We start from the raw sequence: 56,542 nt of genomic DNA, 5'->3' as shown, positions 1-56,542 counted from the left end.
AGGGGCCTGAAAACCGGCGACAGCGTGTCGGTGAAGTACCAGGACGACAAGACGGCGCGGTTGAAGATCGGCGCCACGTACGAGCCCAACGAGTTCGTCTCGCCGGTCCTGATCTCGACCGACCTGGTGGGTCCGCACGAGACGAAGCCGCACACCCCCGAGGTGTACGTGTCGATGGACGGCGGCCCGACCGAGGCCAACGAACTGGCCCTGGTGGACGCGCTGGGCGACAACCCCGCGATCAGCGTCAACGACCAGCAGGACATCAGGAACATGTTCGGCGGCATGATCAACACCGCGCTGAACATCATGTACGGGCTGCTGGCGATGGCCCTGATCATCGCGGTGCTCGGGGTCGTCAACACCCTGGCGATGTCCGTCTTCGAGCGCCAGCAGGAGATCGGCATGCTGCGGGCGATCGGCCTGGACCGCCGCAAGGTCAAGCGCATGATCCGGCTCGAGGCCGTGGTGATCTCGGTCTTCGGCGCGGTGGTCGGTGTCGGGCTCGGTACGTTCCTGGCCTGGGCGATCGGCGAGACGATCCGCGGGTCGATCCCCGGCTACGTACTGGTCCTGCCGTGGGAGCGGATCGGGATCTTCCTGGTGCTCGCGGGGCTGGTGGGCGTGCTGGCCGCGCTCTGGCCGGCGCGCAGCGCGGCGAAGCTGAACATGCTGACGGCGATCAAGACGGAGTGAGCGAGGGCCCTGGCGAGGCCCTGGTGAGGGCCTGGTGAGGGTTCTGTCCGCGAGCGCCGTACGGGCTGCCTGTGCAGCGGCCCGTACGGCGCTCGTGCGTGGGCGCCCGTGGGCGCCTGTAGGCGCGCCCTGGCCCCACGAGCCGCCCTGACAGACTGACTCGTGTCAGTTCCAGATTCGTGAGCGCAGCGGGATCGCCGAGCCGCCCGACTCCTGGGACCGGACCGCCAGGATCTGGTTGACGCCGATCCTGTTGTGCTCGAACGACAGCGCCGACGCGGCCATGTAGAGGCGCCACACGCGGGCGCGGCCCGGCGAGGTGGCGCGCACCGCCCGGGGCCAGTGCCGCTCCAGATTCCGTACCCAGTGACGGAGCGTCAGCGCGTAGTGCTCGCGCAGGGCTTCGACGTCCCTGACCTCGAAGCCCGCCTCCTCCAGCGTGCCGACGGTGCGGCCGAGCGGGGCCAGTTCGCCGTCGGGGAAGACGTACGCGTCGATGAAGTCGTCGATGTGGTACTGGGATTCGTCCTTCTCGGGGCGGCGCGCGATCTGGTGGTTGAGCAGCCGGCCGCCCGGCTTGAGGAGCGCGAAGAGGTCGTCGGCGTATTCGCGGTAGCGGACCGAGCCGACGTGTTCGGCCATGCCGATGGACGAAATGGCGTCGTACGGGCCGTCCTTGACGTCCCGGTAGTCCTGAACCCGGATCTCGATCCGGTCGGTCAGGCCCTCCTCGGCGATGCGCTTGCGCGCGTACGCCGCCTGTTCGCGGGAGAGCGTGACGCCGGTGACCTGTGCGCCGTACTCACGCGCCGCGTGGATGGCCATGGAGCCCCAGCCGCAGCCGACGTCGAGCAGCCGCTGGCCCTCCGTCAGCCCGAGCTTGCGGCAGACGAGGTCGAGCTTGTCGCGCTGCGCGTCCTCCAGCGTGGCGCCGGGCTCCGCGAAGTAGGCGCACGAGTAGACCATGGACGGTCCGAGGACCATCTCGTAGAAGTCGTTGCCCACGTCGTAGTGGTGGCTGATCGCGGCCCTGTCCCGGTGCTTGGTGTGCAGCGCGCCGCTTCGGCGCCGTACCTCCTCGGGGGGCGGCGGGGGCGGCGGCCAGGGGCCGACGATCCCCACGAGGCCCTTGGCCGCGGCGCGCATGCGCGGGTCGCGCAGCGGGTGCACCACGTCCTTGGCATCGGCTCCGCGCTCCCAGACGAGTCCGGCGATCAGCCCGAGAGCCGCGTACAGATCACCGTCGATATCGATCTCGCCCGCCACCCAGCCGCGCGCCAGTCCCAACTCGCCCGGCTTCCACAGCAGACGGCGCAGGGCCCTGCGGTGCCGGAAGACGAGTGTCGGCGCGCCCGGCGGGCCCGACTCGCTGCCGTCCCAGGCGCGGATACGTACGGGAAGCGGGGCTCCCAGCAGTTCCTCGGCGAGAGTGGTCAGCCGCAGTGCGGCGTCGGCCATGGCGCACACCTCCGTGATGGTGGTCCCAGAAATGCTGAACACACACGTAAACACCGCTGACGGGGTGTTGCAGTCCCGACGGCGCGCAATAGGTGGGCAAAAATAGCTGCACGGGCCATGTAATTTATACCGACTTCTACCGATGCGCACCCTTACCCGATACGTCGTACCCATCTTCGATGCCGGGCGCACGCGAAAGGGCCGCCCGCACCACGGATGGCGGGCGGCCCTTTCGGGTCGGTACGAGCGCTACGCGCCTCGGGCGCGCGGTCAGGAAGCCTTGACCGCGGTACCGGCCTCGGCCTTGACGGGCTCCGAGCCGGACTCCGCGCCGGACGACGAGCCGGACGACGAGCCGGACGACGGCTGCGGCACGACCGCGACCTGACGGGGCGGCGTGGGCTTGGCCGCCTCGTAGAACTCCTCGCGCGGTGTCTCCATCGCGCCGAGCGAGACGACCTCGCGCTTGAGGAACGCCGAGAGCGTCCAGTCGGCGAAGACGCGGATCTTACGGTTCCAGGTCGGCATCGCCATGCCGTGGTAGCCACGGTGCATGTACCAGGCCAGCCGGCCACGGAACTTGATCTTCATCTTGCCGACGACGATCATCGCGACGCCCTTGTGCATGCCGAGCCCCGCGACCGCGCCCTTGTTGGCGTGGCTGTACTCCTTCTGCGGGAAGCCCCGCAGGCTGGAGATCACGTTGTCGCCGAGGACCTTCGACTGGCGCAGCGCGTGCTGGGCGTTCGGCGGGCACCAGGCGTTCTCGACACCGGCCTTGCGGGCGGCGATGTCCGGGACCTGGGCGTTGTCGCCGGCGGCCCAGATGTAGTCGGTGCCCCGCACCTGAAGCTTGGCGTCGGTGTCGACGTGACCGCGCGGGCCGAGCGGCAGACCGTAGCGGGCGAGCGCCGGGTTGGGCTTGACGCCCGCGGTCCACACGATCGTGTGGGAGTCGACCTCGAGGCCGTTGCCCAGCACCACCCGGCCGTCGACGCAGGACTCCATGCCGGTCTTGAGGTAGACCTCGACGCCGCGGCTCTCCAGGTGTTCCTTGCCCCAACTGCCCAGCTTCGGGCCGACTTCGGGAAGGATCTTGTCGGCGACGTCGACCAGCAGGAAGCGCATGTCCTCGCGCTTGACGCTCGTGTAGTACTTCGCGGCGTCGCGCGCCAGGTCCTCGACCTCGCCGACGGTCTCCGCGCCCGCGAAGCCACCGCCGACGAAGACGAAGGTCAACGCCTTGCGGCGGACCTCCTCGTCGGTGGTCGAGTCGGCCTTGTCGAGCTGTTCGAGCACATGGTTCCGCAGGCCGATGGCCTCCTCGATGCCCTTCATACCGATGCCCTGCTCGGCGAGGCCGGGGATCGGGAAGGTACGGGAGACGGCGCCGAGCGCGACGATCAGGTGGTCGAAGGGCAGCTCGTAGGCCTCACCGACGAGCGGGGAGACGGTGGCGACCTTGCGGTCCTGGTCGATGGTCGTGACCCGGCCGGTGAGCACCTCGGCCTTGGGCAGCACGCGTCGCAGCGGTACGACGACGTGCCGGGGCGAGATGTTTCCGGCGGCGGCTTCGGGGAGGAAGGGCTGGTACGTCATGTACGAGCGGGGGTCGACAACAGTGACCGTCGCCTCCCCGTAGCGCATCTTCTTCAGAATGCGACGAGCCGCGTACAGGCCTACGTACCCTCCGCCTACAACAAGGATCCTGGGACGCTCCGTGGTGCTCATGCCATCGAGTATCCACCTGCTCCTGAGGGGGTGCTCGTGAGCCCCTTCACAAGCACCCCCCATACCTCTGCTACACTGCGCGGCCCCCATGATCGACATCATGGTCCGGCAGCGGAACCGGGCGGCGTCGCGGCACCTTCCGCACCCCTCGTGAGCTGGCCCTCCACCCTCACCCGGGGCCGAACCGCCCGACCGGATTCACGCTCCCGTAACACGCCCGGAACCCCCCGGCACAGGGGCGGAACGACCCCCGAGGCTCGCACCGACCCCCTCGACGGGGCAGTGGCACCCAAGAGAACCGAATTCCTTGTGAAGTAATTCACGAACCTTTTCGCGAGGCCCGCCGCAGGAGCCTGATCGAGGGCTGGAGCGAGGGTCGGAGCGACGTCGGAGCGAGGGTCGGACGACAGGGTCCACGGCGCCGCGGAACTCCCCTCAGGGGCCCGTCGACGCAACCGACAACTTTTCTTGTCTTGACAGATTTTATTGTCGGATGGATGCTGAGGTTGTTCCCGACCCGCCCCGACCCACCCCGAGGAGACCGACGTGTCCGCATCCATCTCGATCACCACCGCCGCCGGGCCGACCACGACTCCGGCCCCGACCACGACCAGCCGTCGCGCCCTGTGGCTGCCGGGCCTCGGATTCGCCACGGGAGGCGCCGTCGCCGCGACGGTGGTCGCCGGCGCGGCCGATGCCCTCGGCGTGTCGCTGGAGATCGCCGGCGCCCGGATTCCGCTGCTGGGCTTCACGCAGCTCGCGTTCGTGTTCTCGGTCGTGGGCATCGTGCTGGCAGCCGCCTTCCGGCGGTGGTCGGATCGGCCGGCCCAGGTGTTCGTCCGGACCGCCGTCGCGCTCGTGGCGGTGTCTCTTGTCCCCGACGCCCTGACTCCCGATGTCGACGTCGCCACGCGGGTGGCGCTGATGGTCACCCACATCGCGGTCGCCGCCGCCGTCGTCCCGGGGCTCCGCTCCCGCCTGCGATAGCCGCCGGGGCCGTCCCACCGTGGCCCCACCGTGGCGCCGGTTCACCGCTACGTGAGCGCCCCCGCCGACGGCATTTACTGTCTGGACGAGTTTCGTTTTTCGATCGAGAGGTGAAGTGGTGCTGGACGTCGCTGTCATCGAAGAACCCGCCGCCGCCGAGGCGTCCCTGGACCCGATCCGGTCCCGGATCCTCGCCGCCGTGGTCGAGCCCGGCTCGGCCGCCATGCTGGCCGGCCGCCTGGGACTGCCCCGGCAGAAGGTGAACTACCACCTGAAGGAGCTGGAACGGCACGGGCTGGTCGAACTCGCCGAGGAGCGCCGCAAGGGCAACGTCACCGAGCGCGTGTACCGCGCCACCGCCGCCTCCTATGTGATCTCCCCGACCGCGCTGGCCGCCGTCAGCCCGGACCCCGCCCGGTCCCCGGACCAGCTCTCCGCCACCTGGTTGCTGTCCCTGGGGGCCCGGCTGGTGCAGGAGGTCGGGGCCTTGCTGACCGGGGCCTCCCGGGCCCGTAAGCGCGTCGCCAGCTTCGGGCTCGACGCGGAGGTGCGGTTCGCCTCCGCCGCCGACCGGACCGCGTTCGCCGACCAACTGGCCCAGACCGTGGCGGCGTTGGTCAGCCGCTACCACGACGAGTCCGCCACCGGGGGCCGCACTCACCGGGTGGTCGTCGGGCTGCACCAGATCCCCGACGCGCGGCCCGGTGCCTCCGGAGACACGGCCGGCCCGCCGCGGGAAGACGCACCGGCACACACCGACGAACCCGAAGAAGGACAGGGAAACGCATCATGACGCACCCGTTCGAGATCGAGCTGGAGACGACCCTGCCGGCGAGTCCGGAACAGGTCTGGGAAGCGATCGCGACAGGACCTGGAATCGACTCCTGGTTCATGGGCCGCAACGAGGTGGAGGCGCGCGAGGGCGGCGTCGCCGCCATGGACACCGGCGGCCACCGCGAGGAGGCGGTGATCGCCGCGTACGAGCCCGGCAAACGCCTCACCACCCGGACCGCCGCGGACGACGACGGCCGGTTCATGGCCATCGAGTATCTGATCGAAGGACGAGGCCGCGGCAGCACCGTACTGCGCGTCGTCCACAGCGGTCTGCTCGGCGACGACTGGCAGGACGAGTACGACGCCCTGCGCAGCGGCTGGCCCTTCCACCTCCACACGCTCCGCGAGTATCTGGCCCACTTCCCCGGACGCGTCGGGGTCCCCGTCTTCGCCATGGCGCCGTCGCCGGGAAAGCCGCAGCGCGAGCTGCGGTCGGTACTCACCCACGGGCTGTCCCTCTCGGCACCGGTCACCGTGGGCGACCGGGCGCAGGCCGGGCCGGCCGGTCTGCCGCCGCTGGACGGCGAGGTGGTGTGGGCGGACGACGAACGCATCGGGGTCCGTACCGCCGACGGGCTCTACACCTTCCACCACGGCTCCGGCATCGCGCTGATGTTCCACCACCTGTTCGGGCCGGACACGGACGGGGCCGAGGCCGCCTGGCAGCAGTGGCTGACCGGCCTCTTCGCCGAACACTCCTGACGCCACGGGCGCCACAGGCGCTACGTACGCGCTTCCTGACCAGCCACACACACATCATCCTGAACGCAGAGGAAACACCCATCATGCGCACACTGATCAGCACGGTCTTCATCTCGCTCGACGGCGTTGTCGACAGCCCGGGTGGCGAGCCCGGCTACCGGAACTCCGGATGGTCCTTCAAGGAGATCGACTTCGTCCCCGAGGCGTTCGAGATCAAGGGGCGGGAGCAGCAGGAGGCCACCGCGATCCTGCTGGGCCGCACCAGCTACGAGGCGTTCAGCCCGGTGTGGCCGGGCATGGAGGAGTTCGCGGAGTACAAGACGATGCCGAAGTACGTCGTCTCCACCACCCTCACCGAAGACAGGCTCGTCTCCAACTGGGGCGAGACCACCATCCTGCGCTCCCTGGACGACGTCGCCGCTCTGAAGGAGACCGAGGGCGGCCCGATAGTCGTCCACGCCAGCGCCTCGCTGAACCACAGCCTGTCGGACGCCGGCCTCGTCGACCGCTACCACCTGCTCGTGTTCCCGCTGCTGCTCGGCGCCGGCAAGCGCCTGTTCAGCACCTCCGACAAGGACACCCAGAAGCTGAGGCTCGTCGAGCACGAGGTCTACAGCAACGGCTTGCAGAAGCAGATCTTCGACGTCGTCCGCTGAGGACGCGGTGGCCCTACCGCGCCGCTTCCGCCTGCTCCGCCGCCGCCCACCCGATCCCGTCAAGAATGTCGTGTTCGCTGACCACGACCTCCCGCGCACCGGTCCGCTCCATGATCGCCAGCAGGATCAGCGCACCCGCCCCGATCACGTCGACCCGCCCCGGATGCATCACGGGGATCGCCGCCCGCTCGTCGTGCGTGGCCGCCAGCAGCATGCCGGTGATCTCCTCGACCCGCTCGAAGGAGATCCGTGAGTGGTGGATCGCGGCGGAGTCGTACTCACTCAGGCCGAGCGCGATCGCCGCGACCGTGGTCACGGACCCGGCGAGACCGACGAGCGTACGGGCCTCACCCAGCGGGACGGTCTCCTCGACCGCGTCGAGGGCGGCGTCGATGTCCGCGCGTACGGCGGCGATCTCGCCGGGGGTCGCCGGGCTGCTCGGGCGGTGCCGCTCGGTCAGCCGTACGCAGCCGATGTCGACCGACCGCGCGGCCGTGACCCGGTCCTCGCCGACCACGAACTCCGTCGAGCCGCCGCCGATGTCCACCACCAGATACGGCTTCGCCAGGTCGGTACGGCCGGTCAGCTCCTTGGTGGCGCCGGTGAAGGAGAACTCCGCCTCCTGGTCGCCGGTGATCACTTCAGGTTCGACACCGAGGATGCCGAGGACGCCGCGTACGAACTCGTCGCGGTTCTCGGCGTCGCGGGAGGCGGAGGTGGCCACGAAACGGGTCCGGTCCACGCCGTGTTCCTTGATGACGCCCGCGTACTCCCGGCAGGCGGCGAAGGTGCGCTCCAGCGCCTCGGGGGCGAGCCGGCCCGTGCGGTCGACGTCCTGGCCGAGCCGAACGATCGTCATGCGCCGGTCCAGGTCGACGAGTTCGCCGGTGGCGGGGTCGGCGTCGGCGACCAGGAGGCGGATGGAGTTCGTACCGCAGTCGATCGCCGCGACCCTGGTCATACGGTGTCTCCCTCGGCGGGGCCGTCAGCGGGGCCGTCGTTTGTGAACGGGATCACACAGGGTCCCTTGCGCCACCACTCCGGCAGCATCGCCAGCGCCTCGTCCCCCAGCGGGTTCACTCCCGGCCCCGCCGCGAGCGAGTGGCCGACCAGCACGTGCAGGCACTTCACCCGGTCCGGCATACCGCCCGCGCTCGGGAAGCCCGCCAGCACCTCGATCGCGTCGCGGCGCGCGAGGTAGTCCTCGTGGGCCTTGCGGTACGCGGCGGCCAACTCCGGGTCGGTGGCGAGGCGTTCGGTCATCTCCTTCATGACACCGTTCGCCTCCAGCGTGCCGATGGCCGAGGCCGCGCGCGGGCAGGTCAGGTAGTAGAGCGTCGGGAACGGCGTACCGTCCGGCAGCCGCGGGGCGGTCTCCACCACGTCGGGCTGCCCGCAGGGGCAGCGGTGCGCGATGGCGCGCAGACCGCGCGGGGGGCGGCCGAGCTGTTGCCGGAACGCCGCGACGTCCGCCTCGGTGGGTTCGGTGCGTGGCGTCTGCGGAGGGGGCGTTTGCATACCTGCGTCGGTTTCCTTGATGGCTGTCTGCCTGACGGCTATCCGCTTGACGGGTATCCGCTTGATGGCTATCGGTCCGTCCGGTCGGCGCTGTCGACGCCGTCCAGGAGATTGGAGTACCAGGGCCGGTCGGTCGCGCCCTTGTCCTCGGGGCGCTCGTCTGCCGCCCGGGGGTCGGTCATGATGTAGCCGGTCTCCCCCGGCAGCACGTAGTGCAGATGCTCGCGCGCCAGGCGCTGGATGTACGCGTCGTCCTGGAGCCGGGCCTTCTCGTCGCGCAGCTCCTCGACCCGCTGTCCGGCCTCCTGCGTCAGCCGCTCCTGCTCGGCGATGTCGCCGCGCTGCGACACGTACTGCCGCATCGGGTAGGCGAGCGCCACGATCAGGGAGCACACGACGAGCACGAGGAACGCGGCGCGGCCGGTGAGCCGGGAGCGGCGGGCCTGTCTGCGGGTCTGCGAGCGGTAGACGCGGGCGGCGGTCTGCTCGCCGAGAATCCTGATCTTGGTCGCGGTGGAGAACCGGTCCCGGTTCGCGGCCATGGTCCCGCCTCCCTGGAGGCCCGGCGGACCCCTCGTACCTCTGAACCGCCGTACTGCCTCTGTACGCGCGTACGTCCCCGGACACGGTACGGGACCGTGGCCGGGGACGGCCGTAGGACGGGCGCGGTGGTCGCCGCGGTCAGTCCTTGAAGCGGGGGAACGCGCTGCGGCCCGCGTACACGGCCGCGTCGTCCAGGATCTCCTCGATGCGCAGGAGCTGGTTGTACTTGGCGACGCGCTCGGAGCGGGCCGGGGCGCCGGTCTTGATCTGGCCGCAGTTGGTGGCGACGGCCAGGTCGGCGATCGTGACGTCCTCGGTCTCGCCGGAGCGGTGCGACATCATGCACTTGAAGCCGCTGCGCTGCGCCAGTTCGACGGCGTCCAGGGTCTCGGTCAGCGAACCGATCTGGTTGACCTTGACGAGCAGGGCGTTGGCCGAGCCCTCCTCGATGCCACGGGCCAGGCGCTCGGGGTTGGTGACGAAGAGGTCGTCGCCGACGATCTGGACCTTGGTGCCCAGCTTGTCGTTGAGGACCTTCCAGCCGGCCCAGTCGTCCTCGAACAGCGGGTCCTCGATGGAGACCAGCGGGTACGAGGCGACAAGCTCCTCGTAGTACTCGGTCATCTCGGCGGCCGAGCGGGACTTGCCCTCGAACTCGTAGGAGCCGTCCTTGTAGAACTCGGAGGCCGCCACGTCGAGCGCGAGCGCGATGTCCTTGCCCGGGACGTAGCCGGCTTCCTTGACGGCCACGAGGATCAGGTCGAGCGCGGCGCGGTTGGAGTCCAGGTTCGGCGCGAAGCCGCCCTCGTCGCCGAGGCCGGTGGAGAGCCCCTTCTCCTTCAGGACCTTCTTCAGCGTGTGGTAGACCTCGGCGCCCCAGCGCAGGGCTTCGGAGAACGACTCGGCGCCGATCGGCGCGATCATGAACTCCTGGATGTCCACGTTGGAGTCGGCGTGCGACCCGCCGTTGAGGATGTTCATCATCGGAACGGGCAGCAGGTGCGCGTTCGGGCCGCCGAGGTAGCGGAACAGCGGCAGGTCCGAGGCCTCGGACGCGGCGTGCGCCACGGCCAGCGAGACACCGAGGATGGCGTTGGCGCCGAGCGAGGACTTGTCGGGCGTGGCGTCCAGGTCGAACATCGCCTGGTCGATCAGGCGCTGCTCGGTCGCGTCGTAGCCGACGAGCTCCGGGCCGATCTGCTCGATGACGGCCAGGACGGCCTTCTCGACACCCTTGCCCTGGTAGCGGTTCTGGTCACCGTCGCGGAGTTCGAGGGCCTCGAACGCGCCGGTGGAGGCACCGGAGGGGACAGCAGCACGGCCGGTGCTGCCGTCGTCGAGGCCGACCTCGACCTCGACCGTTGGGTTGCCTCGGGAGTCAAGGATTTCCCGGGCTACGACGACGTCGATGGACGGCACGAGCATCTCCTTCTGGGATGTGACGCGTTGGTGCGTGGCCTCATTGGCCCTGCGGCATGAGCCTAACCGGCTCCCGGTCGAGGGTCGGCCGCCGCCCGCCCCCTGGGACGAAAAGAGTCGGGAATGCGCGGTGCGCCACGAATGTCCTGCGGACGGGCCTATACGGCGACGGGGCCCGGCCCCCGACAGGCCCTGGCCCCGGTCCGGCGCGTCCGGGGGGAGTGAGGCGCGCCGGGCCCGGGGCAGGGCCTGTCCGTGGGGCGGAAGGGTCAGCTCAGGTGGAGCTGCTGACCCGGGAAGATCTCGTCGGCGTCCTCGACGATGTCCTTGTTCAGCTCGAACAGCTTCTTCCAGCCACCTTCGACCTTCTCGGCCTCGGCGATCTTGGAGAGGGTGTCGCCGGCCTTGACCTTGTACTCGCCGTCGCCCTTCTTGACCGGACCGCGCGTCTCACTACGCGAGGCGGGCTGCTCCTGCGCGGCGCGCGGCTCGGACTGCTGCGCGGCCGGCTGCTCCTGCGGGGCGGGCTGCTCCTTGGGGGCGGCGGGCTGCGGGGCGGGGGCGGCGTCGGCGGAGCCGGCGTCGTTCGCGGCGTTGGACAGGCCGACGCCACAGCTCGGCCAGGCGCCCTTGCCCTGGCCCGCGAGGACCTTCTCGGCGATCTGTATCTGCTGGGACTTCGACGCCTGGTCGGCGCTGGAGGCGAAGGCGGTGCCGCCGTACGCGGCCCAGGTGGAGGCGGAGAACTGGAGGCCGCCGAAGTAACCGTTGTTGGTGTTGATCGACCAGTTGCCGCCGGACTCGCACTGGGCGACGGCGTCCCACTCGGCGGTGGTGGCGGCGGAGGCGGAGGTGGCGCCGATCAGCGGGGCCGCGACGGCGGCACCGGTGACCCCGGCCAGCGTGGCGTAACGGACGGCCTTGGACGGACGGCGGTGCTTGCCCTTGCCGGACTTGCTGGAAAACAGCATGCGAGATCTCCTCACCGACGCCTACGAGGTGAGCTGTCGGGTTCGGGCCAAGTGAGTTGCCCGGCCGTGCGACCCGGGGACGTCTTCACGTCCCCCTGCACACGGCTGCACCCCGAGCCGGCCGTGGTGACCGGCACTTACCTTTGGGTCCCCCGCTCCTGCCTTCGGCGCTTGACGCGACGACTACTCCCCCCGACCGACGGCAGGATTCGGCGTGACGGTCGACGGTGCCCGCGGTGCGAGCGGTTCAGACGTTAAACACAGACATCCCGGATGTTCAAAGAAGGAACATCCGGGATGATTCGCCCATCCTGCCGCGTGGAAACCTCTGTTTACGCAGGTCGGGAAGGGCTCGGGGTGAGCTGCCGGGCAGACCGCGCCAGTTGGGGCGAAGAGACGCTTGTCTCACTTACGCAGATGCGGACATAGCCCGCTTAACTACCCCTGATTCGTGGTCAGATCGAGGTTCTGGCCCGGCAGGATGAGGTCGGCGTCAGGGCCCACGGCCTCGCGGTTCGCCTCGTAGAGCGCGGGCCAGCCGCCGTCCACCTTGTGCTCGTCGGCGATGGCCCACAGGTTGTCGCCGGAACGGACGGTGTACGAGCCGTCGGCGGTGTCGCCGTCGCGCGTCGAACCGTCACCCCGTGAGGCATGACGGCCACTTTCGCGCTCCTCGCCCGCCTTGTCCGACTCGCCCGCTTCGGACCCTTCGGACCCTTCGGGCCCTTCGGATGCTTCGGTCGATCCGTCCGAGGCGTCGGCCGACTCGCCCGGCTCGGGTGCCGCCTCGCCGCGGTGCTTGCCCTGGCCGGCGCCCGCCTCGGTGGTCGGCTCGGTGGTCGGCTCGCTCGGCTTCGTGCTCGGCTCGCTCGGCTCCGTGCTGGGCTCCTGCGTGCCGGGCGTCTCGGTCCCGGAGGCCGAGTCCCGGCCGAACTGCCCGGCGGGGGGCGTCGTCTCGGGAGCGGGGGGCAGGACGGCCGTCTCGGTCGGCTCGGGCTCGGGCTCGGTGGTCGGAGCCGTATCGCTGCCCGTACCGGTGTCCGTGCCGCCGTCCGCCGTGAGGCCGGCGATCAGCGCGCAGGTCGGCCACGCGCTCGGCCCCTGTGCGGCGAGGATCTTCTCGGCGACGGCTATCTGCTGGCTGCGGCTGGCCTGGTCGGCGGTGGGGGCGTACGTCCGGCCGCCGAAGTCGCCCCAGGTCTCCTCGGAGATCTGGAGTCCGCCGTAGTAGCCGTTGCGGAGGTCGGCGCTCCACATGCCGCCGCTCTCGCAGTCGGCGACCCGGTCCCAGGTGGCGGAGTCGGCGGCGCTGGCGCCGGTCGCGCCGAGCAGCGGGATGGCGATCGCCGAGCCTGTCACCCCTGCGGCGACGACGAGGGCGGGGGCCTGACGGGGCCGGCGGTGCCGGCCGTTCCCGGAGCGCATGCGATTGCCTTCCGTGAGACTGCTGAAACGTGAATCACGCGATCACGCATACGGATCCTGAGCACGGACTCCGAACACGTGACTGCTGAGACGGTCGTGAACGTAGCGGTACTCGAACGTCTGTCACAAGTCGATACAGCGGAGATCACGTGAAAGTCACAGTGTTGACGATCCGTCAGTCACGCACCGCTGTGAACCGCACCGGGAGCGTGCGCAGTCCACGCATGATGAGCCCGCCACGCCACCGCAAATCGGCCGGATCGACCGCGAGCCGCAGGTCGGGCAGGCGGGTCAGAAGGGTGCGCAGCGCGGTCTGTCCCTCCAGTCGGGCGAGGGGTGCGCCGAGGCAGTAGTGGATGCCGTGGCCGTATCCGAGGTGTTTGTTGTCACGCCGCGACAGGTCGAGCCGGTCCGGGTCGGCGAACCGTTGCGGATCACGGTCGGCGGCGGCGAGTACGACGAGAACGGGGTCGCCCTCCTCGACGCTCCGGCCGCCGAGTTCGACGGGCTCGGTGGCGTAACGCCAGGTGGCCAGCTCCACCGGCCCGTCGTAGCGCAGCAGTTCCTCGACGCCGGTCGCGAGCAGCCCGCTCTCGCCTTCGGCGAGGGAGCGTTGAAGCCGTTCGCGCTGATCGGGGTTGCGGAGCAGGGCGTAGACCCCGTTGCCGACCAGATTCACGGTCGTCTCGAACCCCGCGAAGAGAAGGATGAACGCCATCGCGGCGGCCTCGTTCTCGGTCAGGTGCTCGCCGTCGTCGCTCGCCCGGATCAGACCGGAGATCAGATCGTCGCCGGGATCATCCCTTTTGCGGTGGATGAGTTCGGCGAGATAGGCGCGCATCTTCTTCACGGACCGCGCGACCCCACCACGCGGCCCGCCGCCGTGCCGGATCATCATCCCGGCCCAGTCGCGGAAGTCGTCCTGGTCCTCGCGCGGGACGCCGAGCAGATCGCAGATCGCGTAGATGGGGAGCGGGAAGGCGAAGTCATGGATGAGGTCGGCCTCCCCCTTCGCCGCGAAGGCGTCGATCAGCCCGTCCGTCAACTCCTGCACGCGCGGCGCGAATTCGGCCACCCGGCGGGGAGTGAACGCCTGCGACACCAGGCGCCGCAGACGGGTGTGGTCGGGCGGATCGATGTTCAGCAGATGCGTCATCAACTCCGCGCCCCGCTCCCCCGGGATCCCCGTCTTCCCCTTGGCGTGCGCCTGCTCGGCGTGGTGCACGGGGTTCTTGGACAGCCGGGGATCGGCGAGGGCGCGCTTGGCATCCGCGTACCGCGTCACGAGCCACGCGTCGACCCCACTGGGCAGCCTGGTCCGGCGCACGGGCGCGTGCTCGCGCAGCCAGGCGTAGGCGGGGTAGGGGTCGGTGGCGAACTCCCAGGTGAAGAGTTCGGGGGCGGCGTCGGCGGGGGGCGGGTTCTGCATGCGACGACCGTACGCAACCGGGCCCGCCCCGCCGCGTACGGGCCCGCTCAGCGGTCCGTGCCGCGGCGCGTGCTGGGGCGTGTGCTGCCCTGCGGCCTTGTCCGCCCCGTCAGCTCCACCGGCTCGTCGCGCAGCGTCAGGCCGCGCACCGTGAGCGAGTCGGCCGACGCGCGGGTCACGAACGCCCGGCCGGCGACGTGCTGTTCGCTCAACGCCCGCACCACCATGGCGAGTCCGCGGTGCCGTGGTGGCCGCCAGTCCCGCCCGCCGCTCACCGTCCAGATACCGGCCCGGCCGAACACGCCCGACTCCAACTGCCTTAGCCACCCGGCCAGTTCCGCCGCCTCGCCGGGTATGTAGAGCTGCGGGCACAGCAGCAGTGCGATCCGTTCGTACAGCGGGAGCGCCGAGTGGTCGGCTTCGGCGCGCAGCTCCCCCGCCTCGACGCTGAACGCCGGTACCCGGCCCGCCGGTTCGTACACGGTGACGCGGGCGCCGGCCGGGAGGGGCGGATCCGGGTCGGGTACGGCGGGGCGATCACTCCTCCGTACGTACCCGAGGTCCACCGCCAGCGCCTCGCCCAGGTGGACCAGATCACCGAGCGAGCGCAGCGGCAGCACGGTGGGCTCCCGTGGTGCGAGCAGGACGTTGGCCAGCCGCCCCACCAGGTGGGGAGTCTCGCCCAGCAGATGGAGCCGCTGGTCGCCCACCCCTTCGACGGTGACCCAGTAGCGCGACGCGTCGATCGTTCCCTGGACGGTGACCGGCCGGGGAAACGGCGTCGGTACGGAGGGGTCGGGGTCGGGGTCGGGGTCCGGCGGCTCCAGGTCGAGCAGCGCGGCGAGGGTGGTGAGCAGGTGGTGCGCCTCGTGGGTGTCGCGCGGGTGCGCGGGCAGGGGCCAGGCCGTGGCGGGCGGCATGACGACCTTCATCCAGTCGATGTCCGGGCGCCGGTCCGCCTCGGCCCGTAACGACCAGGAGTCGTACGCGCCCAGCACGCAGGTCACCGCGTCGACGTCGTTGCCCTGGAGCCAGGAGGCCACCTCCGTAAGAGAGTTGGCGTACGCGTTGTCGATGTCCTGCCGGTACGGATTCCCGTTCCCCGCCCCGCCGACGTCGATCCGCGGTCCGGCGGTCTGGAGCTGGTACGCGTCGCCCGCCACCACTTCGAAGCGCCGCGCGGTGCCACGCAGCCAGTCCCCGAGCCCGACACCGCCGCCGCGGCGCCAGCCCAGCACTCCGTCGCTCATACCGTCCCCGCTTACGTCCACGTCGGCATCATGCCGTGAAGCACGAAGCACCGGCTTGACGTATGCCCATATGGGAATATGATTGGGGTCATGGCACGAGCAGCGACGACGTCGGACGCGTTCAACGCGATAGCCGAGCCGCAGCGCCGGGACATCCTGGCGCTGCTGCGAGCGGGTGAGCGGCCGGTGACCGACGTGGCCCGGGAGCTTGGGATGAGCCAGCCGGGTGCGTCCAAGCACCTGCGGGTGCTCCGGGAGGTGGGGCTGGTGCGGGTCCGCGAGGCGGGCAAGCAGCGCCTGTACGGCCTGGACGCGCGCGGGCTGCGACCGGTCCATGAGTGGGTCGGCGGGTTCGAGCAGTTCTGGACCGAGAGTTTCGACCGGCTGGACACCTACGTACAGGACCTCAAGCAGGCAAAGCAGGAGGAATGACCAATGGCAGAGGCAAGGCGAGAAATGCGGGCTGAGCCGGCTGAACGGGCTGAGCCGTCGACGGCCGACCGGGAGATCGTGCTCTCCCGGGCCATCGACGCCCCGCGGGAGCTGGTTTTCGAGGCGTTCACCGAGGTCCGGCACCTTTCGCAGTGGTGGGGCCCGGAGGGGTTCACCACCACGACGCGGTCCTTCGAGTTCCGCGAGGGCGGGGAGTGGGTCTTCGTGATGCACGGACCGGACGGGACCGACTACTCCGAGTGGATCCGCTGGGTGCGGATCGCCCCGCCGGAGCGGATCGCGCTGCTGCACGGCGAGTCCAGCGACGACCCGAACGCCTTCGAGTCGGTGCTGACCTTCACGCCGGACGGCGCGGCGACCCGGATCGTGATGCGCACGGTGTTCCCCACCAAGGAACTGCGCGACGAGGCGGCCGAGAAGTACCACGCGATCGAGGGCGGACAGCAGACCCTGAGCAGCCTGGCGGACTACGTCACCGATCTCGCGCGCAAGGGGGTGGAGGGCTGATGGCCGGGAAGGTGTTCTTCAGCGTGTCGATGTCGCTGGACGGCTTCATCGCACCCGAGTCCCCCGAGGAGTTGATGGGGAAGCTATGGATGGAACTACAGGCGTGGGTCTTCCCGCAGCGGTTCTTCCGGGAGAACCTGAAGCTCGGCGGGGGCGGCAAGGAGGGCCGCGACAACGACATCGTGCGCGAGACGTTCGAGCGGACCGGCGCGAGCGTGATGGGCAAGCGCATGTTCGACGCCGGCGAGCAGATGTGGCCGGAGGAGCCGCCGTTCCACACGCCGGTCTTCGTCGTGACGCACGAGAAGCGTGACCCCTGGGAGCGGCCGGGCGGGACCACGTTCCACTTCGTCAACGACGGCATCGAGTCCGCCCTCGCCCAGGCCCGCGAGGCCGCCGCCGGCCGCGACGTCCGCATCGCGGGCGGCGGCGCGACGATCCTGGAGCACCTGAACGCCGGCCTGGTCGACGAGTTCTCGATCGCGCTGTCACCGGTGCTTTTCGGCAACGGTGTTCGGCTGTTCGACGGTGTGGACGCGTCCAGGATCGCGCTGGAGCAGGTCCGTTCGGAGCCGTCGTCGCGGGTGACGCATCTGACCTACGCCGTGCGTCAACGGTAGGGGCATGGCGTACGGGCCGGGATCTGTTGGGGGACAACCCCAACAGATCCCAGGGCTTTCCCGGAGTGTGCAGAGGTGGCCGCCGTCCTAGCGTGCGGGCATGGCAACTTCCCGACGTATCAAGGCATTCGCGGCGTGCGCGGCGGTGCTCGCCGTGACCGCGACGACGACCGCGACGACGACCACGGCGACGACCGCGACGACCACGGCGGCGACTACTCCTGCTACCGCCACCGCCGCCGGCCCGGAATCGCTCGACTGGCACGGCTGCGCCCTCGGCGCCGACGACGAGACCGGCCGACGACTGGACGCCGCCGGTGCCGACTGCGCCGACATCACCGTGCCGCTCGACTACGCCGACCCCGGCGGTCGTACGATCACCGTCGCCATATCCCGCCTCAAGGCCACCGACACCGCCCACCGCGTCGGCGCGCTGCTGCTCAACGACGGGGGTCCGGCCGGGCCCAGCCTCCATATGCCGGTGACCAAGTCTCAGGTGCTGGGAGACGTCGCCGACCGGTACGACCTGATCGGCATGGACCCGCGCTTCGTCGGCCGGAGCACCCCGCTCGACTGCGGCTGGGACCTCGGCTCCGCCCCGCTGCGCTCCGCGGGCGCCGACCTGGCGGCGTACCGGCAGGAGGTCGCCGTCGCACGCGAGTTGGCGGAGCGGTGCGAGCGCGCGCACGGCGACGTGCTGCCGTACGTCACCACCCGCAACACCGCCCGCGACATGGACGTCATCCGTGCCGCCCTCGGCGAGGACTCGCTCTCCTACCTCGGCTACTCCTACGGCAGTTACCTCGGCGAGGTCTACACCCAGCTTTTCCCCGGCCGCACCGACCGCATGGTGCTCGACGGCATCAATTCCCCGCGGTTCTACAGCCAGACCATGCTGCGGGGCGCCGAGGCGGCCAACGAGGCGGCCCTGCGCGCGTGGGCGTCGTGGGCCGCCGCGCGGCACGGCACGTACGGGCTGGGCGCCACGCGCGGCAAGGTCCTGGCGACGGTGGAGCACATCCTGGACGCCGCCGCGCGGGAGCCGCTGCGGATCGGGGACACCTACCGACTGGACGAGCACGTGGTCCCCTTCTTCTTCATCGGCGGCCTCGGCAGCGACCTCGACGCGCGGCGCGCCGAACTGGCCGCGACCGTACGTCTCCTGGCACGCGCCGCCGACCGGAAGCCGGTCGAGCCGTCCGAAGCGCTCGCCGGGCAGCTTCAGTTCCTGCTGACCGGGGCGGGCTCGGCCCCCTCCAGCCAGATGACGGCGATCGTCTGCGGCGATGTGGCCGAGCGGCGCGGCGCCGACAGCTACTGGCGCGCGGTCGAGAAGTCCCGCGAGCGGTTCCCGCTCGCCGGGCCGGTGGCCAACAACATCACCCCCTGCGAGTTCTGGGACCGGCCCGTCGAGGCGCCGACCGTGCTCGACAACGACGTCCCGGCCCTGCTCGTCGCCGCCACCGGCGACCCCCGCACGGTCTACGCCGGCGCCGAGGCGATGCGCGAGCAGTGGCCGAGCTCACGGCTGCTGACGGTGGAGGGCGCCCGCCAGCACGGCTTGTACGGCGAGTACGGCAACACCTGCGTCGACCGGCGCGTCAACGCCTACCTCCGCACGGGGCGGCTCCCCGCGCGTGACGTGACCTGCGAGGCGTAGTGCTGGTGGTGGAAGGCGTGCCATGCCGACTCGCCTCTACTCCCGCAAGCACTCCGCCGCCCCGGAAATCAGCCGACGGGCATCGTCGCCGCGTACGGCATCACGTGCGAGCCCGTCGAACGCCCGCGAGTACAGCTCGACTTGGCTCGGCTGAACCAACGTCACCGCCGCGTCCAGCGAGTCCGCGTGTACCCGCTCCGCGTCGAAGACGGTGAATGTGGGCAACGGCCAGATGGTGCGTTCGCCGGCGAACGGGATCACTCCCACGGCGACGTGCGCGAACGTCGTGGCCTCAAGGAGGTGGTTGAGCTGCGCGGCCATCGTGTCGGGCGCACCGATGCGGTGACGCAGGACCGCCTCCTCCAGCAGGATGGAGAACCGGTGCTTGCCGTCACGCACGACGCGGTTGCGCCTCATACGTGCCGCGACGGCCTCCTTCACGTCGTCGGGCGTGCCCCGGAAGGCGGCGATGGAGGCGAGCAGCGCGGTCGCGTACGCGGGGGTCTGGAGAAAGCCCGGCATCACGTCGGAGCAATACACCCGGAACTGCGCGGTGCGTTCGTACAGTGTCGCGCCGGATTCCTGGAGTCGGCGTAGACCGGTCCGCTGAAGACGACTCCACCGCACGTACGCCTCGGCGGACTGCCGATTGGCCGCGATGAGGTCGGCCGACTCGTTGTCGGCGTGGCAAGCGGCGCACCAGGCGCGGAGGTCGGAGTCCGAGGGAAGAGTCCGCGCGTTCTCGATGCGGGACGATTTCGACTCCGACCATCCGCACCTGGCGGCCAGTTCCCGCCCGGAGATCCCGGCGTCGAGCCTCAGCTCACGCAGCCGAGCCGCCACGGTGTCCCGGGCCTGCTGGACGTCGGCCGATGGGTGCGGATACATGCTGGGGCGGGGCCGTCCGGTCAGATCTTGTAGTCCTCGTGCGGGACAGCACGCTCCCACACACAGTCGAATGCCGCGACACACAGGTCCACCGTCACCGGGTCTTCGGTGATCTCGTCCTCGACCACGGCGCCGTCGCCCGAGAAATGGTGCACCCGGAGCAAGATGCCGTCGAACGCCCAGAAGTCGTTCGCCGGGAGGGCGATCCCGTTGGCCAACCTGCGCGGCAGCCAGCGGACTTGCTCGCCGGTCGTCACGTTGGCGTGTGTCACGTGGTGCTCCCACCGGATGTACTCGCTCACCGGTTCGGAGACGATACGGGCCCGGCGGATCGTGACACCTCGGGCCACGGTGTCGGCGATCAACTGGTCGTACGGATGCCACCACGACTTCCGGTCGGCCCAGTTGACGCGCTCCCCGCGCTGCCACGCCTCGAACCGCTCCGTCGGAGCGTAGGAGTCGCGCAGCTCCAAGTGCACGGCGGACGCGCGGCATTGCCCCAACAGCTCACTGAAGCCCGGCACGCTCGACGGCATCACACGCCTCCCTGATCAGGGGCACCATACGTGCCGGAATCCTGACGAGCGCTTCGCTCGCCGGCATGGGACCGTTCGCCGGGCTCGTCGCCTCGCACTCAGCCGTTGTCGTCGCGGAACTGGGCTTCCAACCCTGGAAGAGGACTTCTTGCGCTTCGGAATCAACCCATACCGTCGGGCAGTGGTCAGATGACGGAGAGAGGGGCACCATGGCCAAGCACGAGAAGCCGCCGCCGGACAACGGGCAGGGCACGCCGCCGCCCGGAAACGCGGACGGGCAGGTGCCGAAGGAACCCGAGCCTGAGGGCAAGCATAAGAAGTAGGGGACTTCGTGGCCTCGTTCGATGAGTGGCGTCGCCGTCTGGCGCAGGCGATGGAGCGGCGTGGGGACTGGCCCGCGCGGTCTCCGTGGGTGCGGCTGGCGGTTGACGCCGTGGCGCGGGATCGGTTCGCGCCCGAGTGTGTGTGGTGGTGGGACGGGCACACCTACATCCCCGTCGGCCGTGCGACCGATCCCGATCGGTGGGCCGCCGAGGTGTACGGGGACCCGGACGCGGCAGCCGTCACGCAGGTCATCGACGGGCTGCCGTCCTCCAGTCTCTCGTGCGAGGCCGTGGTGGTCGACATGCTCGATTCGCTGCTCCTCGAACCGGGCCACCGGGTACTGGAGTTGGGGACTGGCACCGGCCGTAACGCCGCGCTGCTGGGGTGGCGGGCCGGGGCCGGGCGGGTCACCAGTGTGGAAGTGGATCCCGAGCTGGCCGACCGGGCGCGGGTACGGCTCCGGGAGGCGGGGTTCGAGGTACGTGTCGAGGTCGCCGATGGCCGTGACGTACCGCCCGCCGCCGTGCCTTACGACCGTGTGATGGCCACCTTCGCCGTCGACGAGGTCCCGTGGTCGTGGGTGGCCCGGACTCGGCCGGGCGGGCGGATCGTTACCCCGTGGGGGAAGCTGGGGCATGTCGCGCTCACCGTTGCCGAGGACGGGCGGTCGGCCACCGGGTGGATGCAGGGGCTGGCACAGTTCATGCCCGCGCGGGGCACCGGCCAGGAGCGTGGCTCCTTTCAGCAGGTACGGGCGGCGGCGGCCGGGAACGTCTGGGGCGAACGGCCCGTGCGCCGCCGGCTGGAGCCGTTGGGTGACGACATCCACCTGCGCTTCGCGCTGCGGGTGGCCCTGCCCGACGTACAGATCACCACCGCCGAGGACAGCGACGGCCTCAACGCGTGGCTGCACGACGGCGGTTCGTGGGCCGCGCTGTCCGCCGTGGGTGGTGGCGGCACCGTGGCGTATCAGGGCGGGCCGCGCTGGCCGGCCGACGAGTTGGACGGTGTCTGGGACCGGTGGCTCGGTGACGGCAGCCCGGCGCTGTACGGCTACGGCATGACCGTGGAGCCCCACCGGCAGTACATCTGGTGTACGGACCCGGTCACGGGCCCGCGGTGGCCGGTCCGTTGAGCGGGCGGCCGGCCGACAGCGCGCGCGTCACCAGGGCACGACGCCCCCGTGTCCTCGAAGAACTCCCCGGTCGGGCCGTCATTGTTCGGGGGCGCGCACGCCGCGGAAGGCGTTGAGGTAGTTACTATGCCGAGCCATGAACACACACCGATGGCTGGCGGACGCCCGGACCTCCTACGACACCGTCGCGGTCAGCTATGCCGATCGCATACGTGACGCTCTGGCCGGGGAACCGTATCTTCGCGCCGCTCTGGCGGTGTTCGCCGAGCTGGTGGACGCCGCCGGCGGCGGCCCGGTGGCGGACGTGGGCTGCGGACCCGGGCACGTCACCGCTCATCTGCACGGGCTGGGTGTGGACGCTTTCGGCATCGACCTTTCATCCGCGATGATCGACGTCGCTCGGCGTGACCACCCCCATCTGCGGTTCGAGGTGGGCTCGATGACGGACCTCGACCTCCCCGAGGCTTCAGTCGCCGGCCTGCTCGCCTTCTGGTCGTTGATCCACATCCCCGACGAAGCGGTCCCCACGGTCTTCGGCCACTTCCACCGAGCGGTGCGTCCCGGCGGGCCGCTGCTGCTCGGCTTTCACGTCGGCGACGAGTCGCGGCTGAAGACGCAGGGCTACGGCGGCCACCCGATGAACGTCCACGTCCACCGCCGCCGGCCCGACCAGGTGTCGCTCTGGCTGCGCGACGCCGGGTTCACCGTCGAGTCCCACCTGCTGCTCGACCTCGACGAGAGCTTCCCGGGGGCGGTCCTCTTCGCACGCCGCCAGTCCTAGCGGTGGCGGTTCCGGGGGCGGTCCGGGGGCGGTCCGGGGGCGGTCCGGGGGCGGTCCGGGGGCGGGAAGGTGTGTTGAAGGCTCGCCAGACACCACAAGGTCGCGGTGCGCGGACAGTGCCTACCCCCGCGCCCGCGACTCCGCCGCGCGGATCGCGTCGCGGTAGGCGCGGGCCGCCGCGCGCAGGGCCGCCTCCGGGTCGGTGCCCGCGGCCTCCGCGTGTGCGGCCAGGGCGAGGAGTTCGTAGCCGATGCCCTCGCCCTGTGGGAGCGGGACGTCCAGGGGGGCGGCGGACACGCGGGAGGTGAGTTTGGCGGCCAGCGCGAGGGCCGGCTGGCCCAGGGGGACGCCGTCCGTGATCGAGTCGCGTTGTTTCTCCGCCGCCTTGGTGCGCAGCCAGTGGGCCTTGACGTCGGCCGGGGTCTCGGCCGTCTCGTCGCCGAAGACATGGGGGTGGCGGTGGATCAGCTTCTCGACGATCGTCGCCGCGACGTCGTCGATCGAGAAGGGGTCCTCGTCCTCTTCCGCCTCTTCCGCCTCTTCCGCGATACGGGCGTGGAAGACCACCTGGAGCAGCACGTCCCCCAACTCCTCGCGCAGCTCGTCGCGGTCGCCGCTCTCGATCGCCTCGACCAGTTCGTACGCCTCCTCGATGGCGTACTTGGCGAGGCCCTTGTGCGTCTGGGTGGACGACCACGGGCATTCGGCGCGGATCCGGTCCATGACCTGGACGAGGTCGAGCAGCCGGGCGCCCGGCAGATCGTAGGAGCCTGGGAGCAGTTCCAGGTCGGGCATCTGGACCCGGCCGGAGCCCGCGAGGCGGGAGAGGCCGTCGGTGAGGGCCTGGTCGCCCTCGCCGGAGGGCAGGACCACGACCGTACGGCCGCCGGCGCAGGCGTCGACCAGCTCCGCGGCGGTCGGCGCGGCCCGTTCGACGGTGACACCCGCCTCGCGCAGATACGGGAGCTGGGGGTGCGTGGCGTCCGCGCACAGGACCTGGTCGGCCTCGTGGAGCGTCTGCCAGGCGGGCCAGGACAGCACGCCGGGCGCGACCCGGTGGCTGACGGTGAGCAGGACGATACGGCCGGGGGCGGCGGAGCCAGAGGCGACGGCGGGTTCTTCGGTCACCGAAGAAACCTACCTCCGAGCCCCGGCCTCGTCCTCACACGCCCGTCGGGGCCTGCTCCGGCGGTGCTTCCTTGGTGACCTGGGTGAGCCACGGCGTCTTCGCCTCGCCGAGCCTGACCTGCTTCACGTCCCACGCGCCGTAACGGGGGTTGACGTCGACGCCCAGCTCCTCGGACGTCTTGACCAGCGCGGCAAGAACCTGCTGCTGGCCCTCCGGCGTGGTCGTGTTCGCGCCGAGCGACGCCGCGAGCTTCGACATCAGCACCTCGCGGCGGATCGCGGTGTCGATCTGGTCCGGGGTGAGCGCGCCCTGCTGGAGCAGCATCGCCGCCAGTTGGTCCTCGCCGCCGGACTGCTGTGCCGCCGCCTGCCGGGTGGTCTGGATCTCCTTGCGGGACACCGTCACACCGGCGTCGTCCGCGGCCTTCTGGAGGATCCGGTCGAAGATCATGCTGTTGAGCTTGACCTGGCTGAGCTGGCCGGTGTTCTTGATCAGCTCGGTGGCCTGCGGGGACGCCTCCTGCGCGTCGCGTACGTCCCGGACCTGGGCCTGGAGCGAAGACACGTCGATGCGCTGACCGCCGACGACGGCCGCCGCGCCGGGATGGGCGTCGTTGCCACAGGCGGTGAGGAGCGGGACCGCGGCGATGAGCGCGGCGGAGAGTGTGAGCGCTGTGCGACGGCGGCGGTGCAAAGGGTGCCTCCTGGATCGTGACAACGACCGTGCGTTGATCGATGTTAGGCAGTGGCGGCGGATCCGATCCAGTCAGCCCGTCTTTTTTCGAAAACTTCGCCCAACGCCCCCACCGCCCCCAACGCCGGCGTCGCGCTCAGGACGGGCGGGCCGGAACCGGCTCCGGGCGCAGCATGATCGTCCGCGAGACCACGAACGTGATCGGGATCGCCGCGAAGGCCGCGATCAGCGGCGCGTATCGGCTGCTGAAGTGGAGTACGTCGACCAGTAGATAGACGCCGCTCGTGGTGATCGTGAAATTCGCCGCGTTGGTGAGCGGGAACAGCAGGAATTTCCGCCAGGTCGGCCGGGTCCGGTAGGTGAAGCGGGAGTTGAGGAAGAAGGAGCCGGTCATGCTGAGCAGGAAGGCGACGACATGCGCCGCGACATACGGCAGCCAGGTCAGCAGTACCAGATAACAGGCGTAGTACGTACCGGTGTTGACGACCCCGACGAGCGCGAATCTGACCATCTGGCCGCGGACCGTCATGTGCCTACAAGCTCCTGCTTCTGCTGTTGGTCCTGGTCCTGGTCCGCCGTCGGTTCGGTCGTCCGACGCGATCCGCGCGGGCGGTCCGCGTCCGTCGCCGCCACCAGATAGTGCGGGCGCCGCTTCACCTCGTAATAGATGCGGCCGACATACTCGCCGACGACTCCCACCATCACCATCTGTACGCCCGAAAGCGCCGTGACGGCCACCAGAAGTGTGACATAGCCGGGGGTGTCGACCCCGTTCACCATGGCGACGCCGACAATCCACGCCGCGTACACCGAGGCGAGCGAGAGCAGCAGCAGACCGAGATAGAGAGCGGCCCGCAGCGGTTTGTTGTTGAAGGAGAGCATGCCGTCGAGCCCGTAGTTGAGCAGCTTTCCGAAGCTCCATTTGGAACGGCCCTGCTCGCGCACCGCGTTCTCGTACTCGAATGTGGTGGAGCGGAATCCGACCCACGCGAAGATTCCCTTGGAGAAGCGGTTGTACTCGGCGAGAGCGAGCACCGCGTCGACCGCGCGGCGGGAGAGCAGCCGGAAGTCCCCGACGCCGTCGACCAGTTCCACATCGATCAGGCGGTTGATCAGCCGGTAGTAGGCGCGGGCCGCCAGGGTGCGGGTGACGCGGTCGCCCTTGCGGGTGCGGCGCGCGATGACCTGCTCGTACCCCTCCTCGTGCAGGTCGAGCATGCGGCGGACCAGCTCCGGCGGGTGCTGGAGGTCCGCGTCCATGATGACCACGGCCTCGCCGTTCGCGTACTGGAGCCCGGCGAGCATCGCCGCCTCCTTACCGAAGTTGCGGCTGAAGGAGACGTAACGGGTGCGGGGGTCGGCCGCGGCTATCTTCTCCAACCGCTCCAGCGTGCCGTCCCGGCTTCCGTCGTCCACGTAGACCAGCTCGAATTCGTGCCCGAGTTCCCCTTCGAGCAGTGCGAGTTCTTCGGTCACCCGGTCATGGAACCGGTCGACGATGTCCTCTTCGTTGAAGCACGGGACCACCAGGGAGATCAGCACCGTAGAACCACATCCGACAGGAATGTCACCGGTGGAGTCCCCGCGTGAATTGCAGGCGGCCATTACGTGAACTGAAGCGCTAACAGACCTTTTGTCGGGATCCACGCTGACATATTCGATCACTATGCCGACCCTGGAATCCGCGCGTGGCCGGGCAGCCGCGTTCGCCGGCCTCATCACCGTGATCGCCGTCTGCTCGGGTGACGCCGTGGCCCGGAGCTTTCCCTTCGGTTCCGAGACGCGGAGCGTCAACGACCTGGGCAATCAGTTCGTCCCCTTCCACGCCAAGCTGTGGGACCTGCTGCACGGGCGGGGTGACGGTGGGCCGCTGCTCAACTGGCAGTCCGGGTACGGGACTTCCTTCCTGCCCGACCTCGGCACCTATCTGACGAGTCCGTTCGCGCTGCTGGTCGGGCTCTTTCCACGGGACCGGATCGATCTCGCCGTGTACGTGATCACCGTGCTCAAGATGGCGGCGGCGGGCGCGGCGATGGCGTGGCTGCTGCTGTCGATGGCGAAGGACGCGACGGCGAAGAACGCGATGGTGAAGAACGCGACGGCGCCCCGGCGGCCCACCACGGCGCCGTGGTGGGCCGCCGGGGCGCTCGGCGCGACGTACGCGCTCTGCGGCTGGTCGGTCATCGAGGCGTCGTACAACCCGATGTGGCTCGACGGGCTCATCGCCTTCCCGCTGCTGTGCCTGGTCGGCGAGTGGGTACGGGCGGGGCGCCGGCCGGTCCTCGGCCCGCTCGTCGTCGCCCTCGCCTGGGTCGCCAACTTCTACACCGCGTACATGGCGACCCTCGGTGCCGTACTCGTACTCGTCGTTCGACTCCTGCTCCATGAAGGGGTGCCGCGCGAACGACTGCGCGTCCTGGTGCGCGGCGCGGTGACCGTGCTGCTCGGGATCGGGCTCGCCGCGCCCGTGCTGCTGCCGGTGGTGATGGGGACGCGGCACGCGTATCCGGGCTGGACAACGCAGTTCAAGGCGGCTGGCTGGAGCGAGGTGTTCGCGCGGACGCTGCCCGCCACGTACGACTTCTTCACGCCCGCCGTCTTCCTGGGCGGCGGCGCGCTGCTGCTCGCCGCCGCGCTGCCGTTCAACCGGGCCGTACCGGGGCGTGAGCGCGCGGCGTGGGCGGGGCTCGCGGGCGCGGTCGCGCTCTCCCTCCAGTGGGGGCCGACCCATCTGGTGTGGCACGCGTTCGCGACGCCCAACGGCAGCCCGTTCCGCCAGACGTTCGTGCTGTCCGGGCTGCTGGTGATCGCGGCCGGGCGGTGTCTGGCGTACGGCTGGCCGGGCCGCCGCGCGCTGCTCGGCGGCAGCGGTGTGCTGGTCGCGCTCGGGCTCGTCGCCGCCACCGACGCGCTGACCGGGCGCCGCGCCCTGGCGCTGTTCGCGTGCGGGCTCGCGGCGGCCGTGGCGGCGCTGCTGGTGGTACGACTGCCACGGCGCCGGTACGCGGCGCTGGCCGCGCTGCTGCTCGTGGGCGGGCTCGTGGGGCAGGCGGCGGCGACCACCGCGTACGCCGACCGGGCGCGGCTCGACCGGCTCGACCACTACCCGGCGTGGGACAGGGCGCACGACGAGCGCGCCGACGCGGTGGCGCGGGCGGACGGGTGGCCGAACTACCGCACCGATCCGGGGCGTACGCAGATCACCGCGAACGATCCGCTGCTGCTGGGCGGGCAGGGCTCCTCCTACTACAGCAGTCACACGCCCGAGGTGCTGACGCGCACGCTCGGCGCGCTGGGCGCGGGCTGGACGTCGAACGGGCGGGCCGTGCAGAGCCTGGACAATCCCGTCGTGGACGCCGTGTTCACGGTGGGCGCGCGCCTTCGTACGGAGGAGCCGCAGGAGAGCGACGGGCCATCGGAGATGGGCGGCGGGTCGCCGAAGGTGATCCGCGCGGACGTGCCGCCGCTGGTGACCGTACGGCCGCCGGAACGGACCGCACCGCGCTACGGGGCTTCGCCCTTCCGCAACCAGGAGCTGCTGCTCGGCTCGCGCGTCTACTCCTCCCCCGTGGCGGGCGCCTGCCCGGTCGGCCGCGAGGTCTTCCTCTGGGCGCCCGACTACTACGGCACCGCCCGGCTCGGCGACGCGCGCCCGGTCGAACTGCGCGGCGACAAGCCCCGTTGGCGCGCGGCCGTGACCTCGCTCGGGGTCGCCGAACGCGCGGGTGAGCGGGTCACGTTCGACCGCAAGGCGCCCCGCGCCAGAACGGTGGCCTGCCTGGACCGCACGCGGCTGTCCGCCGCGGTGGGCCGGATGACCAGGACCGGCGCCGTCTCCGTGCGGGTCTCGGACCATGGCGTACGGGCCCAACTGCCGCCCGGCAGCACGGGAACGGCCGTCATCGCCGCGCCCCGCGTCGCCGGCTGGAGCTGCGCCGGGCGGCCCGCCGACTCGTACCTGGGCCTGGTCGCGGTCCCGCTGGACCCGGACGGCACGACCACCTCGGTCGACTGCTCCTTCCGGCCGCCGGGGCTGCGCTCGGGGGCCGCCCTGGGGGCCGTGTCGCTGCTGGTGCTGGCGGGCGTCGCCGCGCTCTCCGTAAGGAGGCGGCGTCGCGAAGGGATGGATCCGGCGGCGGGACAGGGCCCGGGACAGGACCGGGGACAGGGCCTACATGTGGCGGGTGCCGCCCCGGAACTGCTGCCGACGGTCGAGCCCGCGCCGTAGCTCGATGGGCAGCGGGTGGTACGGGCCGTACGCGCGCTCCGCGTCGTACAGCAGGTACTGCAACTGCTGCTGAGCCGCCGTGTGGTCGCCGACCGCGAGCAGCAGATGCCCGATGCGGTGCCTGATGTCGAAGGCGCGCGACTGGTCGGCGCCCGATTGCCCGCCCCCTCGTTGGGCGGCGCCTTCGTAGAAGGGCAGCACCGCGCGGTACTCGTCGAGCGCCGCGCCCGCCTCGCCGAGCTGTTCGAGGCACTGCGCGGCGTCGTAGCGGAACTGGAGCGTCTGCGGATCGCCGGGACCGGCCTCGGCCGCGCGATCGTCGGCGAGACGGCGCAGCTCGGGCAGGGCGCGGCGGTACTGGCCGTCGTCCATCAGCGTCGTGGCGTACTGCTTGCGCAGGATACGGACGACGGGTGAGCGTTCGCCGTGCTCGGCAGCGGCGGCGGGGAGGATCCCGCCGAGGATGTCCACGGCCTGGGTGATGCCGCCCTCGCCGAGGAGTCGCTTGGCCTCGTCCACGGCCGCCGCGATGTCCGGGCGCTGGGCGGGGACATGCTCCGGTTTCGGTGGCACCGGCGCGGACGGCGGGGCGGTGGCGCGGTCGGGCCAGGGCGCGTGCGGGCGCAGGAAGGGGCGGGTCGGATCGAGCGGTGTGCCGGCGCCGCCGGAGCCGGGCGCGCCGACCACGCCGCGCGTGGGGAGCAGCGGGGCCAGCGCCTCGTACACCTCCTGCGCTCCGGCCGGGCGGTGCTGCGGGTCCTTGGCGAGCAGGCGCAGGACCAGCGCCTCCAGCGCCTCGGGGATCTCCGGACGGATCCGGCGGACCCCCATCGGCGGCTCGTACAGATGCCGGTGCAGGACGCCGAGGGCGGTCGCGCCGGGGAACGGGACGGTGCCGGCGAGGAGTTCGTGCAGGACCACGCCGAGGGCGTAGAGGTCGGTGTACGGGCCGACGGCGCCGCCCATCACCTGCTCGGGCGCCATGTAGGCGGGGCTGCCGATGACCGATCCGGTGTGGGTGAGGCGGGTGGTGTCGGTATCGATGACGGAGGCGATACCGAGGTCGAGTACGAGGACCGTGCCGTCGGGCTGGACCATCACGTTCCGCGGCTTGAGGTCGCGGTGCACGATGGGCACCGCGTGAACGGCGGCGAGGACGGAGCACAGTTGGGCGGCGACCGAGGCCGCCCACTGCCACGGGTAGGGCGCGTGGGCGGCGAAGTGGGCCGCGAGGTCGGTCCCTTCGACGTACTGCATGATCAGATACAGCTCGTCGCCGTCGCTGCCCGCGTCGTGCACGGTGACCAGTCCGGGGTGGTTGACCTGGGCGGTGACCCGGCACTCGCGGACGAAGCGGCGGCGCATGTCCTCGGCGCCGGTGTCGGCGGCCATCTTGTCGGGGAGCAGCAGTTTGACGGCGACGCGGCGGCCGAGGCGCTGGTCGTACGCCGTCCAGACCTGGCCCATGCCGCCCTGGCCGATGAGCTTGGACATCTCGTAACGGCCCGCGACGACACGGGCGTTCACCGCGCGCTCACCGCCTGTCGCCGTCGCCGCTGTCGCGGCCGTCCCGGCCGTCGCGGCCGTCGCGGCGGAGGAGGTCGCTCAACTCGTCCAGTTCGGCGCGCACTTGGTCGATGCGGGGCGGGGCGGCGTGGTTGGGCTGCGGCGGGACGGGCTGGGGTGGGACGGGCTGGGGCTGGGGTTGCTGCTGTGCCGGCGGGCCTGCCATGGGGCGGGTGGGGGCGCCGTACCCGTAACCGGCGCTGGCGGGCGGCTGGTACTGCTGCTGCTGCGGCATGACCGGCGGCGGGTAGTAGCCCGCGTGCAGCCGCTGACGGGCTCCGTAGTGCTTGAAGTCCGCGTACAGGTAATAGGCGATGGCGGCGGTACCGGTCGACAGCATGCCGATCATGCCGACGTTGCCCTCCGGGCTGCTGAAGTCGTCGGTGTTGTCCTGGGCGAGGAAGACGACCCACATGATGTTGAGGACGCCGTTCCCCACGAACAGGGTCCAGTTCAGGGTGGACCGGGTCACGATCGCCACTCGCAGCGTCGCCGCCCAGGCGAGAAAACCGCAGGTCAACAGCGGCAACGCGACGAAAATCACGCGCAGGAAGGCGATCATCCCCGGCGAGGGTGTGCCGCTCGGAGTGCCGTTCGGAGTGCCGTTCGGCAGAGGCTGCGCTATTCCGGGGCCGTGCATGCTGCTCCTGACAGGCCAGGGGGACGACTGCGAAAGCGTATCGAGGGTATACAGCGGCACCGCCGGCCGAACCCGTTCGCGTGAATCCCCCTGCCCCCGCACCTGTCCCCATCGCTCAGATCCGGTGGCGCACCCACACATTGGGTTCGACGTAGACACCGTATCCGCGTGTGGCCTCGCAGTGCACGGGCGAGAGCGCTCCGGGTACGACGACGGGCCCGTCCGTGTCGAACGGGAGCCCCGTCCACTCGCGCCACTGCCCGACCGATCCGGTGACCGTCATGGACGCGGGCGCGACCGAGTCGATGACACCGCCCGCGCGTACGTGGACGCGGAGCCAGGGGTCGTACGGCAGTCCGTCCTCGTCCCGTACGCGCCGGGCGTACTCCTCCATCGCGGTGTGCGGCTCCCGGTCCTTGGCGCTGGGCCGTACCGGGGCGAGCAGTTCGGTGAAACCGCGGCTTCCCGCGTTCTCGCGCATCGCGGCCAGCATCATGCCGGACAGGCCCTGTCCCTGCCGGTCGGTGGCGACCGTGATCTCGACGGCGCAGACGCTGTCGGGCGTCCTGCCGTGCCGCAGATCGGAGAACGCCCACAGCAGCGCCTGGTCCCAGCCGGTCGCCGGCAGGGTCTCGGGATCGCGCCCCTTGATGTCGAGTACGAAGGGGACGCAGAGGGCGCGCGCCACGATGGTCCCCTCCTCGTCGGTTCCGACGAGCGCGAACTCGGGCAGCTCGGTGGCGATCCGGCCGACGTTCCAGCCCACGGGGTCGTGCAGCATGAACTCCGGCCAGGTGTCGAGCATCTGCCACATGGGGTCCACGAGTTCGGGCCGCTCGGCGAGGGTGGTGACGGTGAGATCCATGCGGGCACGTTAACGGTGCGCGATGGGGCGATCCCAACGGTTTTGTACGGCCTCTTGGCACGGGCTCTTTGCACGGCCTGCGATCAGCCGCCGGTCAACGGCCCAACCCGGGCGCGGGCGGGCCCTGCGCCCGCCGCCCTCGACGCGGACGCGCGCGTAGGGCCGATACGCCTTTTATCCCGGTGCCCGGCTCCGACCGGCGACAGGAAAAGGGGCCCGGAAAGTCCTCGTTCTTGCTGGTGAGAGAGCTTTCCGCGTAACCGATCACCCGCCGGACACATCGCTTTCCAAAAGCTTGGGACCAACCAACCCCAAAACCGTGTCCGCTCGATTACTGTCGGCGATGTTTCCGGCGGGATTCCGGAAGAGACTGCGACGGATTCCTAGATCATCTGACCTCATCAGGGAAGGAACACGCATGTCAACCTATGCCACCTCCGAGCAAAGCACCTGGATTCAGGGCCAGACGTCCATCCCAGGCCTGAAGGAGCTCATCAAAGGCACGACATTCCTGGACTGGTCGCGCCCCGGCATCACGCAGACCGTGCAGATGAAGAACGAGCTGACTCAGAACATATACGTCCTGGAAAGGACGCGCATCCTGTTCATACTCGCGGACATGGCTACGTCGTCCGCGAGTCTGGCGACGGCAGCGACGGTCAAAGGAATGATGGTGGAAGCGGTGGTACGCGCGTTAGTCGGCCTCAAGGACTGGAAAGCCTCGATGGACAAATACGTGCAGGACACGATCGCTGTTTACAATACCAACAAGATCGAACTCGACAAATACGCCGCCATCATGGCGAAGAAGATATTTGAAGCCGGCATTTCCCTGAACGGGGACGCGAAGACACTTTACGACAGTGTCATCGACCTCTTCGGGAGGGTCGATGCCGATAATGTCCACAGCGAACTCGGCGGCGGCCAGATGAACAAGGATGACCCGTTCACCAAGGAGCTGATCAAAAGGTTCAGACTCCAGGGGAAGAAGATCGTGCCGGGCGCGACGAAACCAGTCAGGCAGGCCAACCTTGTTGAGGGCCTTGCTGTTTTCACCGGGACCAATCAGCCTCCTGCGGAACTGAAAGAGGCGGCAGCCAATGCGTTGCAGGCCATCAATATCAGCGGGGTCAGCGGCGTGGCGGGTCAGCTCGGCATTCCCACCGTGGACATGTATGTCATGACGCACAATGCGGTGAAATTCGCGCACATGACGACGGCTCCGAACATCTCATGGGTCGTCAAGCCTGACAAGATCGTTCCCGCCGACAACCTCGGCGCCGAGATCACGGAACTGCCTGGCCTCGGATACTACTTGTGGAGCAACGCCAAAGACGGCAAGGATTTCATTCTGCTTCAGAACAAAAATCGGGTGGCGTACAACGCACTGGCGTCGGCCGGTTTCGACCGGGCCGGTGCCACCGTAATTCTCAGGGAAATTTTCAACACTCTGAATGGCCGGCGGCTTGCCGAGGGTACACCCAAAGATGAAATCGCGGCGACGGCTGCTGAAATCGCAACCGGAGCCAATTTCCGCAAGCTGCTGTGGATGGTGTACAAGAGGCAGGGGAACAGCCCTGAAGCAATCAAGAACTCGGTGAACAGAGCAATTGACCATATTGATTGGAATGCGGGTACCAAAACTTCCCTCATCCTCTACAGGGATTCCGCGTCCGCCGAGAAGTACGCAAAGGAACGCGTGGTCGCAAAAGACTTCAGCGAGTGGTCCGTCAAAAATTCGGACGCGTATGACGCCTGTCTCTCCGCAGGGCGGTACGGGATCAACTTCAACGACACGGTGGAGTACCTCTTCCGTCTCAGTGTGAAGTTCCATACAAGCACCTGGTCTCTCGCGGCGCCTACCGGTGGCGGCCTCGTCACATCCGACTACGTCGGGATCATCGCCGCCCTTCATGGGTTCAATGGCGGCGACAAGCAGAAGGTGCTCGACCAGATTGATAAGCTGGGGGCGTACTACGTGGACGACACGTGGAAGGCGGGTCAAGCTGGCGACAATCAGAAGCTTCTCGCGTGGTGGGACACGGGGGACGCTCTCCCGGACATGTCCGCTGTCACGGTGAAACCGGTGGGCAGCGACTGGGAGAAAATTCAGTTGGAGACTCAGATCAAGCTCGATGGAGACTAAGCACCGCATTGCCGCGCCATCATGTCCTTGTCCGGGTCGGTAACAGGGAGTTCGTACTCCAGCGCCACCTGCGCGAAGCGCACCGAGTACGAGCAGCGGATCGCCTTGCTGGGGGGCAGCCAGGAGGCCGGCCCGGAGTCTCCCTTTCCGCTGTTCGTGGGGCCGTCGACCGGCAGCAGATTCAGCGGATCGTTCGCCAACCGCTTTCGCTTGTCCTCGTTCCAGCGGGCCGCGCCCATCTGCCAGGCGTAGGAGAGCGGCACCATGTGGTCTATCTGCACGGCCGTCGCCCGCTGCTTCTTCCAGGCGATGTCCTTGCCGGTGTACGGGTCGTGCAGCGTCATGGAGACGATCACGCAGTCGGAGCCGGACCGGAACTCGATGTTCTGGCCGTCGCGCTTCAGCAGATCGTTCCGCGTTATCTGCAGCTCCTTCATCGATGCGATGCACATGAGGCACAGCCGTAACCCATTCCTGTCCCTCGCCGTTATCGGTCATGCCATGAGGCACATGAGCGACATTGGAGACAGGAGGCAGATCCATGACGTTATGCACAGAGAAGGCCGTCTCGCCCACCACCGGTGAGGCCACCTGGCTCCTGGTCGACGAGGAGAAGTACGCGCCTCACCCCGAAGCCCGTGAGTTCGCCATGTATCTGCGCGGAGCCGGGCGGTCACCGCAGACACAGCGCGCGTACATCCCCAGAATCGGCCGCTTCCTCAATTGGTGCGCAGAGCGGGGCACCGACTGGAGGACCGTCCGGCTCGGGGACATGAGCCTGTTCAAGTTCCACATCGAACGGAAACCGACCCAGTACGGGCGGCCACCGTCCGGCAAGACGGTCAACGCCACGCTCACTGCGGTATGTGAGTTCCTCCGCTTCTGCGCAGTCCAGGGGCATGTGGATCACGAAGTCGCCGCGCGTCTCAGCGAGCCGCGCTTCCTCGCTCACTCCCCGGCCGGATTCGATCCCGGCGAGGGCGGCCAGCACCTGATGGTCAAAGCCCGCGTGCTGAAGGCACCGGAGATCGAGCGGGCACCACAGACGCTCACTGGCGTCCAGACGGAGCAGGTCATCGACGCCGCTCGCACTGCGCGTGACCGGCTGCTGCTGACCGTCCTGGTGGAAGCGGGCCTGCGCATCGGCGAAGCCCTTGGACTGCGGCGTGAGGACATGCATCTGCTCCCCGACTCCACACACCTGGGCTGCCGAACCGGTGGCGCGCACCTGCACGTCAGGCCCCGTCAGGACAACGTCAACGGGGCTCGGGCCAAGGCCGGGCGCCCTCGTATGGTTCCGCTCACACCGGAAGTGGTGCACCGATACCGCGATCATCTCGCCGAGCGTGAACAGGTAGTCGGCTCCGCCGACTGTGACTACGTCTTCCTCAACCTCGTCGGCGTCCACGCGGGGCGTCCACTCTCGTACTCCAATACCAAGCAAGTGATTGAACGGATCGGGAGGCGCTGTGGTCTGACCGCCCGGCCGCACATGATGCGGCACACAGCCGCCACCCGCTGGATCCGCAACGGGGTCGCCCCAGACGTCGTACAGACCCTCCTGGGGCATGCCTCCTCGGCGAGCACGGCCGTGTACCTGCACGCCCAGGACGAGGATCTCCGCGCAGCCGTCGCGGCCGTCGAAAGTCTCGCGCCGGAGCTACGGCGATGACCATTGCGCTCCTCCGCTCCGCTGCCGTTTCCTCCGTTCCCGGCGTCCCGGAGTGGCCGTCATGGCTCGCGGCACGCCTCCCCTCGGGCTGGCGCACAGATGAATGGGACCCCGTTCTGGCACTGTTCACTGCCGATCCCCGCAACCCGACGACCAGCGTGTTCGTCTGCTCTGTGGTCACCTGTGCCACTCATGTGGCAAGCAACGGATCCCGTTGCGACGCCTGCCGGAAAGCCCGATATCTCCTGGGGAACCCTGCGGACTTCGACACCACGCACACCCCAGATCCGGCACGCCGCAGGCCCAACACCTCCCCGAACGAGGCGATGCCGGGCGTCTCCCAGTTCTCGCTCGCGGATGTGAGCCCCGCAGTCCGCCAGGAGCTTCTGTTCGGGCTCCAGCAGCGCGACGACGCCGGGATCAGCCTGGTCCCCCAGCGGGTACGCCGCATTGTGGCCGGCCTCCCCGCCGGACTCGGCTCGCTCCTCGACCTGGACGCCTCCTTCCCCTCCGGGCTTCCGGCTGCGGCGTCCGGCGTCCTGAACGGTGTTCTCCTGCACGTCCGACGCGCACGCGTCGAGTTCGAGGGCACCGATCCGACCTCGGGCGACGTATGGGAGTGCGCCCTCATCGGGCTGACAGCAGGGCGCGGTCGCAAGTATGCCGCTGTCCACGGCGACATCGACTTCCGTCCGGTACGGCAGCATTGGCTGCGGGAACTGGTCAAGGAGTACGGCCGCACGGCACGCCCCAACGTCATGGACCTACGGCAGACCGTCTACGCGGCGACCATCGCGTCCTCCGCGCTGGCAGGCCGCCCCCACGGGGATGAGCCGGGGCTCCTCGCCATGGCTGACATGAACGCCGTAGTGGACATGTTCCGAATCACCAAGCGTCCCGAGGACGGTCACGACTACTCCACCAGCCACCGCAGAGCCCTGCTCCGCCACTGGCGCACGTTCCTGGAATACGCCCGTCAGGCCGGGATGATGGACCACGTGCCCGGCGGGTTTGCGCTCAACCCCCGCTTCCACAGCATCGCCGCCGTGGAAGTGACCGAGGACGATCTCGGCCGTGCGATCCCCGAGCATGTCATCGCCCAGCTCGACGTCCACCTCGGCCTGCTGGGCACCTCCACGGGGTACGCGAGCGGCGGCTGGACTGCCGCCGACTTCGCGCGGATGTACCAGGTGGTCTACGCGGTCCTCCGGGACACCGGCCGACGTCCGGGCGAGATCACCAGCCTGCACCGTGACTGCCTGGAGTGGGTCGACGGCAAACCGACGCTGATCTACGACAACCACAAACGGCGACGCCACGGCCGTCGGCTGCCGATCTCGGAGAGCACCGCCCAGCTGGTAGAAACCTGGCAGAAAGAACTCGATGCGCTACCGGCCGTACCAGCCTGCGCCCAGTGGCTTTTTCCCTCACCGGGACAGCGCAATCGTCCACGCCGCGGGCATCTGAACACGTCGCATTTCTGCAACCGGATCTTCCGGAACTGGGTCGACGAACTGATCCCTGACCTTGTGGACGACCGGCTCGACGAGGACGGCACCCCGCACGCCTACGACCGGACCCAGGTCGTCCCGTACGGCTTCCGTCACGCGTACGCCCAGCGTCATGCGGACGCGGGCACTCGCCCCGACGTCCTGCGGGAACTCATGGACCACCGTTCACTGGACGTGACCACGGGCTACTACAAGGTCTCCCTCAGCCGAAAGCAGGAGGCCGTGCGCACGGTCGCGGCACTCGCCGTCGACCGACACGGATCAGCCCGCGGATTCGGCGATCCCCTCGCCTACGAGGTGGAAAGCGTCGGGGTTCCCTACGGCGGCTGTACCGAGCCGAGCAACGTCAAGGCCGGCGGCGGGCACTGCCGCATCCGCTTCCAGTGCGCCGGATGCGACTTCTACCGACCCGATCCCTCCTACCTCCCCGCCCTGGAACAGCAGATCGCGGACCTGCGGGCCGACAAGGAAGCCGCCCTGGCGATGGAGGCCGCCGACTGGGTCGTGCGCAATCTCGACGACCAGATCCGCGCCTACTCGAAGTCGGCCGACGAGATGCGGCGGAAACTCGACGCGCTGCCCGCCGAGGAGCGGGCCGCCGTCGAATCCGCCTCACGCGAGCTGCGCAAGGCACGTTCGGCAGCGGCCTTCATCCCTCTGCAGGCGCTGACGACACGGAGCTCCGAATGAAAATCCCTGCTGCTTCCGGCGGTAACGACCGGAACGCCCGGGTCGAGCGCCTGCGCGTCAGCCGTGCCAAGGACAGCGAAGACAAGACCAGACGTGCACTCGACGCCGTGGACGGCCTTCTCCGCTCGGGACGACGGATCACCGTCACCCAAGTGGCACGGGAAGCCTCGGTGTCCACATGGTTCGTCTACAACCAGCCTCAGGTACACCAGGCCGTTCAGGACGGCATCACCGCCCAGCAAGCGCGGGGGCGCCAGAACTCCCTCGCTCCGGAGGCATCTCAGGTGTCTCAGGCCGGGTTGCGGACGGATCTCGCACTGGCCCGCGAAGAGATCAAGGACCTCAAGAAGGAGCGCGATCGGCTCCGTAACCGGGTCAGGCTGTCCCTCGGCGCCGAGTTGGAGGGCGTGAACCGGAATGAGCTGATCGAGCGGGTACAGCAGATCGAGCAGCGGAATACCGCGCTGGAGCGAGCGTTGTCAGAGGCCAGGGATCAGATCACCGCCCTGGAGGGCCAATTGCGTGAGACGGAGGACGACCTCACCGCCGCGCGAGCCAGCCTCCGCCGTGCCATGCGGTCCGTTCCCGCCCCATAATCCGTGCTGCGCGGAGACACCTGTGGCTGTCCGGCTCCCACCCGCCGGCCGGACAGCCACAGGGGACGTCGTCCCCATGGCCGGGACTTCGCCGGAGCAGGTGCGGGCATCCTCAGTCGGTGTCGGTCGCGGCCAACACCGCCAGTCGTCGACGTTCTGGAGAGACCGAGGTCAGGCCGATGTCCCAGGCCACGCGCTCGAACCACTTGGTGTCGGCGCCGAAGCCGTACCAGGCGCACTCCCGTGCACATGCCTCGACCTCCTCCGCGGGGGCGCCCTCTGCGGTCCCGGAGAGGCCGGCCAGAGACTTCCACGCGGCCAGCCGCCCGTAAGCACCGCCAGCGCCGGAGTTATAGGCACCTCCCATGGACGCGGCGGCGAAAAGGACCCGCCATGCGTTGTCCGGCGGGCAGGCCGCGACCGAGAAGCTGGTCTTCTTCCCCGCACCCTTCAGGCATTCCAACCCAAGTCCCAGCAACATGCTCGGTACCGACTCGGCCTCCAGAGGAGCTGCCAGGTCGAAGACTCGTGCCTCGATCCGGCCGTTCGACTCCTCGGCCCAGTTCGCCACAGCAGTGCCGATGCCCTTGGTTGCGGCGTCGGTCGTCGTTTCCTCAACCGACGGCACGCATCCCCCGGTACCGGCCCGCATCTCGCGGTTCGCCGACGGACCGAACGGCATCGAGTGGCTGCCGCCGCGAGCGCTGTAGCTCGGCAGATCCGGCTGCCCTTCCACATCGGACAACGCCAACGGCAGCCACCCCAGCGGGTGGTGCGTCCAGTGCGGCGATGTCGCCCACCCTGCGATCCCCGGAGTCTTCGTGACATCGGCGCCCCTGAGTACCAGTTCGTGGACGAGGCAGGCGCGCAGTTCCTCCGAGGCGTGCCCGGTGAACGCCACGGCCAGTTCCTCCACCGGCTGGCTTGAGGCCAGCAGAGAGGCCGCATAACGGTCCAGCTTCCTGTCGGCGGTCTCCGTCGAGGAGACCAGCCGCAGCGCCTCGGCGACATTTCCAGGGCCAGGCGTGGTGGCCAGCAGCCGGAGCAGATAGTCGAAGACGCTCCGGTACTGCCATGTCCGCCCGGCGTCCGAGCCGTAAGCCCCGGCGAGAGCGATACCGAGGTCCGTGAGGAAGGCAGAGTCCCCCTGCGCCAGCCAGCGGTCAGCCGTCTTCCACACGTCGGTGACGCTCTTCAAGCCCGGCAACTTCGTCACGATCTTCTGTATGTGGTCAGCCACGGTAGGGAGCGTATGTGTCCCGACAGTCCGAAAGCGATGACATTTTCCCGGGTCGCTGCGGCTCGATCAGCCTTCGCACTGCTTCAGCATCATCGCCTTGTCCGCCGTCGTCACCGGGAGCTCGTACTTGTCGGCGACCTGCGCGAACCGCACCGCGTACGAGCACCGGATCTTCTTGTTCGGCGGCAACCAGGACGCGGGCCCCGAGTCCCGCTTCGCCGAGTTGGCGCGCCCTTCGACAGGAAGCAAGTTGAGCACGTCGTTCGCCAGTTGCTCGCGCTTGCTCTCCGGCCATCGGGCGGCGCCCATCTGCCAGCTGTAGGACAGCGGGACCACGTGGTCTATCTGCACCTCGGTGGCCTTCGCCTTCTTCCAGTCGATGTCCTTGCCGGTGTACGGGTCGTATAGGTCGATCGAAACGACCACGCAGTCGGAACCAGCTCGGAATTGGACGTTCCGGCCATGGAGCTTCAGCAAGTCGTTCCGCGTGTCACAACCGTTCCTCGCCAGCGGTACCCCGTCCGCCGTGTCCATCCACGCATAGCCGAACTCATCTCGGTCGTAGCCCGTCTTCGGCCCACGACCCTTCGTGGTGAGTTCCTCGATGAGCTTGCGTGCGTCGGTCTTGTCCGCCTCCGTCGTGAGCGCGGCGAGCCCCGGCTTCGTCCCGTCGGGATTGCCCAGTGGGCTCGCCGCGCGCCCGGCAGCGGCGTCCGGTCCGGACCCTGCGGAACTTCCGCCCGGCTCCAGGTCATCGCAGCCCGCAACAAGCGCGGCGGCAACGGCGACCGTAAGGAGGGCCCTCTTCCTGCGAGTAGACAAGAGCCTGTGACTCATGTGCCTCTCACTACGCACAGCCGACCACACCCTGCATACGCTGCGAGAACAGACCCATCACGATGCGAAGCATAGAGATAATCCGCGTGTCACAGCCGTTCCGCGCGAGCGGCACGCCGTCCGCCGTGTCCATCCACGCGTAGCCGAACTCGTCCCGGTCGTAACCGGTCTTGGGGCCGCGCCCCTTGGTGGACAGCTTGGCGATCAGTTCACGCGCCGCCGCCCGGTCCTTCTCGGAGGAGATCGCCGCCAGTCCCGGCTTCGTGCCGTCCGGATCGACGAGCGGGCTGGTTCCTCGCGAGTCCGAGGCCGACGAACCACCGCTCGGCGAATCGCTCCCGCCGGGGAGTTCGCTGCCCGTGCAGCCTGCCAGCACCGCCCCGAGCATCAGCACGACACCGCTCGTTGCCCCGCCACGAGTGACCTCTCGCATGCGCACCGTACTCAAATGTGCCCCCCTCATTACCGCGTGGTGCACACCCAGGCGATCCAGCCACCGCCGCCCGCGTTGGAGATGGCATCGCTCTGGGCCGCGTTCTTCGTGTCGCCCTGACCGCCCCAGTACTGGCCGGAGTTGGAGTTGTACGCGACGGCGCCGCAACCGTTGGCGAACGTCGTGAGGACCTTGCAGTCCACTCCCTGACACCTCGACATGGCCCCCTGTCGCGCGGCGTCCGCGGACTTGTAGTCCCAGGACTTGCCGACGCTGCCGTCTGTACCCACGGCGATGGCGCCATAGTAGTTCGCCGGGGGTGGAGGTGGAGGTGGGGGCGGCGGTGGAGGTGGGGGCGGCGGTGGAGGCGGCGGAGGGGGAGGCGCTGGTGGTGGAGGCGGGGGTGGCGGCTCGGGGTCGAGGTCGGGGGCGTCGTACGACGGGTCGTCGGGCGGGTCGTCGTACGACGGGTCGTCGCCGGACGTGTCCCCGTCCACGGAGACGTTGGGCGGCGGTGCGGGGTTGGAATCGGGGCTGTCCGAGTCGTCGCGGCCCGAGAGCGCGATCGCGAGGATCGCGGCCAGGACGAGCGCCGAGACGGTGCCGACCGTCTTGCCGGACACAGGGGTGCTCGGGGTGCCGGCCCCGGGACCGGGACCGGGACCGGGGCCAGAGCCGGGCCTCGGCCTTGGCCTGGGACGGGGACTCGGGCCGCGGTTGGGGATCGGCCTGGGGTTGGTGCCCACCGTGGCGGGAGCCGTCGACGCCGTATTGATGACCGCGGTCAGTTGTTCGGCCCACCCGGACGCGGCCGGGCGCAGGTTCGGGTCCGCGTTGAGCCCCGAGCGGGCCAGGTCGGCCAGCGCGCGGCTGATCCCGGTGAGGGCGGCGGGGTCTGTCGCGGTCTGGTCGCGGGCGAAAAGCCGGATGGCGAGCAGCGTGAATTTGTAGACGTCGCCCGGCCCGGTCGCCTTCTCCTCGCCTGCGGGAAGTTGCCAGTCGGGCGTCTCGGCCTGGGGCAGCACGCTCGCGCCCCGTACTCGCATCGCGTCGCAGTCGAGGAGGAAGCACTCCGGCCGGGGGGTGGTGGTGAAGAGGAGGTTCTTGGGGGAAAGGTCGCCGACCGCGATCCCGATGCGGTGAAGTCGGGTGAGCGTGGTGGCCAGGTCCGTCAGCAGGGCGAGTCGGTCACGCTCGCTGATGGTCAGGCCGATTCCCGCGACGTAGGCGTCGTCGTTGAGCAGATACTCCAGGTTCGCCAGCCGCCGGGTGCTCGTGGTCGGGTCGCTCAGGCTCCGGAGACTGAACTGGAAGCGGTCGGGCACGGAGCGCATGAGGAATCCGCGGGCGTGGCCTTGGTGTTGGACGACGGCCGCCGGCCAGGCGGTCTTCTCGCACAGCCATCTGCCTTCGGTGAAGGCGGGCTCGGCGAGGAGTGCGACGGCCGACTCCAGGGCGCCGGTGTCGAGTTGGGCGAGTACGGCGGCGTTGTACTCCTTGTAGACCGCGTCCCAGACGTCGCCGCTGGTCACGCTGATCTTCTTGTTCATCACCTGGTGTACGGCGCCCTGGCCGCCCTGCCCCAGTTGGCTGCCCAGACTCAGGGTGCTGTGTTCGACCAGGGGGACGGGCGGCGGCGTCATCGCGACGCCGCTGTGGTGCGGGGCCAGATCGCGAGCAGGGTCCGGTCGTCGTCAAAGGTCTCGCGCGTGAAGTCCACAAGGTGGGCGAACCACAGCGACGTCGGCGGTTCCGCGAGGTGACGGGCGAACAACGAGCCGACCTGGCCGTCTCCGTCGCCGAGCGGATCGCCGAAGCCGTCGGTGCCGATGAGCAGTACGTCGTGGGGTGCCAGCCGCGTACTGATCCGTGGCAGCGGATCGGGTACGTACGGCAGTGGCGTCACCTCGTTCGAGACGAGCACGGCGTCGGTACCGGTCTTGGAGTCGAACAACTGCCGATACCGCCCGGTCGACCGATCGAGCAGCCAGGCCCCCGAGTCGCCGATACGGCACAGGTCGACCACCGGGCCCGCCGGGTCGGGGCGCACGACCCCGGCCACGAGGGTCGTCGCGTACAGCCCCGCCACCTCGGCCGGCTCAACTTCCTCCTTGTTCAGCCGCGACCGCGCGAGCCGGCACAGTCGATCCGCGGCGAGGGCGGCCACGTCCTGGAAGTCCGGGGGCTCCTGGCCCTGGGAGAGCAGATGGAGCATCCGCTCCACGGTGGCCCGGCACGCCTCGACGGCCCCCAACTCCGGTGTCGTGGCGCTCGATACGCCATCGGCGACGGCGAACACGATGCTGCCGGTCGCCTCGTGCGGCGCGGCACGGGCGGCGTCCTGGCGCGGCTGCCCGTAGTAGCGGTGCTTGGCGCCGCGCACCGAGGCAAAGCGCAGTGTGAGGAAGGGAGTTGCCCACCCGTCGCATTCGGTGTCCGGGAATTCGGAGGCGTTCTGACCCGGTGGCCGTGCCTCGAACTCCGGGCCTGGCACGCCGACCGTAATCCGCTCCCAGGGCTGATGCGCGGCTACCGGCGCGGGCGGGGGCGCGGGTGCCGGTACGGACGCGGGTGGTACGGGTACGGGTACGGGTACGGGTGCCGGCACAGGTGCGGCCACCGGCCAGGGTTCGGGCCCGGGTCCGGGTCCGGGTCCGGGTTCGTGAGCGGCGACCGGCGCCACAGCGGGGTCTTCCCCGCTCCCGCCCGGACCCATGAACCAACTCCGCACCCTGCTCGGTGGGTTCACGGTCAGACCTCGTCGATCGCCATCGTGAACTGATCGGGCTTGTTGACCACGAGCTGCGGGCTCGACGAGTTGAGCGCGTGCCCCGAGGCGACCAGGCTCGCGGTGAGCGCCTGGAAGAACTCGGAGATGGCCTGGCCGATGTCGGTGCCCGGCTTGGCGACGAAGGCGAACTCCGGTCGTGTCGCCACCTCCAGCATCGTGGCCGCCTGGGCGTCGCCGATCCCGCAGGCGATGATGTTGGGCGAAGTCGGCGTCTTCGCCTTGTCGGTGAGCCGCGCGTGCGGCTTTCGCCAGGCCCCGCCGTCGGTGGGCTGACCGTCGCTGAGGAAGAACACGACGGGCCGGTGCACCTTGTATCCCTCGCCGCGCAGCCACTGCACGTCGGTCGGGATACGGCCGAGCAGGTCGTCGAACACCGCCTCGTAGTTGGTGAGGCCCCGGATGACCACCTGCGGAAGGCTGGTCTCCGTACGCATGTCGGCCACCGCGAGACGGGCCTGTACGTCGTCGGAGAATCCGAGTACGGCCAGGCGCAGTTTGGCGGCGATCATCGGCTCGGCCCGCAGTCCCTCGCACAACGAGACGAGGCCGTTGGACAGGTCCTCCAAGTAGGGCGCCATGGAGCCCGATTCATCCGCCAGAACATAGGCGGGCAGTAGCACACCTTTTGTCTCCGCCATGAGAATGTCTCCCTCTTCCATGCTGAATGACGCATGTGCCCCCAGGCCGTACATTCCATCCAAGCAGCCGGTCTGGGCGCGATCCGGGCGTGATCCGGGCGATTCCCGGTCGGCGGGGCCGTCCGGCGCCCGCGGCGCCACCGGCCCTCAGTTCCGCATGAGTCTGCGCATCAGCAGCCGCGCGGGCGGCGGACGGCGGACGATCAGATGCAGGGCGACGTCGGCGCCTCGGGACAGTTCGGCGTCGACCGCCGACCAGACGGCGTCGATGCTCTGCTGGTACGTCAGCCCGCCCCGGCCCGAGCCGAGCAGCGGCAGGCAGACCGAGCGCAGTGGCGGATCGAACCGCCCGCCCTCCTCGGCCAGCAGGGCCAGCGCCCCGGCCACCGCGCGGGTGACGTCCGCCGGCAGCACGTCGTAGTCGTTGGTCCCGGACCGGGGAACGGCGACAGCCGCGTGGTACAGCCTCCGTATGCCCTGCCCCGCCAGCGCGCCGGAGCCGGTGGCCGCCACCGTCCCCGGCACCACGGACCGGCCCGAAGTCCCCTGCCGTACGGCCCAGTCGCGCAGTTCCTCGTGGACGGGGTCGGCGAGCAGTTCGCCGGTCAGGCTCCAGGACGCCGCGGCACGCCGCAGAGAGGCGGAGACCGACGATTTGTACGCCTCCGGCAGCGCGAAGTGCGTGTTCGACGGCACCACGACCACGTCCACATCGCGGAGCAGATCGACGGGGTGCACATGCAAGGTGACGGGAACGGTCCGGTCGAGCACCGGCACGCGCAGCACGTTGTGGGTCTCGACAGAGGTCTCGGCGGGCGGCGGGACCTCTCCGGCCAGCCGGACGATCTGCTCGGCGATCTGGCCGAGTACCACCCCCTCCTGGTACTTGCGGAAGCGCTCCACGCTGACGCCGTACACCCCGGCGGCACGCCTGCGACGGTCGGCGCCCGGCCAGTCCCGGGTTCCAGGGGCCGTCCCCAGCGTGTACTCGGCCGCCTCCTGAAGGCTCCCGCCGCCCAGTCGGTCCACCGCCAGCCGCAGCAACCGCTCGACGGCGACGGCGGTCTGTCCGTTCGCGGGCGCGTCGTCGCCCACCAGCGCGGCGGAGGTCGCCTCGGTGAGCGCGGGCAGCGGAAGGCCGCGCAGGCGAACCATTCCTGCCTTACGAACCGCCTTGAGTTCATCAATAATTGATGGGTAGTCAATTATTTCGAGCGCCATGGTCCAAAGGATGCATCCCCGGATCGTCCGCAACAAGAAGGCCAGAGCGCCCCTCTTGCGGAACCCCTTACGGAACGGTCGCCGCCCGCAGCGGGGCCAGCAGGCGGTTGGCCTCCGCGATCCCGGCGGGTGTTCCGAGGCCGGCGATCCCCCGCGCGGGGTCCGGCTTGAGCGGTTCGGCACCGCAGCGGTCACCGAAGAGGACCACCGCGTGCCGTGGCCGGTGCCGCCGGGACTGCCACAACAGGCCCTGGGCAGACGGCACTTGTGTACGCAACTCACTGGCCCAGCGCCGGGTCTGCGGGTAGCTGGCACCCTGCGCCTCCAGCAGCCAGGAGTCCTGGCAGACCGCCGCCAGGTCCTCCTCGGTGACCAGTTGGATCAGCGTCAGATCGACCCGCGTGCGCAGCAGGCTCAGCGAGCGGCCCTTCACCCAGGCACGCGGTACGAGTCGGCTCCCCGAGGCGGTGTCGAAATCCAGCGAGCGCAGCAGCACCTCGGCCAGCGCCGTGGCCGGTTCGGCACCCGCGTACAGAAAGGGGTAGGGGTCCTCGGACGTGCCGTCGAAGCGGTTGCCGCCGAAGTGCGAGTCGGCGGCCACCGGGTTGAACGCCTCGGGGGGCCGCCTGTCGCTGTGGCACCGCCACAGCTCCGAACCGGCGGGCAGGGTACGCAGGTTGGGCGTCAGCCGGTACGCGGCCGGCGGGAAGCGGTCGGGCATCAGTCGCCCTCCAGCATCGCCGAGGCCGCGCCGACCAGCAGATCGTCGGGCAGGTGGCCGAGCAGTTCCGCCGGCGCCCCGCCCAGCCAGATGTTTCCGCTCAGCCACCAGTCGGCCGCGCCCCAGGGGTCCTCCTGAGCGAGCAGCAGGCGGTTGACCGAGCACACCACGGTGAGCGGTCCGCCACCCCCGCCGTCGCCGTCGCCGCCGGCGAACTGGAAGGCCGGATAGCGAGGACCACGTACCGGATCGTCCAGGTGGATCAGCCCGGTGGTGCCTTCGGCGCCGCCCGCGCAGCGGACTCGTACCTCCTCGGGCGACAACGACGGCTCCGCCAGAAGTCGCCTGCGCGCGTCCGCCAGGATTCCCTCGGTGTGCGCGGGCTGTTCGGTGTCGGTGGTGTCGGCGTCGGCGTCGGTGTCGGTGTCGGTGTCGGTGAGCCACGCCTGGAGTTCCCGCGCCCGCTCCGCCACGGCCGGTACGTCCCACGGCGGCTCCGCCAGCCGCGGCCCGTCCAGCGCGGCCCGTACGGGGTGGCCCGGCGGCAGGTCCAGCAGGGCGAGCTTCACCCCCTGCGCGGCCCGCCGGACGGCCCACTCCTCGGCAGGGGCGGCGGCCAGCGCCCCGAGCCGGGTGCGGAGCACGTCGCGCCGCTCGGCGTCGAGGGCGCGCCGGATGTCCGGCCAGTGCGTACGGATCAGGGCGAGAAGGTCCTCGGGGTTCATGCCGCACCCCACGTACTCGTGCGACGGCGCGAAGGGCCGGGGTGCCCCTGGTGGATGAAGGCGGCCCAGAGCGACGGCCGGTCCAGGCCGGTCATCTCGGCGTCGCGCGCCGACGTGCCCTTGACGCTGCCGGGCAGTCGGCGCCCCGGATCCAGCATCCACCGTTGGGCCGCTCGCAGGGCGGCGGCCGGATCAAGGCCATCGACGGCCGTGAAGTGGTGGAAGACCGCCATCATCAGCGCGGAAGCTCCGTCGCTCGTCCGCCATCGCGAGCCCACGACGTTACGTGCGCCCCGCACCACGAAGGCCGTTGCCAGGGTCAGCGCCTCGTCGTGGTCGCGGGTGCTCAGGTCCGTCTCGCACGCGCTCAGTACGACCAGGGGACCGGTGCGGCGCCACGCGCTGTCCTCGGCCGGGAGGTCCAGCAGGCGCGTCACGGTCAGCATGCCCGCGTCCGGAAGTGCGCCGGGGCCGCCCAGCCCGGCGGGCCAGGACTCGGAGTCTCCGGGGAACGCCAGGCTGAGCGCCGAGATGGTCGGACGGGTCCCCGCCGAACCGTGCGACGCCACGTGCAGCAGCGAGAGCGGCTTGTCGGCCGCGTCCGTCGGCGGCTCCAGCAGCTCCAGCAGTTCGGCCGGGGTTCCGGGCGCCTCCGGGGGCGCGGGTGGCTGGTAGAACTCGCCGAACAGCCGTGCCTGCGGGAAGAAACTGGCGTGCAGGGCGCTGATCTCGCGTTCCGCGTGTGTCAGGGACAGTCGGGGATCCGCCACCAGCACCGGCGCCGAGTCGACCGGAACCGCCTCGCGCCCCACGGTGAGAAGGAGTTGGTGGCCAGAGGAGGCGTAACTCACCACCAGGTCCTCGCAGACGTAGCGGTAGGGGTCCCCGTCCCCGTCCCCCTCTCCCTCCCGCGTACGCGCCGCGTGCCAGGGCACCACGCCCAGGTTTCCGCAGGGCACCAGGACGACTCGGGGAGGGGCGGCTCCGTCCGCGCCGCCGTCGCCGTCGCCGTCGCTGTAGAACTCGGCGCGCCGTCTCAGCGCCAGTTCGCGAATGTCCTCCATCACCGCCGACCAGGCCCAGTCGCACAGCTCGCCAAGGGCGTTCTCCCAGGCGCGTTCGGCCGCTTCGCTCCCGTACCGGGACCGGGCCGCCGCCGCCTCCAGGTACTCGGTCAGCGGCTCGCTTCTTTCGCCGGTCAGCGCGTGCAACAGGAAAGCCTCCGACCCGATCCCCGGCATCAGGATGACGGCCATTCCCGGAGTCCCCGCGGCCCCGGGCACCAGGTAGACCAGCGCGTCGGCGTCGGCGGCCACCGCCGCGTCCATCAGTTCCTCGATCGTCGGGCTGCTGAACAACCGGCCGCGATCGTCCTGGCGCCGGTAGCCGAGCGCTTCCAGGGCACGGCGGCGCAGGCTGCTGGGGAGCTGCCCGTCCAGTTCGCCCGGCACCCCGGAGGACGCCTCCCGCCAGGCGTCGGCGAGCTTCCACTGCCCCTTCGCCCGCAGCAGTTCGGGAACGCCCGCCGAGGCCGACGCGGCCTGGAGCACCAGTGCCCGGCTCCATTCCAGCGCCTCGACCACCGCCGGCAGACGACCGGACACCGCGGCCCAGCGGGCCACCAGGAGCCCGCGCTCGCCTCCCTTCCTGGCGGCCAGCAGACCGTGTTCGGCGCCGGCTTGCAGCAGGACGTCGGCGGCGACGGAGTGCAGGGAATCCAGCGCGGCGGTGATGGCCGCGTCCAGGTCGGCCGGGTCCTGGGTGCGGTCGGACAGGCGGCCGTACGCCTCGGCGAGCTGCCACAGCACGTCCCCCGCGAGCGCTGTCTCCTCGCCCTGCCGGATTCGTTCACGGATCCGCTCGAACCCCGCGATGGCCTGGTCGAGATCGGCCGGGTCCTCGGTCTGCCGGTACAGGGAGAGCCGGCCCTCGGCCGCCCGAAACTCCCATTGACTCTTCAGACCCGTTCGGGGCCGCGGGACACGCAGGGCCTCACGGATCAGCTCGGAATCGTTCTCGTCCTTCCCGTGCTGGATCTGGATCATGCTGACCATCTGCTGCGTCAGCTCCCTGAGCGTCGGCGACGGGATCTGAAGTCGCTCGGCCTCCTCGACGAGGTATTCGAACAGGCTCGGGCGATCCAAGTCATCGCCGCGCAACCGGGCTCGCACCAAGTAGGCCCGGCCCAGATCGAGCAGGAGGTTGAGGGAGATGCCCGCGTCCTGTCCGGAGATTTCCCGGAGGCTCAGCAGTTCGTCGATCACCGCGTCCAACTCGACCAGGTCTTCCGTCTGTTCGGCCCGGTCCAGCCGCGATGCCACGGAGACCATCCGAACCGCCGAGGTGAGGAGCGCGGACGAGGCTTCGGGGAGCCGTCCCTTCAGCGATTCGATGAGTCGGCGTGCGAGTTCCCCATCCTGGAAATTCCCGCCGATCGCCTCCCCGCCCGACATGAGCCCGACACGCGCCAGCTCCACGGCGTCGGCCAGCTCGTACTCCTTCGGGAGCCGACCGGAGACATCGACCAGGCGGCTGAGCGCCGAGTCGAGCAGATCGGGGTCGTCGTCGCGGGCGGCGGCCAGCATCTCCGCCAGGATCCGGGGCAGGGACTCCATTGCCCGATCCTCCGGGTGGGCCGGCGAGTGCACCGGGTCCCGGTCCAGTTCGTCATTCAACTTCCGGTGTGTCTCTGAACTGATGAAGCCCGGCTCGATGTTCGCCATGGCGGACAGGAACATGGCTTTCTTCCGCCATTCCCACTCCGCCCGGCCCGCCTCGGACATCCCGGGCCGGGGTTCCTGTTCAGCGGTACGCGTCCGATCCTGGCTCTGTGCCAGGAATTGGTGCATCAGCTTCACCTGGTCGGCGTAGGGGAAATCGTCCGGGAGTACGCTCGCCAACCGCTCGCCCGTCACCTTGGACGGACCGTCCGGCCCCAGCATCTCCGTCAGCAGGGCGATCCCGGGGACCGCCCCGTCGAAGTAATGGCGCATTTCCGGAGGCATCGGCAGAGCCTGGGCGTCGGTGAAAAGCTCGGGCAGTTCCGCGGGGTCGAAACTCGCACCGTGCTTGAGATACCAGTCCATGAACTCCGCGTGGTCGGGCAGTCCACCGTTGCGCCCGCCCAGCTCCGGGCTCGGGAACAGCACCACCAGCAGACCGAACGCGGCACAGCGCCGTTCGAAGTCGGGAGCTTTCGGCTCGGCGTCGCGGACCTGGCGCATGTACCGCAGCACCCGCTCGCGGTCCCCGGCCGCGCCCCCGGCCGGGCCGGCGTACCTCAGCGCGAGCAGTGTGCCCAGCCGGGCGACCACTGTGTGGCGCACCGCCTGCTGGGACTCCAACAGGGTTTCCAGATGGGACAGTTCATCAATCGTCCGGTCCTGGATCCCCGGTACGGACATGGCTTTGAACCGGGCCCTCCGCCGGACCTTGGTGAACGGAATCAGCAGATCGGCCCGGCGCGTGGCGTCCCGGGCCCACATCCGTAGCGCACGTACAGAGCCGCTGTCGCCACCCATCGCGCTCCTTTGATCGAGCCGCCCGGACACCGTTCGCACGGCTCTCACATCATGCCCAGTCGCTCGCCGCCCGGAAGTTGATAACGGACAGCGGACGGAATTCGACCAGGAATCGACCGCACACCGCCCCGCTCAGCCGTCCCCCTCAGCCGTCCCCTTCTGGGCTCGGCACCCCGAGGTCGCCGCGCATCCGCTGCCGCATCAGCCGGACTTGACGCCACAGAAGCTCGATGTCCGTCCGCGCGGCGTCGAGCGAGTCACCGGGGCGGGGATCGCCGTGGTCGAGCCGCATCAGCATTCCGTAGGTCGCGCTCAGTGAGCGATTGACGGCCCCGGCGAGGTCGAGCACCGGATCGGGAACCAGCAGTTGGGCTTCGGCGTAACAGTCCCGGTGTGCGTCGCGCGCCTCGGTCAGTCGCCGGCTCGCGTCACCGGGGCCGTCAGCGTTGCCGGAGCCGTCCGCGTTGATGAGGGCGTGCATCTGATCCGTCAGTGCGGCCAGGTACTGCCGGCAGGCGGTGTTGAGCGCGACATAGGTGTCGCGGCGCGCGTCGAGACCGGCCCGGCGCTCCTGGTCCCTGCGCTCCTCGGCCTGCTCCCGCCTGCGGGAGGTGTCCGCCGCGCGCTGGGTCAGCAGGGAGGACGCCAGTGTGCCCAGCACACCGACGACCGCCACGCACAGCCCGGCGGCCATGGCCGCGTCCATGGTTCAACCCCCCGCCCGCCCAGGAGAGTTCGCTCCCCCGGGCATCGCACTGCTCAACCGCCCCGGCTCCGGCGATCGCGGTCACGATGCACGGTCACGACCCCAGGATGGTCGTCAGGAACTCCCCCGTCCACGACAGCAGTTCGCGGCCGACCACCGGCTTGCCGCCGATCTTGCCCGCCGTCGGGCGCGGCACCAGGATCTGATGGGCCGTCGGCTTGATCACCGTACGCTGATGCAGACGCTTGAGCCGCAGCTCCTGCGACTCCCTCAACTCCACCGGCGCGAAGCGGATGTTGGGCCCCTGGAGGACGATCTCGCCGACCCCGCACGCACGCGCCAGCATCCGCAGCCCCGCCACCAGCAGCAGATTCTCGACCGGCTCGGGCAGTTGGCCGTAACGGTCCGTCAACTCCTCCCGTACGGCGGTGATGTCGGCCTCCGAGTTGGCGGAGGCGATCGCGCGGTACGCCTGGAGGCGCAGCCGCTCGCCGGGCGCGTAGTCGTGCGGGACGTGCGCGTCGACCGGCAGCTCGATCTTGACCTCCAGCGGCGGCTCCTCCTGCACCGTGCCGTCGACGGCCGCGCGGTAGTCCGCGACGGCCTCGCCGACCATCCGTACGTACAGGTCGAAGCCGACGCCCGCGATGTGCCCGGACTGTTCGCCGCCGAGCAGATTGCCCGCGCCGCGGATCTCCAGGTCCTTCATCGCGACGTACATACCGGCGCCCATCTCGGTGTGCTGGGCGATCGTCGCCAGGCGTTCGTGCGCGGTCTCGGTGAGCGGCTTCTCCGGCGGGTAGAGGAAGTACGCGTAACCGCGCTCCCGCCCGCGCCCCACCCGGCCGCGCAACTGGTGGAGTTGGGAGAGCCCGAAGTTGTCGCCGCGCTCCACCACCAGGGTGTTTGCGTTGGCGATGTCGATGCCGGACTCCACGATCGTGGTGGAGACGAGGACGTCGAACTTCTTCTCCCAGAAGTCCACCACGACCTGTTCCAGGGCCTGTTCGGACATCTGGCCGTGCGCGGTCGCGATACGCGCCTCGGGCACGATCTGGCGCAGCCGCGCCGTGGCGCGGTCGATCGACTCGACGCGGTTGTGGATGTAGAAGACCTGGCCCTCGCGCAGCAGTTCACGGCGGATGGCGGCGCCGATCTGCTTCTCCTCGTACGGGCCGACGAACGTCAGCACCGGATGCCGCTCCTCGGGCGGGGTGGTGATGGTCGACATCTCGCGGATGCCGGTCACCGCCATTTCCAGGGTGCGCGGGATCGGGGTGGCGGACATGGTCAGTACGTCGACGTTGGCGCGCAGCTTCTTCAACTGCTCCTTGTGCTCGACGCCGAAGCGCTGCTCCTCGTCCACGATGACCAGGCCGAGGTCCTTGAACTTCGTCTCGGCGGAGAACAGACGGTGGGTGCCGATGACGATGTCGACCGACCCCTCGCGCAGCCCTTCGAGGGTCGCCTTCGCCTCCGTGTCGCTCTGGAAGCGGGACAGGGCCTTCACGACGACGGGGAACTGCCCGTACCGCTCGGAGAACGTGCCGAAGTGCTGCTGCACGAGCAGCGTGGTCGGGACGAGGACGGCGACCTGCTTGCCGTCCTGGACGGCCTTGAAGGCGGCGCGCACCGCGATCTCGGTCTTGCCGTAGCCGACGTCACCGCAGACGAGGCGGTCCATGGGGACCGTCTTCTCCATGTCCTCCTTCACCTCGGCGATGGTGGAGAGCTGGTCGGGCGTTTCCACGTACGGGAACGCGTCCTCCAGCTCGCGCTGCCAGGGTGTGTCCGCGCCGAAGGCGTGGCCGGGCGCGGCCATCCGCGCGGAGTAGAGCTTGATCAGGTCGGCGGCGATCTCCTTGACGGCCTTCTTGGCGCGCTGCTTGGTCTTCGTCCAGTCGGCGCCGCCGAGGCGGTGCAGGGTGGGTGCCTCGCCGCCCACGTACTTGGTGACCTGTTCGAGCTGGTCGGTGGGGATGTAGAGGCGGTCGCCGGGCTGGCCGCGCTTGGCGGGGGCGTACTCGACGAGCAGATACTCGCGGGTCGCGCCCTGGACGGTGCGCTGCACCATCTCCACGTACCGGCCGACGCCGTGCTGCTCGTGGACGATGTAGTCGCCCGCCTCCAGGGTGAGCGGGTCGATCGTCTTGCGGCGCTTGGTCGGCATCCGTACGCCGTCCTTGCCCGCCGCCTTCTGGCCGGACAGATCGGTCTCCGTAAGGACGGCGAGCCTGAGCGCCGCGTCCACGAAGCCGTATTCGATCGAGCCGCACGCGACGTGCACGAGGGACGGGGTGATCTCGCTCAGCCCCTTGCCGCCGTGTGCCTCGGGGGTGTCGAGGCGGGCGGGGATGCCCTCGCCGCCCAACACCTCGACGGTACGGGCGGCGGTGCCGTGACCCTCGGTGACGTAAACGGTGCGCCAGCCGTCGGCGAGCCATCCCTTGGTGTCGGCGAGGGCGCGGGCGGTGTCGCCGCGGTAGCTCTCCGGGGCGCGCATGCCCAGCTTGAGGGTGTCCGCCGACAGCTCCTCGTCGGCGGCGAACGGCGCCACCGACCACCACATCATCCCCAGCTCGCGGGCCCGCTCACGGACGTCCGCGATGCCCCAGAGCGAGGCCGCGCCGACGTCGATGGGCGCCTCGCCGCCGCCGGCTCCCGCCGCCCAGGACGCCTGGAGGAATTCCTGGCTGGTGGCGACCAGGTCGGAGGCGCGGGTACGGACCCGCTCGGGGTCGCAGACCAGCGCCATCGAGCCCTCGGGCAGTACGTCGAGCAGCAGCTCCATCTCGTCCACGAGGACGGGGGCCAGGGCCTCCATGCCCTCCACCGCGATGCCCTCCGCGATCTTGCCGAGCATGTCGGCCAGCTCGGGGTGCACCTCGGCGAGCGCGGCGGCCCGCTCCCGCACCTGCGGTGTGAGCAGCAGCTCACGGCAGGGCGGGGCCCAGAGGCCGTGCTCGGCGACTTCGAGGGAGCGCTGGTCGGCGACCTTGAAGTAGCGGATCTCCTCGATGTCGTCGCCCCAGAACTCCACCCGCAGCGGGTGCTCCTCGGTGGGCGGGAAGACGTCCAGGATGCCGCCGCGTACGGCGAACTCGCCGCGCTTCTCGACCAGTTCGACACGGGAGTACGCGGCGGCGGCCAGCGCCTGCGTCACCTCGTTCAGATCGGCGCTGTCCCCGCCGCGCAGCGAGACCGGCTCCAGATCGCCGAGGCCCTTGACCTGCGGCTGGAGTACGGAGCGGATGGGCGCGACGACGACGCTGACCGGCCCGGCGCCGGGGTCGTCGGCGCGCGGGTGCGCGAGCCGGCGCAGCACGGCGAGCCGGCGGCCGACGGTGTCGCTGCGGGGCGACAGGCGCTCGTGCGGCAGCGTCTCCCAGGAGGGGAACTCCGCGACGGAGTCGGCGGGCAGCAGCGACCGCAGCGCGGCGGCAAGATCCTCGGCCTCGCGCCCCGTCGCGGTGACGGCGAGGACGGTACGGCGCGCGTCGCGCGCGAGAGCCGCGACCGCGAAGGGCCGGGCGGCGGGCGGGCCGACCAGGTCGACATGCGTACGGTGCCCGTCGACGGCGGCACCGACCGCTTCGGCGAGCGCCGGGTCTCGTACGACGGCATCGAGCAGACCGTGCAGGCTCATGAAGGGTGTTTCCGTCCGGTTCCGGGGGTGTGGTGGTGCGGGTGATGACCGCCGCGAGGTGCTCTGGGAGCAACGCGAAGGGCCCGACACGTGTCACGGGCCGGGGACCTCCAGCGTACGACTCCGGACCGACAGGCGTCGCGCGGGACGGGTGGGGAGGGGGTGGTGGCGGGGATGGGGGCGGTGCGGGGCGGGGAGGTTGGCGAGAAGCCGCCGCCGGACGGCGTTGCTCTGTGTAATCGCCGACGGTAGGATTTGTGACACTCGTGCGCCCAACTCCTCACCCGGAGGCAGGAAATGACTCGTCCGTGGGAAGCCGATCCGTCCGCGTTATTCGAGCGGCGCCTCGGCAAGACAGCGCAAGAACTGGGGAATTCGAAGGACACTGACGACTGCCCGGACATCTGGCAGCTCGACAACGGCGACATAGCAGTCATAGGTCGCGACCTCACAGCGGCCTATTCGGCTGCGCTTCCCACCGGCGTCTCCTTGTCGCCGGACGAACGTCTCGTCGTGATCCCCGGAAATATGCTGAGCGCCGCAAAGAAAGACATTCCAGATGCTTGATCTGAACGTCCCGACGATCGACCCGGAACTTGGCGAGCGCCTCGTCAGCAAAGATTACAAGCGCGACTTCAGAGCACGCAACGCGTTGATCCGTAACAGTTCCACGTGGAAACTAGAGCGGCGGCAGCACTTCGAGGAACAGAACGATCCCAGTAGGGACGCTCTCACGCGCGGCGACTGGGACGAGGTACTGCGCCTCTTCGCCGCAGACCGGGACTTGGTGCTGGCAGGGGCGCGGGACGACAAGGAGCGCGGGTACACCCTGCACCGGGTACGTATTGTCGAGCAGCCCATCACCCCGTACGTGCAGTGGGAGCTGTACTGGCTACGACAGCACGACGAACTGGGCGCGAGCCGAGTCCGGATCGTCACCGCGGAGCAAGTGGCGGACGCCGAGAAGACCCAGCAGCTCCCGGAAATGCTAGTCGTCGGTGGCCAGACCCTTTACAACGTCATCTACAGCGACTCCGGCGTTCCGATGGGTTCGATCCGCTTCACCGACCAACAGCACGTTCAGTCCTGGGAGCAGTACATCCGATCGCTGTATGAGATCGGTGAGGACATCGCCCCGTACTTCGCCCGCGAAATCGCACCCCTGCCCGCACCCGTCCCGTAAAACCGCAATCGCGCCCAACTCCATACCCGGAGGCAGGAAATGACTCGTCCGTGGGAAGCCGATCCGTCCGCGTTATTCGAGCGGCGCCTCGGCAAGACAGCGCAAGAACTGGGGAATTCGAAAGACGGCACGGACTGCCCGGACATTTGGCAACTCGACAACGGCGATATAGCCGTTATAGGCCGAGACCTTACAGTCGACTACTCGGTGAACCTTCCTTCCGGAGTCTCCTTGGCGGCGGACGAACGCCTGGTCGTAATCCCCGGAAATATGCTCAGTGCCGCAAAGAAAGACATTCCGGATGCTTGATCTGAACCTGCCGACGATTAACCTCGAGCTTGGCGAGCGCCTCGTCACCAAGGACTACCACCGCGACTACAGGGAGCGCGACGCATTGATCCAGCACGGCTCCGCGTGGAAACTGGAGCGGCGGCAGTATTTCGAGGAGCAGAACGATCCCAGCAGGGACGCTCTCACGCATGGCGACTGGGAGGAAGTGCTCCGTCTATTCGCCGCAGACCGGGACTTGGTGCTGGCAGGTGCACTGAGGGACAAGGAGCGCGGGTTCACCTTTCACCGTGTGCGCATTGTCGAGCAGCCCATCACCCCGTACGTGCAGTG

General features: G+C 69.7%; 52 protein-coding genes, 1 pseudogene and 1 riboswitch (2 of these 54 only partly in view). Of the genes and pseudogenes, 20 read left to right on the top strand and 33 right to left on the bottom strand.

Annotated elements, in window-relative coordinates:
- A protein-coding gene (locus tag OG329_RS26510) for an ABC transporter permease (protein WP_405798660.1) crosses the window boundary here: on the top strand, positions 1–696 show its end. 1,845 nt of this gene lie to the left of the window's left edge; the window shows 696 of its 2,541 coding nt (coding positions 1,846–2,541); its start codon lies off the left edge, out of view; it ends in the stop codon at positions 694–696.
- Between the two features lie 165 nt (positions 697–861).
- Here OG329_RS26510 and OG329_RS26505 read toward each other — a convergent pair whose 3' ends face one another.
- Together OG329_RS26505 and OG329_RS26500 are read right to left on the bottom strand one after the other, a co-directional pair.
- Positions 862–2,154, bottom strand: coding sequence for a class I SAM-dependent methyltransferase (locus tag OG329_RS26505; protein WP_405798659.1), 1,293 nt, complete (start codon positions 2,152–2,154; stop codon positions 862–864).
- A 270-nt stretch (positions 2,155–2,424) separates the two neighbouring features.
- Positions 2,425–3,885 carry an NAD(P)/FAD-dependent oxidoreductase gene (locus OG329_RS26500; RefSeq protein ID WP_405798657.1) on the bottom strand — a complete coding sequence of 487 codons (1,461 nt, stop codon included), beginning with the start codon at positions 3,883–3,885 and terminating at the stop codon, positions 2,425–2,427.
- A 546-nt stretch (positions 3,886–4,431) separates the two neighbouring features.
- On the opposite strand from OG329_RS26500, the gene OG329_RS26495 reads away from it, so the two are divergent.
- The 4 genes from OG329_RS26495 to OG329_RS26480 all read left to right on the top strand — a co-directional run bounded on the left by OG329_RS26495 (position 4,432) and on the right by OG329_RS26480 (position 7,064).
- Positions 4,432–4,872, top strand: coding sequence for a DUF6069 family protein (locus OG329_RS26495; protein ID WP_405798655.1), 441 nt, complete (start codon positions 4,432–4,434; stop codon positions 4,870–4,872).
- A 118-nt stretch (positions 4,873–4,990) separates the two neighbouring features.
- On the top strand, positions 4,991–5,665 hold the full coding sequence (locus OG329_RS26490; protein ID WP_405798653.1) for an ArsR/SmtB family transcription factor: 675 nt from the start codon (positions 4,991–4,993) through the stop codon (positions 5,663–5,665).
- Positions 5,662–6,408, top strand: coding sequence for an SRPBCC domain-containing protein (locus OG329_RS26485; protein WP_405798652.1), 747 nt, complete (start codon positions 5,662–5,664; stop codon positions 6,406–6,408). Before OG329_RS26490 ends, OG329_RS26485 begins: the two co-directional genes overlap by 4 nt.
- 83 nt (positions 6,409–6,491) lie before the next feature.
- The gene (locus OG329_RS26480) at positions 6,492–7,064 is read left to right on the top strand and encodes a dihydrofolate reductase family protein (RefSeq protein ID WP_405798650.1); all 573 of its coding nucleotides are present in this window, start codon (positions 6,492–6,494) and stop codon (positions 7,062–7,064) included.
- 13 nt (positions 7,065–7,077) lie between these two features.
- Here OG329_RS26480 and OG329_RS26475 read toward each other — a convergent pair whose 3' ends face one another.
- The 8 genes from OG329_RS26475 to OG329_RS26440 form a co-directional block, all read right to left on the bottom strand.
- Positions 7,078–8,025 carry an exopolyphosphatase gene (locus OG329_RS26475; RefSeq protein ID WP_405798649.1) on the bottom strand — a complete coding sequence of 316 codons (948 nt, stop codon included), beginning with the start codon at positions 8,023–8,025 and terminating at the stop codon, positions 7,078–7,080.
- A complete protein-coding gene (locus OG329_RS26470; protein WP_405798647.1) occupies positions 8,022–8,582 on the bottom strand; it encodes a DUF501 domain-containing protein in 561 nt (186 codons plus the stop codon). The genes OG329_RS26475 and OG329_RS26470 overlap by 4 nt, the downstream gene beginning before the upstream one ends.
- Before the next feature lie 68 nt (positions 8,583–8,650).
- Positions 8,651–9,124 carry a septum formation initiator family protein gene (locus OG329_RS26465; protein ID WP_405798645.1) on the bottom strand — a complete coding sequence of 158 codons (474 nt, stop codon included), beginning with the start codon at positions 9,122–9,124 and terminating at the stop codon, positions 8,651–8,653.
- Between the two features lie 139 nt (positions 9,125–9,263).
- Positions 9,264–10,550, bottom strand: coding sequence for a phosphopyruvate hydratase (gene eno, locus OG329_RS26460; RefSeq protein WP_405798644.1), 1,287 nt, complete (start codon positions 10,548–10,550; stop codon positions 9,264–9,266).
- Positions 10,551–10,813: 263 nt separating this feature from the next.
- Positions 10,814–11,515, bottom strand: coding sequence for a transglycosylase family protein (locus OG329_RS26455; RefSeq protein WP_405798642.1), 702 nt, complete (start codon positions 11,513–11,515; stop codon positions 10,814–10,816).
- A 3-nt stretch (positions 11,516–11,518) separates the two neighbouring features.
- A riboswitch (cyclic di-AMP (ydaO/yuaA leader) is annotated at positions 11,519–11,695 on the bottom strand.
- A 258-nt stretch (positions 11,696–11,953) separates the two neighbouring features.
- The gene (locus tag OG329_RS26450; protein WP_405798641.1) at positions 11,954–12,940 is read right to left on the bottom strand and encodes a transglycosylase family protein; all 987 of its coding nucleotides are present in this window, start codon (positions 12,938–12,940) and stop codon (positions 11,954–11,956) included.
- A 175-nt stretch (positions 12,941–13,115) separates the two neighbouring features.
- On the bottom strand, positions 13,116–14,369 hold the full coding sequence (locus tag OG329_RS26445) for a cytochrome P450 (protein WP_405798639.1): 1,254 nt from the start codon (positions 14,367–14,369) through the stop codon (positions 13,116–13,118).
- Between the two features lie 47 nt (positions 14,370–14,416).
- The gene (locus tag OG329_RS26440) at positions 14,417–15,640 is read right to left on the bottom strand and encodes a hypothetical protein (protein ID WP_405798638.1); all 1,224 of its coding nucleotides are present in this window, start codon (positions 15,638–15,640) and stop codon (positions 14,417–14,419) included.
- A 69-nt stretch (positions 15,641–15,709) separates the two neighbouring features.
- Between OG329_RS26440 and OG329_RS26435 the strand changes: the two genes are divergently transcribed.
- The 4 genes from OG329_RS26435 to OG329_RS26420 all read left to right on the top strand — a co-directional run bounded on the left by OG329_RS26435 (position 15,710) and on the right by OG329_RS26420 (position 18,859).
- Positions 15,710–16,051: an ArsR/SmtB family transcription factor gene (locus tag OG329_RS26435; RefSeq protein WP_405798636.1), complete on the top strand. Its 342-nt coding sequence runs from the start codon at positions 15,710–15,712 to the stop codon at positions 16,049–16,051.
- Between the two features lie 3 nt (positions 16,052–16,054).
- On the top strand, positions 16,055–16,579 hold the full coding sequence (locus tag OG329_RS26430) for an SRPBCC family protein (RefSeq protein WP_405798634.1): 525 nt from the start codon (positions 16,055–16,057) through the stop codon (positions 16,577–16,579).
- Complete coding sequence (locus OG329_RS26425) at positions 16,579–17,199, top strand: dihydrofolate reductase family protein (RefSeq protein ID WP_405798633.1); 621 nt, start codon at positions 16,579–16,581, stop codon at positions 17,197–17,199. Before OG329_RS26430 ends, OG329_RS26425 begins: the two co-directional genes overlap by 1 nt.
- 100 nt (positions 17,200–17,299) lie before the next feature.
- Complete coding sequence (locus OG329_RS26420) at positions 17,300–18,859, top strand: alpha/beta hydrolase (RefSeq protein WP_405798631.1); 1,560 nt, start codon at positions 17,300–17,302, stop codon at positions 18,857–18,859.
- Between the two features lie 36 nt (positions 18,860–18,895).
- Here the strand turns inward: OG329_RS26420 and OG329_RS26415 are convergent, their stop codons facing one another.
- From OG329_RS26415 to OG329_RS26405, 3 genes are read right to left on the bottom strand one after another with little or no spacing between them, the layout of a single operon-like run.
- Positions 18,896–19,747: a helix-turn-helix domain-containing protein gene (locus OG329_RS26415; RefSeq protein ID WP_405798629.1), complete on the bottom strand. Its 852-nt coding sequence runs from the start codon at positions 19,745–19,747 to the stop codon at positions 18,896–18,898.
- A gap of 20 nt (positions 19,748–19,767) precedes the next feature.
- Positions 19,768–20,283 (bottom strand): DUF6879 family protein, encoded by a 516-nt coding sequence (locus OG329_RS26410; RefSeq protein WP_405798627.1) that lies wholly within the window; start codon positions 20,281–20,283, stop codon positions 19,768–19,770.
- The gene (locus tag OG329_RS26405) at positions 20,255–20,494 is read right to left on the bottom strand and encodes a hypothetical protein (protein ID WP_405798626.1); all 240 of its coding nucleotides are present in this window, start codon (positions 20,492–20,494) and stop codon (positions 20,255–20,257) included. Before OG329_RS26405 ends, OG329_RS26410 begins: the two co-directional genes overlap by 29 nt.
- Positions 20,495–20,614: 120 nt before the next feature.
- Between OG329_RS26405 and OG329_RS26400 the strand changes: the two genes are divergently transcribed.
- Together OG329_RS26400 and OG329_RS26395 are read left to right on the top strand one after the other, a co-directional pair.
- The gene (locus OG329_RS26400) at positions 20,615–21,742 is read left to right on the top strand and encodes a methyltransferase domain-containing protein (protein ID WP_405798625.1); all 1,128 of its coding nucleotides are present in this window, start codon (positions 20,615–20,617) and stop codon (positions 21,740–21,742) included.
- 136 nt (positions 21,743–21,878) lie between these two features.
- On the top strand, positions 21,879–22,523 hold the full coding sequence (locus OG329_RS26395; RefSeq protein ID WP_405798623.1) for a class I SAM-dependent DNA methyltransferase: 645 nt from the start codon (positions 21,879–21,881) through the stop codon (positions 22,521–22,523).
- A 120-nt stretch (positions 22,524–22,643) separates the two neighbouring features.
- Here OG329_RS26395 and OG329_RS26390 read toward each other — a convergent pair whose 3' ends face one another.
- The 4 genes from OG329_RS26390 to OG329_RS26375 form a co-directional block, all read right to left on the bottom strand.
- The gene (locus OG329_RS26390; RefSeq protein ID WP_405798621.1) at positions 22,644–23,651 is read right to left on the bottom strand and encodes a nucleoside triphosphate pyrophosphohydrolase; all 1,008 of its coding nucleotides are present in this window, start codon (positions 23,649–23,651) and stop codon (positions 22,644–22,646) included.
- Positions 23,652–23,685: 34 nt separating this feature from the next.
- The gene (locus tag OG329_RS26385) at positions 23,686–24,345 is read right to left on the bottom strand and encodes a SurA N-terminal domain-containing protein (protein WP_405798620.1); all 660 of its coding nucleotides are present in this window, start codon (positions 24,343–24,345) and stop codon (positions 23,686–23,688) included.
- A 136-nt stretch (positions 24,346–24,481) separates the two neighbouring features.
- Entirely contained in the window at positions 24,482–24,874 is a 393-nt protein-coding gene (locus tag OG329_RS26380) for a GtrA family protein (protein WP_405798619.1), read from the bottom strand.
- Entirely contained in the window at positions 24,871–25,887 is a 1,017-nt protein-coding gene (locus OG329_RS26375; protein ID WP_405798618.1) for a glycosyltransferase family 2 protein, read from the bottom strand. The genes OG329_RS26380 and OG329_RS26375 overlap by 4 nt, the downstream gene beginning before the upstream one ends.
- 124 nt (positions 25,888–26,011) lie before the next feature.
- Here OG329_RS26375 and OG329_RS26370 point away from each other — a divergent pair, with 124 nt between their 5' ends.
- Complete coding sequence (locus OG329_RS26370; RefSeq protein WP_405798617.1) at positions 26,012–28,573, top strand: YfhO family protein; 2,562 nt, start codon at positions 26,012–26,014, stop codon at positions 28,571–28,573.
- Here the strand turns inward: OG329_RS26370 and OG329_RS26365 are convergent.
- The 3 genes from OG329_RS26365 to OG329_RS26355 all read right to left on the bottom strand — a co-directional run bounded on the left by OG329_RS26365 (position 28,517) and on the right by OG329_RS26355 (position 31,644).
- Positions 28,517–30,100 (bottom strand): protein kinase domain-containing protein, encoded by a 1,584-nt coding sequence (locus OG329_RS26365; RefSeq protein ID WP_405798615.1) that lies wholly within the window; start codon positions 30,098–30,100, stop codon positions 28,517–28,519. The two genes, OG329_RS26370 and OG329_RS26365, sit on opposite strands and share 57 nt — an antisense overlap.
- A 7-nt stretch (positions 30,101–30,107) precedes the next feature.
- The gene (locus OG329_RS26360; RefSeq protein ID WP_405798613.1) at positions 30,108–30,779 is read right to left on the bottom strand and encodes a hypothetical protein; all 672 of its coding nucleotides are present in this window, start codon (positions 30,777–30,779) and stop codon (positions 30,108–30,110) included.
- Between the two features lie 115 nt (positions 30,780–30,894).
- Complete coding sequence (locus tag OG329_RS26355) at positions 30,895–31,644, bottom strand: N-acetyltransferase (protein ID WP_405798612.1); 750 nt, start codon at positions 31,642–31,644, stop codon at positions 30,895–30,897.
- Between the two features lie 418 nt (positions 31,645–32,062).
- Between OG329_RS26355 and OG329_RS26350 the strand changes: the two genes are divergently transcribed.
- On the top strand, positions 32,063–33,790 hold the full coding sequence (locus OG329_RS26350) for a hypothetical protein (RefSeq protein WP_405798611.1): 1,728 nt from the start codon (positions 32,063–32,065) through the stop codon (positions 33,788–33,790).
- Here OG329_RS26350 and OG329_RS26345 read toward each other — a convergent pair.
- Positions 33,787–34,209 (bottom strand): annotated as a pseudogene (locus OG329_RS26345) (HNH endonuclease family protein); the annotation flags it as partial. The gene OG329_RS26350 and the pseudogene OG329_RS26345 overlap by 4 nt on opposite strands.
- Positions 34,210–34,331: 122 nt before the next feature.
- On the opposite strand from OG329_RS26345, the gene OG329_RS26340 reads away from it, so the two are divergent.
- The 3 genes from OG329_RS26340 to OG329_RS26330 all read left to right on the top strand — a co-directional run bounded on the left by OG329_RS26340 (position 34,332) and on the right by OG329_RS26330 (position 38,259).
- A complete protein-coding gene (locus OG329_RS26340) occupies positions 34,332–35,462 on the top strand; it encodes a tyrosine-type recombinase/integrase (protein WP_405798610.1) in 1,131 nt (376 codons plus the stop codon).
- A 359-nt stretch (positions 35,463–35,821) separates the two neighbouring features.
- Positions 35,822–37,663 (top strand): tyrosine-type recombinase/integrase, encoded by a 1,842-nt coding sequence (locus OG329_RS26335; RefSeq protein WP_405798608.1) that lies wholly within the window; start codon positions 35,822–35,824, stop codon positions 37,661–37,663.
- The gene (locus OG329_RS26330; protein ID WP_405798606.1) at positions 37,660–38,259 is read left to right on the top strand and encodes a DUF6262 family protein; all 600 of its coding nucleotides are present in this window, start codon (positions 37,660–37,662) and stop codon (positions 38,257–38,259) included. The genes OG329_RS26335 and OG329_RS26330 overlap by 4 nt, the downstream gene beginning before the upstream one ends.
- Positions 38,260–38,371: 112 nt before the next feature.
- On the opposite strand, the gene OG329_RS26325 is transcribed toward OG329_RS26330, so the two are convergent.
- The 12 genes from OG329_RS26325 to mfd form a co-directional block, all read right to left on the bottom strand.
- A complete protein-coding gene (locus tag OG329_RS26325) occupies positions 38,372–39,499 on the bottom strand; it encodes a DUF6183 family protein (RefSeq protein WP_405798605.1) in 1,128 nt (375 codons plus the stop codon).
- 66 nt (positions 39,500–39,565) lie between these two features.
- Positions 39,566–40,336, bottom strand: a complete 771-nt coding sequence (locus tag OG329_RS26320; RefSeq protein WP_405798603.1) for an HNH endonuclease family protein — start codon at positions 40,334–40,336, stop codon at positions 39,566–39,568.
- A gap of 10 nt (positions 40,337–40,346) precedes the next feature.
- A complete protein-coding gene (locus OG329_RS26315; RefSeq protein ID WP_405798602.1) occupies positions 40,347–40,769 on the bottom strand; it encodes a hypothetical protein in 423 nt (140 codons plus the stop codon).
- A 29-nt stretch (positions 40,770–40,798) separates the two neighbouring features.
- Positions 40,799–42,412, bottom strand: a complete 1,614-nt coding sequence (locus OG329_RS26310; RefSeq protein WP_405798601.1) for a DUF4189 domain-containing protein — start codon at positions 42,410–42,412, stop codon at positions 40,799–40,801.
- On the bottom strand, positions 42,409–43,152 hold the full coding sequence (locus OG329_RS26305) for a protein phosphatase 2C domain-containing protein (protein ID WP_405798599.1): 744 nt from the start codon (positions 43,150–43,152) through the stop codon (positions 42,409–42,411). The genes OG329_RS26310 and OG329_RS26305 overlap by 4 nt, the downstream gene beginning before the upstream one ends.
- 368 nt (positions 43,153–43,520) lie before the next feature.
- Positions 43,521–44,198 carry a vWA domain-containing protein gene (locus OG329_RS26300; RefSeq protein WP_405798598.1) on the bottom strand — a complete coding sequence of 226 codons (678 nt, stop codon included), beginning with the start codon at positions 44,196–44,198 and terminating at the stop codon, positions 43,521–43,523.
- 147 nt (positions 44,199–44,345) lie between these two features.
- A complete protein-coding gene (locus tag OG329_RS26295) occupies positions 44,346–45,419 on the bottom strand; it encodes a hypothetical protein (RefSeq protein ID WP_405798597.1) in 1,074 nt (357 codons plus the stop codon).
- 67 nt (positions 45,420–45,486) lie between these two features.
- The gene (locus OG329_RS26290) at positions 45,487–46,140 is read right to left on the bottom strand and encodes an RES family NAD+ phosphorylase (protein WP_405798596.1); all 654 of its coding nucleotides are present in this window, start codon (positions 46,138–46,140) and stop codon (positions 45,487–45,489) included.
- Positions 46,140–46,865, bottom strand: coding sequence for a hypothetical protein (locus OG329_RS26285; protein WP_405798595.1), 726 nt, complete (start codon positions 46,863–46,865; stop codon positions 46,140–46,142). Before OG329_RS26285 ends, OG329_RS26290 begins: the two co-directional genes overlap by 1 nt.
- On the bottom strand, positions 46,862–50,386 hold the full coding sequence (locus OG329_RS26280; protein WP_405798593.1) for a CHAT domain-containing protein: 3,525 nt from the start codon (positions 50,384–50,386) through the stop codon (positions 46,862–46,864). Before OG329_RS26280 ends, OG329_RS26285 begins: the two co-directional genes overlap by 4 nt.
- Positions 50,387–50,531: 145 nt before the next feature.
- On the bottom strand, positions 50,532–51,092 hold the full coding sequence (locus OG329_RS26275) for a hypothetical protein (protein ID WP_405798592.1): 561 nt from the start codon (positions 51,090–51,092) through the stop codon (positions 50,532–50,534).
- Between the two features lie 94 nt (positions 51,093–51,186).
- Entirely contained in the window at positions 51,187–54,738 is a 3,552-nt protein-coding gene (gene mfd / locus OG329_RS26270) for a transcription-repair coupling factor (protein WP_405798590.1), read from the bottom strand.
- A gap of 297 nt (positions 54,739–55,035) precedes the next feature.
- Between mfd and OG329_RS26265 the strand changes: the two genes are divergently transcribed.
- The 4 genes in view from OG329_RS26265 to OG329_RS26250 are tightly spaced (at most 39 nt apart) and all read left to right on the top strand, a layout consistent with a single transcriptional unit that may run on beyond the window.
- Positions 55,036–55,305 carry a hypothetical protein gene (locus OG329_RS26265; protein WP_405798589.1) on the top strand — a complete coding sequence of 90 codons (270 nt, stop codon included), beginning with the start codon at positions 55,036–55,038 and terminating at the stop codon, positions 55,303–55,305.
- A complete protein-coding gene (locus OG329_RS26260; protein ID WP_405798587.1) occupies positions 55,298–55,921 on the top strand; it encodes a DUF6879 family protein in 624 nt (207 codons plus the stop codon). The genes OG329_RS26265 and OG329_RS26260 overlap by 8 nt, the downstream gene beginning before the upstream one ends.
- 39 nt (positions 55,922–55,960) lie before the next feature.
- Entirely contained in the window at positions 55,961–56,230 is a 270-nt protein-coding gene (locus OG329_RS26255) for a hypothetical protein (RefSeq protein ID WP_405798586.1), read from the top strand.
- A protein-coding gene (locus OG329_RS26250) for a DUF6879 family protein (RefSeq protein ID WP_405798584.1) crosses the window boundary here: on the top strand, positions 56,223–56,542 show its 5' portion. Its footprint extends 304 nt past the window's final position; only the first 320 of its 624 coding nucleotides appear in the window; its start codon is at positions 56,223–56,225; its stop codon lies beyond the right edge, outside the window. Before OG329_RS26255 ends, OG329_RS26250 begins: the two co-directional genes overlap by 8 nt.

Source organism: Streptomyces sp. NBC_01506, assembly GCF_045040295.1.
Classification (GTDB): domain Bacteria; phylum Actinomycetota; class Actinomycetes; order Streptomycetales; family Streptomycetaceae; genus Streptomyces.
This window is presented reverse-complemented; position numbering and strand designations above follow the sequence as displayed.

Bases quoted from the DNA above. Each gene is read 5' to 3' on its own strand.
- OG329_RS26450 (WP_405798641.1), bottom strand. From the start codon at position 12,940: ATGCGCTCCGGGAACGGCCGGCACCGCCGGCCCCGTCAGGCCCCCGCC.
- OG329_RS26500 (WP_405798657.1), bottom strand. From the start codon at position 3,885: ATGAGCACCACGGAGCGTCCCAGGATCCTTGTTGTAGGCGGAGGGTAC.
- OG329_RS26435 (WP_405798636.1), top strand. From the start codon at position 15,710: ATGGCACGAGCAGCGACGACGTCGGACGCGTTCAACGCGATAGCCGAG.
- OG329_RS26260 (WP_405798587.1), top strand. From the start codon at position 55,298: ATGCTTGATCTGAACGTCCCGACGATCGACCCGGAACTTGGCGAGCGC.
- OG329_RS26320 (WP_405798603.1), bottom strand. From the start codon at position 40,336: ATGAGTCACAGGCTCTTGTCTACTCGCAGGAAGAGGGCCCTCCTTACG.
- OG329_RS26255 (WP_405798586.1), top strand. From the start codon at position 55,961: ATGACTCGTCCGTGGGAAGCCGATCCGTCCGCGTTATTCGAGCGGCGC.
- OG329_RS26470 (WP_405798647.1), bottom strand. From the start codon at position 8,582: ATGCAAACGCCCCCTCCGCAGACGCCACGCACCGAACCCACCGAGGCG.
- OG329_RS26455 (WP_405798642.1), bottom strand. From the start codon at position 11,515: ATGCTGTTTTCCAGCAAGTCCGGCAAGGGCAAGCACCGCCGTCCGTCC.
- OG329_RS26360 (WP_405798613.1), bottom strand. From the start codon at position 30,779: ATGCACGGCCCCGGAATAGCGCAGCCTCTGCCGAACGGCACTCCGAAC.
- OG329_RS26445 (WP_405798639.1), bottom strand. From the start codon at position 14,369: ATGCAGAACCCGCCCCCCGCCGACGCCGCCCCCGAACTCTTCACCTGG.
- OG329_RS26370 (WP_405798617.1), top strand. From the start codon at position 26,012: ATGCCGACCCTGGAATCCGCGCGTGGCCGGGCAGCCGCGTTCGCCGGC.
- OG329_RS26290 (WP_405798596.1), bottom strand. From the start codon at position 46,140: ATGCCCGACCGCTTCCCGCCGGCCGCGTACCGGCTGACGCCCAACCTG.
- OG329_RS26485 (WP_405798652.1), top strand. From the start codon at position 5,662: ATGACGCACCCGTTCGAGATCGAGCTGGAGACGACCCTGCCGGCGAGT.
- OG329_RS26395 (WP_405798623.1), top strand. From the start codon at position 21,879: ATGAACACACACCGATGGCTGGCGGACGCCCGGACCTCCTACGACACC.
- OG329_RS26475 (WP_405798649.1), bottom strand. From the start codon at position 8,025: ATGACCAGGGTCGCGGCGATCGACTGCGGTACGAACTCCATCCGCCTC.
- OG329_RS26480 (WP_405798650.1), top strand. From the start codon at position 6,492: ATGCGCACACTGATCAGCACGGTCTTCATCTCGCTCGACGGCGTTGTC.
- OG329_RS26275 (WP_405798592.1), bottom strand. From the start codon at position 51,092: ATGGACGCGGCCATGGCCGCCGGGCTGTGCGTGGCGGTCGTCGGTGTG.
- OG329_RS26285 (WP_405798595.1), bottom strand. From the start codon at position 46,865: ATGAACCCCGAGGACCTTCTCGCCCTGATCCGTACGCACTGGCCGGAC.
- OG329_RS26430 (WP_405798634.1), top strand. From the start codon at position 16,055: ATGGCAGAGGCAAGGCGAGAAATGCGGGCTGAGCCGGCTGAACGGGCT.
- OG329_RS26340 (WP_405798610.1), top strand. From the start codon at position 34,332: ATGACGTTATGCACAGAGAAGGCCGTCTCGCCCACCACCGGTGAGGCC.
- OG329_RS26265 (WP_405798589.1), top strand. From the start codon at position 55,036: ATGACTCGTCCGTGGGAAGCCGATCCGTCCGCGTTATTCGAGCGGCGC.
- OG329_RS26420 (WP_405798631.1), top strand. From the start codon at position 17,300: ATGGCAACTTCCCGACGTATCAAGGCATTCGCGGCGTGCGCGGCGGTG.
- OG329_RS26425 (WP_405798633.1), top strand. From the start codon at position 16,579: ATGGCCGGGAAGGTGTTCTTCAGCGTGTCGATGTCGCTGGACGGCTTC.
- OG329_RS26300 (WP_405798598.1), bottom strand. From the start codon at position 44,198: ATGGCGGAGACAAAAGGTGTGCTACTGCCCGCCTATGTTCTGGCGGAT.
- OG329_RS26415 (WP_405798629.1), bottom strand. From the start codon at position 19,747: ATGTATCCGCACCCATCGGCCGACGTCCAGCAGGCCCGGGACACCGTG.
- OG329_RS26280 (WP_405798593.1), bottom strand. From the start codon at position 50,386: ATGGGTGGCGACAGCGGCTCTGTACGTGCGCTACGGATGTGGGCCCGG.
- OG329_RS26295 (WP_405798597.1), bottom strand. From the start codon at position 45,419: ATGGCGCTCGAAATAATTGACTACCCATCAATTATTGATGAACTCAAG.
- eno (WP_405798644.1), bottom strand. From the start codon at position 10,550: ATGCTCGTGCCGTCCATCGACGTCGTCGTAGCCCGGGAAATCCTTGAC.
- OG329_RS26315 (WP_405798602.1), bottom strand. From the start codon at position 40,769: ATGCGAGAGGTCACTCGTGGCGGGGCAACGAGCGGTGTCGTGCTGATG.
- OG329_RS26405 (WP_405798626.1), bottom strand. From the start codon at position 20,494: ATGGTGCCCCTCTCTCCGTCATCTGACCACTGCCCGACGGTATGGGTT.
- OG329_RS26310 (WP_405798601.1), bottom strand. From the start codon at position 42,412: ATGACGCCGCCGCCCGTCCCCCTGGTCGAACACAGCACCCTGAGTCTG.
- OG329_RS26505 (WP_405798659.1), bottom strand. From the start codon at position 2,154: ATGGCCGACGCCGCACTGCGGCTGACCACTCTCGCCGAGGAACTGCTG.
- OG329_RS26330 (WP_405798606.1), top strand. From the start codon at position 37,660: ATGAAAATCCCTGCTGCTTCCGGCGGTAACGACCGGAACGCCCGGGTC.
- OG329_RS26355 (WP_405798612.1), bottom strand. From the start codon at position 31,644: ATGGATCTCACCGTCACCACCCTCGCCGAGCGGCCCGAACTCGTGGAC.
- OG329_RS26410 (WP_405798627.1), bottom strand. From the start codon at position 20,283: ATGCCGTCGAGCGTGCCGGGCTTCAGTGAGCTGTTGGGGCAATGCCGC.
- mfd (WP_405798590.1), bottom strand. From the start codon at position 54,738: ATGAGCCTGCACGGTCTGCTCGATGCCGTCGTACGAGACCCGGCGCTC.
- OG329_RS26380 (WP_405798619.1), bottom strand. From the start codon at position 24,874: ATGACGGTCCGCGGCCAGATGGTCAGATTCGCGCTCGTCGGGGTCGTC.
- OG329_RS26465 (WP_405798645.1), bottom strand. From the start codon at position 9,124: ATGGCCGCGAACCGGGACCGGTTCTCCACCGCGACCAAGATCAGGATT.
- OG329_RS26350 (WP_405798611.1), top strand. From the start codon at position 32,063: ATGTCAACCTATGCCACCTCCGAGCAAAGCACCTGGATTCAGGGCCAG.